The 57,164-nt window shown below is 65.4% G+C and carries 47 protein-coding genes and 4 pseudogenes (2 of these 51 cut by a window edge); 27 read left to right on the top strand and 24 right to left on the bottom strand.

The features are described from left to right. The 4 genes from ACODS9_RS04315 to mnxG all read right to left on the bottom strand — a co-directional run. Window positions 1-5,256: the 5' portion of an amino acid adenylation domain-containing protein gene (locus ACODS9_RS04315; RefSeq protein ID WP_489093322.1), read on the bottom strand. Its footprint begins 3,771 nt before the window's first position; only the first 5,256 of its 9,027 coding nucleotides appear in the window; its start codon is at window positions 5,254-5,256; the stop codon falls past the left edge of the window. After that, window positions 5,253-9,368, bottom strand: a complete 4,116-nt coding sequence (locus tag ACODS9_RS04310; protein WP_489093321.1) for a non-ribosomal peptide synthetase — start codon at window positions 9,366-9,368, stop codon at window positions 5,253-5,255. The genes ACODS9_RS04315 and ACODS9_RS04310 overlap by 4 nt, the downstream gene beginning before the upstream one ends. Then, complete coding sequence (locus ACODS9_RS04305; RefSeq protein WP_489093320.1) at window positions 9,365-18,337, bottom strand: non-ribosomal peptide synthetase; 8,973 nt, start codon at window positions 18,335-18,337, stop codon at window positions 9,365-9,367. Before ACODS9_RS04305 ends, ACODS9_RS04310 begins: the two co-directional genes overlap by 4 nt. Before the next feature lie 469 nt (window positions 18,338-18,806). Further along, window positions 18,807-24,653 (bottom strand): manganese-oxidizing multicopper oxidase MnxG, encoded by a 5,847-nt coding sequence (mnxG, locus tag ACODS9_RS04300; protein WP_489093319.1) that lies wholly within the window; start codon window positions 24,651-24,653, stop codon window positions 18,807-18,809. A gap of 698 nt (window positions 24,654-25,351) precedes the next feature. On the opposite strand from mnxG, the gene ACODS9_RS04295 reads away from it, so the two are divergent. The 10 genes from ACODS9_RS04295 to ACODS9_RS04250 all read left to right on the top strand — a co-directional run bounded on the left by ACODS9_RS04295 (window position 25,352) and on the right by ACODS9_RS04250 (window position 37,000). Continuing rightward, entirely contained in the window at window positions 25,352-26,413 is a 1,062-nt protein-coding gene (locus ACODS9_RS04295; RefSeq protein WP_111532822.1) for a 3-deoxy-7-phosphoheptulonate synthase, read from the top strand. 79 nt (window positions 26,414-26,492) lie between these two features. Continuing rightward, window positions 26,493-26,774, top strand: coding sequence for a peptidylprolyl isomerase (locus ACODS9_RS04290; RefSeq protein WP_094009975.1), 282 nt, complete (start codon window positions 26,493-26,495; stop codon window positions 26,772-26,774). An 81-nt stretch (window positions 26,775-26,855) separates the two neighbouring features. Further along, window positions 26,856-28,697, top strand: coding sequence for an extracellular solute-binding protein (locus ACODS9_RS04285; RefSeq protein WP_489093425.1), 1,842 nt, complete (start codon window positions 26,856-26,858; stop codon window positions 28,695-28,697). Further along, entirely contained in the window at window positions 28,694-29,752 is a 1,059-nt protein-coding gene (locus ACODS9_RS04280; RefSeq protein WP_038706175.1) for a microcin C ABC transporter permease YejB, read from the top strand. The genes ACODS9_RS04285 and ACODS9_RS04280 overlap by 4 nt, the downstream gene beginning before the upstream one ends. Continuing rightward, window positions 29,752-30,768 carry an ABC transporter permease gene (locus ACODS9_RS04275; RefSeq protein ID WP_401108484.1) on the top strand — a complete coding sequence of 339 codons (1,017 nt, stop codon included), beginning with the start codon at window positions 29,752-29,754 and terminating at the stop codon, window positions 30,766-30,768. Before ACODS9_RS04280 ends, ACODS9_RS04275 begins: the two co-directional genes overlap by 1 nt. A 40-nt stretch (window positions 30,769-30,808) precedes the next feature. Continuing rightward, complete coding sequence (locus tag ACODS9_RS04270) at window positions 30,809-32,194, top strand: sigma-54 interaction domain-containing protein (protein ID WP_401108482.1); 1,386 nt, start codon at window positions 30,809-30,811, stop codon at window positions 32,192-32,194. Window positions 32,195-32,459: 265 nt separating this feature from the next. Next, window positions 32,460-33,851, top strand: a complete 1,392-nt coding sequence (locus ACODS9_RS04265) for a GntP family permease (RefSeq protein ID WP_489093318.1) — start codon at window positions 32,460-32,462, stop codon at window positions 33,849-33,851. An 11-nt stretch (window positions 33,852-33,862) separates the two neighbouring features. Next, complete coding sequence (gene hbdH / locus ACODS9_RS04260) at window positions 33,863-34,633, top strand: 3-hydroxybutyrate dehydrogenase (RefSeq protein ID WP_489093317.1); 771 nt, start codon at window positions 33,863-33,865, stop codon at window positions 34,631-34,633. Between the two features lie 89 nt (window positions 34,634-34,722). Then, the gene (locus ACODS9_RS04255) at window positions 34,723-36,672 is read left to right on the top strand and encodes an acetoacetate--CoA ligase (RefSeq protein ID WP_489093316.1); all 1,950 of its coding nucleotides are present in this window, start codon (window positions 34,723-34,725) and stop codon (window positions 36,670-36,672) included. Window positions 36,673-36,724: 52 nt separating this feature from the next. Continuing rightward, a complete protein-coding gene (locus ACODS9_RS04250; RefSeq protein ID WP_013972552.1) occupies window positions 36,725-37,000 on the top strand; it encodes a peptidylprolyl isomerase in 276 nt (91 codons plus the stop codon). On the opposite strand, the gene ACODS9_RS04245 is transcribed toward ACODS9_RS04250, so the two are convergent. From ACODS9_RS04245 to ACODS9_RS04235, 3 genes and pseudogenes are all read right to left on the bottom strand, one after another. Then, on the bottom strand, window positions 36,988-37,428 hold the full coding sequence (locus tag ACODS9_RS04245; RefSeq protein WP_258601199.1) for a CZB domain-containing protein: 441 nt from the start codon (window positions 37,426-37,428) through the stop codon (window positions 36,988-36,990). The genes ACODS9_RS04250 and ACODS9_RS04245 overlap by 13 nt on opposite strands. 54 nt (window positions 37,429-37,482) lie before the next feature. After that, window positions 37,483-37,770 (bottom strand): annotated as a pseudogene (locus tag ACODS9_RS04240) (methyl-accepting chemotaxis protein); the annotation flags it as partial. A gap of 475 nt (window positions 37,771-38,245) precedes the next feature. Further along, window positions 38,246-38,869: a LysE family translocator gene (locus ACODS9_RS04235; protein ID WP_198755070.1), complete on the bottom strand. Its 624-nt coding sequence runs from the start codon at window positions 38,867-38,869 to the stop codon at window positions 38,246-38,248. A gap of 135 nt (window positions 38,870-39,004) precedes the next feature. On the opposite strand from ACODS9_RS04235, the gene ACODS9_RS04230 reads away from it, so the two are divergent. After that, window positions 39,005-39,823 (top strand): AraC family transcriptional regulator, encoded by an 819-nt coding sequence (locus tag ACODS9_RS04230; RefSeq protein WP_401108471.1) that lies wholly within the window; start codon window positions 39,005-39,007, stop codon window positions 39,821-39,823. A 93-nt stretch (window positions 39,824-39,916) separates the two neighbouring features. Then, on the top strand, window positions 39,917-40,537 hold the full coding sequence (locus ACODS9_RS04225; protein ID WP_401108468.1) for a LysE family translocator: 621 nt from the start codon (window positions 39,917-39,919) through the stop codon (window positions 40,535-40,537). Here the strand turns inward: ACODS9_RS04225 and ACODS9_RS04220 are convergent. Continuing rightward, window positions 40,515-41,210 (bottom strand): metallophosphoesterase, encoded by a 696-nt coding sequence (locus ACODS9_RS04220; protein WP_401108466.1) that lies wholly within the window; start codon window positions 41,208-41,210, stop codon window positions 40,515-40,517. The two genes, ACODS9_RS04225 and ACODS9_RS04220, sit on opposite strands and share 23 nt — an antisense overlap. 74 nt (window positions 41,211-41,284) lie before the next feature. On the opposite strand from ACODS9_RS04220, the gene ACODS9_RS04215 reads away from it, so the two are divergent. Continuing rightward, entirely contained in the window at window positions 41,285-41,794 is a 510-nt protein-coding gene (locus tag ACODS9_RS04215) for a DUF3016 domain-containing protein (protein ID WP_046855508.1), read from the top strand. Between the two features lie 3 nt (window positions 41,795-41,797). On the opposite strand, the gene ACODS9_RS04210 is transcribed toward ACODS9_RS04215, so the two are convergent. Further along, window positions 41,798-42,307 (bottom strand): DUF2867 domain-containing protein, encoded by a 510-nt coding sequence (locus ACODS9_RS04210; protein WP_489093315.1) that lies wholly within the window; start codon window positions 42,305-42,307, stop codon window positions 41,798-41,800. 97 nt (window positions 42,308-42,404) lie between these two features. On the opposite strand from ACODS9_RS04210, the gene ACODS9_RS04205 reads away from it, so the two are divergent. After that, complete coding sequence (locus ACODS9_RS04205; RefSeq protein ID WP_401108458.1) at window positions 42,405-43,145, top strand: carbon-nitrogen hydrolase family protein; 741 nt, start codon at window positions 42,405-42,407, stop codon at window positions 43,143-43,145. Further along, window positions 43,142-43,384, top strand: a complete 243-nt coding sequence (locus ACODS9_RS04200; protein WP_046855505.1) for a hypothetical protein — start codon at window positions 43,142-43,144, stop codon at window positions 43,382-43,384. Before ACODS9_RS04205 ends, ACODS9_RS04200 begins: the two co-directional genes overlap by 4 nt. Window positions 43,385-43,387: 3 nt before the next feature. On the opposite strand, the gene ACODS9_RS04195 is transcribed toward ACODS9_RS04200, so the two are convergent. Next, the gene (locus ACODS9_RS04195; protein ID WP_046855504.1) at window positions 43,388-43,888 is read right to left on the bottom strand and encodes a methylated-DNA--[protein]-cysteine S-methyltransferase; all 501 of its coding nucleotides are present in this window, start codon (window positions 43,886-43,888) and stop codon (window positions 43,388-43,390) included. Window positions 43,889-44,038: 150 nt separating this feature from the next. On the opposite strand from ACODS9_RS04195, the gene ACODS9_RS04190 reads away from it, so the two are divergent. Further along, the gene (locus ACODS9_RS04190) at window positions 44,039-44,548 is read left to right on the top strand and encodes a GNAT family N-acetyltransferase (protein WP_489093314.1); all 510 of its coding nucleotides are present in this window, start codon (window positions 44,039-44,041) and stop codon (window positions 44,546-44,548) included. On the opposite strand, the gene fos is transcribed toward ACODS9_RS04190, so the two are convergent. The 4 genes from fos to ACODS9_RS04170 all read right to left on the bottom strand — a co-directional run bounded on the left by fos (window position 44,539) and on the right by ACODS9_RS04170 (window position 46,564). Continuing rightward, a complete protein-coding gene (fos, locus tag ACODS9_RS04185) occupies window positions 44,539-44,949 on the bottom strand; it encodes a fosfomycin resistance glutathione transferase (RefSeq protein WP_401108454.1) in 411 nt (136 codons plus the stop codon). The genes ACODS9_RS04190 and fos overlap by 10 nt on opposite strands. Before the next feature lie 76 nt (window positions 44,950-45,025). Continuing rightward, entirely contained in the window at window positions 45,026-45,373 is a 348-nt protein-coding gene (locus ACODS9_RS04180) for a hypothetical protein (protein WP_489093313.1), read from the bottom strand. Window positions 45,374-45,495: 122 nt separating this feature from the next. After that, window positions 45,496-46,044, bottom strand: a complete 549-nt coding sequence (locus ACODS9_RS04175; RefSeq protein ID WP_489093312.1) for a GNAT family N-acetyltransferase — start codon at window positions 46,042-46,044, stop codon at window positions 45,496-45,498. Between the two features lie 142 nt (window positions 46,045-46,186). Continuing rightward, the gene (locus ACODS9_RS04170) at window positions 46,187-46,564 is read right to left on the bottom strand and encodes a hypothetical protein (RefSeq protein ID WP_401108448.1); all 378 of its coding nucleotides are present in this window, start codon (window positions 46,562-46,564) and stop codon (window positions 46,187-46,189) included. Between the two features lie 25 nt (window positions 46,565-46,589). On the opposite strand from ACODS9_RS04170, the gene ACODS9_RS04165 reads away from it, so the two are divergent. Both ACODS9_RS04165 and ACODS9_RS04160 read left to right on the top strand, forming a co-directional pair. Next, a complete protein-coding gene (locus ACODS9_RS04165) occupies window positions 46,590-47,096 on the top strand; it encodes a hypothetical protein (protein ID WP_489093311.1) in 507 nt (168 codons plus the stop codon). 718 nt (window positions 47,097-47,814) lie between these two features. After that, the gene (locus ACODS9_RS04160; protein WP_023629947.1) at window positions 47,815-48,021 is read left to right on the top strand and encodes a DUF6434 domain-containing protein; all 207 of its coding nucleotides are present in this window, start codon (window positions 47,815-47,817) and stop codon (window positions 48,019-48,021) included. A gap of 168 nt (window positions 48,022-48,189) precedes the next feature. Here the strand turns inward: ACODS9_RS04160 and ACODS9_RS04155 are convergent, their stop codons facing one another. After that, window positions 48,190-48,546: a VOC family protein gene (locus tag ACODS9_RS04155; RefSeq protein WP_489093310.1), complete on the bottom strand. Its 357-nt coding sequence runs from the start codon at window positions 48,544-48,546 to the stop codon at window positions 48,190-48,192. Window positions 48,547-48,609: 63 nt separating this feature from the next. Then, on the bottom strand, window positions 48,610-48,897 hold the full coding sequence (locus tag ACODS9_RS04150) for a barstar family protein (RefSeq protein WP_489093309.1): 288 nt from the start codon (window positions 48,895-48,897) through the stop codon (window positions 48,610-48,612). Between the two features lie 1,124 nt (window positions 48,898-50,021). Between ACODS9_RS04150 and ACODS9_RS04145 the strand changes: the two are divergent. Continuing rightward, window positions 50,022-50,372 (top strand): annotated as a pseudogene (locus ACODS9_RS04145) (site-specific integrase). Window positions 50,373-50,815: 443 nt separating this feature from the next. Beyond that, a complete protein-coding gene (locus ACODS9_RS04140; protein ID WP_489093308.1) occupies window positions 50,816-51,187 on the top strand; it encodes a hypothetical protein in 372 nt (123 codons plus the stop codon). Here the strand turns inward: ACODS9_RS04140 and ACODS9_RS04135 are convergent. The 3 genes from ACODS9_RS04135 to ACODS9_RS04125 form a co-directional block, all read right to left on the bottom strand. After that, the gene (locus tag ACODS9_RS04135; protein WP_489093307.1) at window positions 51,173-51,442 is read right to left on the bottom strand and encodes a hypothetical protein; all 270 of its coding nucleotides are present in this window, start codon (window positions 51,440-51,442) and stop codon (window positions 51,173-51,175) included. The genes ACODS9_RS04140 and ACODS9_RS04135 overlap by 15 nt on opposite strands. Continuing rightward, window positions 51,411-51,704: a hypothetical protein gene (locus ACODS9_RS04130; RefSeq protein WP_489093306.1), complete on the bottom strand. Its 294-nt coding sequence runs from the start codon at window positions 51,702-51,704 to the stop codon at window positions 51,411-51,413. The genes ACODS9_RS04135 and ACODS9_RS04130 overlap by 32 nt, the downstream gene beginning before the upstream one ends. Before the next feature lie 96 nt (window positions 51,705-51,800). After that, the gene (locus tag ACODS9_RS04125; RefSeq protein ID WP_489093305.1) at window positions 51,801-51,992 is read right to left on the bottom strand and encodes a hypothetical protein; all 192 of its coding nucleotides are present in this window, start codon (window positions 51,990-51,992) and stop codon (window positions 51,801-51,803) included. A gap of 416 nt (window positions 51,993-52,408) precedes the next feature. On the opposite strand from ACODS9_RS04125, the gene ACODS9_RS04120 reads away from it, so the two are divergent. After that, the gene (locus ACODS9_RS04120) at window positions 52,409-52,819 is read left to right on the top strand and encodes a hypothetical protein (protein WP_489093304.1); all 411 of its coding nucleotides are present in this window, start codon (window positions 52,409-52,411) and stop codon (window positions 52,817-52,819) included. Between the two features lie 64 nt (window positions 52,820-52,883). Here the strand turns inward: ACODS9_RS04120 and ACODS9_RS04115 are convergent, their stop codons facing one another. After that, a complete protein-coding gene (locus tag ACODS9_RS04115) occupies window positions 52,884-53,210 on the bottom strand; it encodes a hypothetical protein (RefSeq protein WP_489093303.1) in 327 nt (108 codons plus the stop codon). Next, window positions 53,207-53,514: pseudogene (locus ACODS9_RS04110) on the bottom strand (hypothetical protein). Before ACODS9_RS04110 ends, ACODS9_RS04115 begins: the two are co-directional and overlap by 4 nt. On the opposite strand from ACODS9_RS04110, the gene ACODS9_RS04105 reads away from it, so the two are divergent. After that, on the top strand, window positions 53,485-53,712 hold the full coding sequence (locus tag ACODS9_RS04105; protein WP_489093428.1) for a phage tail assembly chaperone: 228 nt from the start codon (window positions 53,485-53,487) through the stop codon (window positions 53,710-53,712). The pseudogene ACODS9_RS04110 and the gene ACODS9_RS04105 overlap by 30 nt on opposite strands. 41 nt (window positions 53,713-53,753) lie before the next feature. Continuing rightward, window positions 53,754-54,176: pseudogene (locus ACODS9_RS04100) on the top strand (structural protein). On the opposite strand, the gene ACODS9_RS04095 reads toward ACODS9_RS04100, so the two are convergent. Further along, window positions 54,103-54,900, bottom strand: a complete 798-nt coding sequence (locus ACODS9_RS04095) for a BRO-N domain-containing protein (protein WP_489093302.1) — start codon at window positions 54,898-54,900, stop codon at window positions 54,103-54,105. The pseudogene ACODS9_RS04100 and the gene ACODS9_RS04095 sit on opposite strands and share 74 nt — an antisense overlap. Continuing rightward, the gene (locus tag ACODS9_RS04090; protein WP_489093301.1) at window positions 54,861-55,037 is read right to left on the bottom strand and encodes an Arc family DNA-binding protein; all 177 of its coding nucleotides are present in this window, start codon (window positions 55,035-55,037) and stop codon (window positions 54,861-54,863) included. The genes ACODS9_RS04095 and ACODS9_RS04090 overlap by 40 nt, the downstream gene beginning before the upstream one ends. A 124-nt stretch (window positions 55,038-55,161) precedes the next feature. Here ACODS9_RS04090 and ACODS9_RS04085 point away from each other — a divergent pair, with 124 nt between their 5' ends. The 4 genes from ACODS9_RS04085 to ACODS9_RS04070 all read left to right on the top strand — a co-directional run bounded on the left by ACODS9_RS04085 (window position 55,162) and on the right by ACODS9_RS04070 (window position 57,097). Next, window positions 55,162-55,614 (top strand): Arc family DNA-binding protein, encoded by a 453-nt coding sequence (locus ACODS9_RS04085; protein WP_489093424.1) that lies wholly within the window; start codon window positions 55,162-55,164, stop codon window positions 55,612-55,614. Between the two features lie 50 nt (window positions 55,615-55,664). Then, complete coding sequence (locus ACODS9_RS04080; RefSeq protein WP_489093300.1) at window positions 55,665-56,105, top strand: RDD family protein; 441 nt, start codon at window positions 55,665-55,667, stop codon at window positions 56,103-56,105. 111 nt (window positions 56,106-56,216) lie between these two features. After that, entirely contained in the window at window positions 56,217-56,516 is a 300-nt protein-coding gene (locus tag ACODS9_RS04075; RefSeq protein ID WP_489093299.1) for a hypothetical protein, read from the top strand. A 62-nt stretch (window positions 56,517-56,578) separates the two neighbouring features. After that, window positions 56,579-57,097, top strand: coding sequence for a hypothetical protein (locus tag ACODS9_RS04070; protein WP_489093298.1), 519 nt, complete (start codon window positions 56,579-56,581; stop codon window positions 57,095-57,097). 62 nt (window positions 57,098-57,159) lie between these two features. Here the strand turns inward: ACODS9_RS04070 and ACODS9_RS04065 are convergent, their stop codons facing one another. Beyond that, window positions 57,160-57,164 carry the 3' end of a VOC family protein gene (locus ACODS9_RS04065; RefSeq protein WP_489093297.1) on the bottom strand. It continues 352 nt past the right edge of the window, so 5 of the gene's 357 nt are visible here — the last part of the coding sequence; its start codon lies beyond the right edge, outside the window; its stop codon occupies window positions 57,160-57,162.

Below are 57,164 nucleotides of genomic sequence, written 5' to 3'. Positions count from 1 at the left end.
GAAGTAGGTGGTCTCGCCACAGCTGGCCACCAGGCCGATGCGCGGGCCCTCGCTCGACGGCACGATGCCGGCGTGCTGCAGGGCCTGCACGCAGGCCATCAGCAGGTGGCGCTGCTGCGGGTCCATCAGCCGCGCCTCCTGGCGGCTGATGCCGAAGTACTCGGGATCGAAGTCGAGCATGCCGTGCAATTGGCTGCGGGCGCCGACCAGGCCGTCGGCGGCGGCGAAGTGCTCGATACCCAGCGCATTGTCCTGGACCATCGCCCAGAACTCGCCAAGGTCGCGGGCACCGGCGACGTTGACCGCCATGCCGATGATCGCCATCGGCTGCTCGCGGGCATCGCTGGCACGCGCACGCTGCGCCGGGGTGGCTGCGTCACGCGCCAGGTGCGCGGCCAGGCGGCGGATCGTCACGTGCTCGAACAGCTCGGCCATGCTCGGGGCACGGCTCAGCGCCTGGCTGTAGCGCGCCTGCAGGCGCATCAGGCCGAGGCTGGTGGCGCCGGCCTCGAAGAAAGTCTGCTGCGGCTCGATGGCGTGGCCGATCACCTCGTGGAACAGCGTCGCCAGTTCAAGCTCCAGTGGGCTCGACACCCCCGTCACCACGCGGCGCCGTTCCAGCGGCTCACCCTGCCCGACCAGGGCCTTGCGTTCGATCTTGCCGCTGGGGGTGCGCGGCCAGTCGTCGATACGTCGGTACTGGTCGATGCGCACATGGGCCGGCAGCTGCCGCGCCACCTGTTGGTCGAGGGCCTGTACCGTCGGCGGCGTGCCACCAAGCTGCAGCCAGGCGACCAGGCGCGCAGTCTCGCCCTGTACCGTCACCACGGCGTTGGCCACGCCGCTCACCGCCATCAACGCCGCCTCGACCTGGCCCAGTTCCAGGCGATGGCCGCTGAGCTTGACCTGCTGGTCGTCACGGCCCACGTAATGCAGGCAGCCCTCGGCGTCGGCCCAGGCCAGGTCGCCGGTGCGGTAGTACAGGCAGCGGCCACCCTCGGCCTGGGGCAGCTCGACGAAACGTTCGGCGTTGAGCGCGGCATCGCCCAGATAGCAGCGGGCAACCATCGCCCCGGCCACCAGCAGGTAGCCCTGGCTGCCGCTGGGCACCGGGCGGTCCAGGGCGTCGACCAGCAACAGCCGGGCATTGTCGACCGCCTGGCCGATGGGCGCGCGCAGTGGCCAGGCGCGCACGTCCGGCGGCAGCCGGTAGGCGCTGACCACATGGGTTTCGGTGGGGCCATAGTGGTTGAACAGGCTGGCCTTGGGCAGACCTTCGAACCAGGTGCGCAGCGCCTCGCTGCACAGCAACTGTTCGCCGGCCGTCACCACCTCGCGCAGGGACGCGGGATAGATGCCCTGGGCCACGGCGGTCTGCGCCAGGTGCTGCAAGGCCACGCAGGGCAGGAACAGCCGCTCAATGCGCGCCTGTTGCAGATACCCCAGCAGCGCCTCGGCGTCCTGGCGCCAGCGCGGTTCGATCAGGTGGTAGCAACCCCCGCCGCACAAGGTGCCGAACAACTCCTGGAACGCCACGTCGAACGACAGCATGGAGAACTGCAAGGTCACCGAACGGGCCGGCAACTGCCCGGCATTGCGCTGCCAGTGCAACAGGTTGCACAGGGTACGATCGGTCACCTGCACGCCTTTCGGCGTACCGGTCGAGCCCGATGTAAACAAGGTGTACAACGGGCGCTCGCCACGGTGCCGGGGCCGCGTCAGGCTTGCCGGCGCGGCGTCGAGGTTCACCCGCTGGCAGCGGCTGGCGTCGACATCAAGCGCCTGCAACGCCGCCTGTGTGGCCGTGCTGAACAGCACGCAGCACGCTTGCGCCTGGGCCAGCACCTGGCGCTGTACCGTCAGCGGATAGCTCGGGTCCAGCGGCACGGCGGTGATGTTGAGCTTGGCCAGGGCGAGCAAGGCGACCACGTGCTCCACCGACGGGGCCAGCAGCAGCACCATGGTCAACGGGCCTGCGCCTGCGTAGCGACTGGCCAGGGTCGCCGCCAGGGTGTCGGCCAGCGCATCCAGTTCGGCGTAGTCCAGCTGTCGCGGTCCGGCCACCAACGCGGTGGCCTTTGGGGTTGCCTGCACCTGATGCTCGAACCAGTCGGCCAGCGTGACGAACGGCAGGCTAACGTCGGCGCCTTCGCTGGCCGCTGGCAGGCGTTGCCGATAAGGCGCCACCAGGGTGTCGAGGGTCGCCCGGGGGTCTGCCAGCAACAGGTCCAGGCCCTGGTGCAGCAACGTGTCCAGCGCGGCTACCTCCTCAGCCTCGAAATGGCTGCACTGATATTCCCACCAGCACTCCAGCGGCCCGTCACCGCCCACCACCAGCAAGCTCAGCGGGCACTTGGCCTGCGGCGTCGCGTACGGCTCCAGGCTGGCCCGCAACGGGGCGGCGGCGAGCTTGGCGTAGTCGGTGTTTTCCAGCACGAACAGGTAATCGAACAGGCCATGGCCCGAGGACAGCCGCAGGTCCTCGACCAGATCGGCCAAGGCCACGTCCTGCAAGGCCAGCACTTCACGCACGGTGGCGGTCTGTCGGCGCAGTTGCTCGCCGAGGGGTTGCGTGGCACTCAGGTCGGTGGGGATCAGCACGGTGTTGGCGAACATGCCCACGCTGGCCTCGAACTCGGCCAGCGGCCGGTTGGCCACCGGGCTGGCGATCCGCGGGCGCTCGCAACCGACCACCGCGTGCAGGCTCCAGGCGAAGACACTGAACAGGACGTCGAAGCGGGTCAGGCGCTGCTCGGCACAAAAGCGTTCGAGAGCGGCGCTGCGCCGTTCGCCCAGTGGCTGGCGATACAGGCGCCCCCGGGCATCGCCGGGATACCTGGCCGGGCGCGGCGAGGTCGCCTCGCCGTGGCGTGCGTGCAACGCCACCAAGGCACGCCGCTGTTCACGGTAGGCCGGGCTGACGCTCCATTGCCGCTGCCACAGGGCAAAGTCCAGGGAGTCCAGGGCCGGCGCCGGTGCCTGGGTGTCGCGCCCCTGCAGGGTGTCCTGGTACAGGCTGGCCAGATCGTCGAAAAGCAGGTTCATCGACCAGCCATCGGTGATGCTGTGGTGCAGATTCAGCAGCAGGCGGCAACTGCCGTCGGCATGCGGCGCCACCCAGGCGCGCAGCAAGCTCGGGCTGGCCAGGTCGAAGGGGGTGTCGAACACCAGGCTGGCGAAGGCTGGCCAGGTGTCCTCGGACAATTGGCCGGGAGCCAGGAGCCGACAGACAGCGGCCGACTCGGTGATCGCCTGCTGCGGGCCGTCGGCACCTGCCACGAACGCGGTACGCAGCGCCGGATGGCGCGCCACCAGACGGCGCAGCGCTTCAGCCAGGGCCTCGGGGTCCGCACCCGGCGCCAGGTGCAGCACCATCGGCACGTTGTAGGCGGTCGATTCGGGCAAGCGTTGCTGTTCGAGCCACAGGCGGCGCTGTTCGCTGCTGGCCGGGCCGGCCTGGCTGCCATGGGGGGCTGGCGCGGGCGGATAGGCCGTGGCCCCGCCCTGCCCGTGCTCCAGGCGCATGGCCAATGCGGCGAACGGCTCCTCGAGCAATGTCCCGATGGCGATTTCCTGGTGCCAGTGGCTGCGGATCGCCGAACGCAGGCGCATGGCCTTGAGCGAATCGCCGCCACTGCCGAGCCAGTCGTCCCCGGCGCCCAGGGCGGCCTGGCCAAGCAGCCCACGGGCCTGCTCCAGCAGCCAGTGCAGTTGCGGCGACTGCATGCCCGCCTCGGCTGGCGCGCGCCAAGGCCGGGTGGCCTGGGCCAGCAACTCGGCCTGGTCGATCTTGCCGTTGGCGGTCAGCGGCAGGCGCGGCACCTGGAACAGTTGCTGCGGGCGCATCCAGGGCGCCAGATGCTTGCGCAGGTAAGACTCGAACTCGCGGTAGTCCAGCGTCCCGCGTGGCACGAGGAAGGCCAGCAACTGGTGGTCCTCGGCGGCCTGCCGGCGGCTGCAGACAAAGGCCTGCGCCACCTGGGGATGTTCGCGCAGGCGCTGCTCCACCTCGCCCGGCTCGATACGGAAACCGCGGACCTTGACCTGCCGGTCTACCCGCCCCAGGCACTCGACCAGCCCTTGCGCGTTGATGCGCACCAGGTCGCCGGTGCGGTAGTGCTTCTGCAAGTCGCCATCGACAGTGGGCAGCGCCACGAACCCGCGCGCGGTCTCCTCGGGGCGGTTGCGGTAGCCACGGGCCACGCCGCTGCCGCTGAGGTACAGCTCGCCGACCGCGCCCGGCGCCACCGGCTGCTGCTCTGCGTCGAGCACCTGGATGCCAGTGTCCGGCAACGGCAGGCCGATGGGCACGCTGTCGCCGACAAACTCCCGTGGGATTGCATGGCACAGGGCAAAGGTGGTGCATTCGGTGGGGCCATACACGTTGAACAGGCGGCAGGCGCTATGCGGATTGGCCTGGTACCAGGCGCGCAGCGCCACGGCGCCGACCTGCTCGCCGCCGGTCAGCACCTGGCGCAGGCTGGCGAAGCAGGCCGGGTACTCAGCGCTCAGGGTATTGAACAGCGAAACCGTGATGAACAGAGTGTCGACCCGCTGCGCCTCGAGCACTTCGGCCAGGCGCCAGGCGTCGAGCAGGTCGTGGTCGGCGATCATCACGCAGCAGCCCCCGTTGAGCAGCGGTGCCCACAGCTCGAAGCTGCAGGCATCGAAGGCCGGGTTGGACAGGCAGGCAAAACGGTCGCCGGGGCGGATATCGATATAGCTGCCGGCCTGCGCCAGGCGCAGCAGGCCGCGCTCCCCCACCTCCACACCCTTGGGCAGGCCGGTGGTGCCGGAGGTGTAGAACAGGCACATCACCTCGGCGAAGGCCTGCGGCAACGGCTGCGCCGGTTGCTCGGGGTAGTCCAGCAGCGCCTCGACACTGGCCTCCCACGGCCCCGGCAGCCCTTGGGGCGCATCCGCCAGGCTCAGCACACCGACACAGTCGGCATCGGCCAGCATCAAAGCACGGCGCTCGCCGGGGCTGGCGCGGTCCAGCGGCATCACCACGGCGCCGACCTTGAGCGCGCCGAGCAGCGCCGCCACCCCCTGCCAGCCTCGCGGCAGGTAGAGCGCAAGCGCCTGGCCCGGCAGCACGCCCCGCGCCTGCAAGCCCCGGGCGATGCGTTCACTGGCGCCTGCCAGCTGCGCATAGCTCAGCCGCACCTGTTGATCGATCACCGCCAGAGCTTGCGGGGTGCGCTGTACCTGGGCGGCGAATCGCGCAAGCACGGTGTCCTGGAGCACGCTCATCATTTGCCCTCCTGGGCGTCGAAACGTTGCAGTTCACGCTGGAGGGTGCGTGACACCCGATGGATCTCGGCGCTTTCAAGCATGTCCCAGTGGCCGCCCTGCACCAGCGTGGCCAGGTAGCCATCAGCGGCGCGGCGCCGCCAGAACGCCCGCAGCCCGCGCAACTGCCCGCGAGCCATGTCTTCCCGCGCCTGCACCAGCACCACCCGCCCGGCCTGGGGTGGGCAGGCGTAGGCGGCCATGGCCAGGCGGTTATGGTTGTAGACGTGGAAGTAGCGCTCGACCTGGGCGTCCTCGATGCCGGGGTACATGCCGTTGAAGCGCACCAGCTTGTCGCGGAACTCGGCCATGTCGACGGTGCCGATCTGCGCCCGGAAGCCCGGATCGTCCGAACCCTGGGTGTCGAGCAGGACCACGCTGACCTGCCCGTGTCCGGCCAGGCGCAGACGGCGGGCCATCTCGTAGGCCACCAGGCCGCCGAACGACAGCCCGGTGAGCAGCAGCGGGCCGTGCGTCAAGGGCTCGATCAGGCGCAGGTAGGCATCGGCCATCGCCTCGACCGTGGGCTCGGTGGCTTCGCCGGGGTTGAGCCCCGGCGATTGCACGCCGTACACGCCAACCGCCTCGGGCAGCGCCTTGGCCAACGACAGGTAGCAGAACGCGGTGCCGCCGGCCGGGTGGATACACACCACGTTGTGCCGCCCCTCGCCCTGGCGGAAGGTGATCAGGTTGCCGTTGTCCCCTTGGGTGGCGGCCCCGTTTCGCAACCAGCCGCCCAGGGCCTCGATGGTCGGGTGGCCGAGTACCACCCGCGCCGGGACCTCGACCTCGAAGGCCTGGCCGATCTGGTAGGCCATCTTGACCGCGGCGATGGAGGTGCCGCCGACGGCGAAGAAGTTGTCGCGAATGCCGATCTGCGGGGCCAGCAGCAGGCCTTTCCAGATCTGGTAGAGGGTCAGTTCGATATGGTCGCGGGGGCTGCCGAGGTTGACCTGGCGCGCGGCCAGGTCGTGTTCGGCGCGCTCGGCCAGCGCCAGGCGATCGACCTTGCCGTTGGCGGTCAGCGGCATGGCGTCGAGCCACAGATAGCTGCTGGGCAGCACGGCGCTGGGCAAGGTGTCGGCCAGGTGCGCGCGCACGGCCTGTTCGTCCGGCCTGGTGGGCGCCACGCAGCAAGCCACCAGGCGCTGGTGCTCGGCCTGCTCGCCGAGCATCAGGACCACGCTGGCCGTGATCCCGGGGAAGGCCTGCAGCCGCGCCTCGACCTCGCTCAGTTCCAGGCGCACGCCGCGCAGCTTGACCTGGAAGTCGTCGCGCCCGAGGAACTCCAGTTGCCCATCGGCGCGGTAGCGGGCCAGGTCGCCGCTGCGATAGAGGCGATCACCGGGCACGAACGGGCTGTCGATGAAACGTTCGGCGGTCAGCGCCGGTAACCCGAGGTAGCCACGGGCCACGCCCACGCCGCCAATGTGCAGGTGGCCGGTGACACCGGGCGGCACCGGCGCATCGAAGTCGTCGAGCACATGGAAGCGGTTGTTGGCGATGGGCCGGCCGATCGGCAAGCGCAGGGCCGGCACCGTGTCACCCGGCGCCAGGGTCCAGATGCTGTTGATGACCGTGGTCTCGGTCGGCCCGTAGACGTTGTGCAGCCGCGCCTTGGGCAGACGTGCGCGCAACAGCCGCGCCAGGGCCGGCGACAGTTCGCCGCCGCCGCAGAACACATCGCTCAGGCCGTGGCACAGGCTGGCCTCCTCCACCTCCAGGAACAGCTGCAGCATGGCCGGCACGAACACCATCGCGGTGACGCCCTGCTCGCGTACCAGCCGGGCCAGGTAGCCGGGCTCCAGATGCCCGCCGGGCCGGGCGATCACCAGGCGCCCGCCGGTGGCCAGCGGCCAGAAGGTTTCCCAGGCCGAGGCGTCGAAACCGAACGGGATCTTGTGCAGCATCGCCCCGGCCTCGCCGCATACGCCCAGGCACCACAGCAGCAGATTGCCCAGCCCGCGATGCGCGACCATCACGCCCTTGGGCAGGCCAGTGGTGCCCGAGGTGTAGATCACGTAGGCCAGGTGCTCGGGGGTCACGCCCACTTCATGGGCGGCGAGGTTTTCGGCGGCCAGGTGCGCCCAGCACGGGGCGTCGGCCAGCAGGTCGAGTACCGGCGCCTCCCAGCCCGAGGACTGCATGGCCTGGCCCAGGGGGGCGCGGGCCGCGCCCAGGGTCAGCAGTACCGCCGGGGTGCTGTCGCCCAGCATGTGACCCAGGCGCCCGATCGGATAGTCCGGGTCCAGCGGCACATAGGCGCCACCGGCCTTGAGCACCGCCAGCAGCGCCACCGGCAATGCCGCGCAGCGCTCCACGCAGACCGCCACGCGCACATCCGGGCCGACGCCCAGGGTGCGCAGGTGGCGCGCCAGGCGATTGGCCTGGGCATTGAGTTCGGCATAGCTCAGCGCCTCGCCCTCGAATACCACCGCGCAGGCCTGCGGGTTGCGCGCCACCTGCGCCTCGACCAGGCGGTGCACGCAATCGACCGGCGTCGGCAGCAGGGCCGGCCGGTTCCAGCCGTGCAGCACCTGCTCGCGCTCGGCCGTATCCAGCAACGACAGCTCGCGCAAGGGCCGCTTGGGATCGGCGGCCACCTGGGCGAGCAGATGGCGATAATGGCCACTGAGGCGCTCGATGGTGCATCGGTCGAACAGGTCGGTGTTGTATTCGACCAGCAGGTGCAGGGCACCGTCGCGCTCGCTCCACTCGAATGCCAGGTCGAACTTGGCGGTGGCGCTGCCAGTACCGTGAGGCGACATTTCCAGGCCCGGCAACGCGACAGCGGCGCCCGGGGTGTTCTGCACCACCATCATCACCTGGAACAGCGGCGAATGGCCGGGGTCACGGGATGGGTTGAGCGCCTCGACCACCAGGTCGAACGGCACGTCGTGGTGCGCGTGGATTTGCAGCATGTTGCCGCGCACTTCGCGCAGCAGTTCGGCGAAGGTCTGCGCCGGGTCGAGTTGCTGGCGGATCACCAGGGTGTTGACGAAGTGCCCGACCAGGGGTTCGAGCTCGGCCCTGCCGCGGTTGGCGAATGGCGTGCCCACGCACAGGTCGCGCTGCCCGCTGTAGCGCCACAACAGCACGTCCAGTGCAGCGAGCAGCACATTGAAGCGCGTGCCTTGAGTATGCCGGGCCAAGGCGTCGAGCTCGGTCAGGGTGTCGGCGCCCAGTGTCGAGCTGAAGGTCGCGCCGACGAATCGCTGCACGGCTGGGCGCGGGCGGTCGCCGGGGATTTCCAGCAGGGTCGGCGCACCGGCCAGGGTGCGCCGCCAGAAGTCCAGCTGGCCCTGTAGCGTCGCGCCGTCCAGGCGTTGACGCTGCCAGCAGGCATAGTCGGCGTACTGTATCGGCAGCGGTGCCAGGCGCGCAGGCACGCCGCGCAGCAGCTCGGCGTAGGCGTTGGCGACCTCGTGCAGGATCACCCCCATCGACCAGCCGTCGGCGACGATATGGTGCACGCTGTACAGCCACACGTGATCATCCTCGCCCAGGCGCAGCAGCGTCGAGCGCAGCAGCGGGCCCTGGGCCAGGTCGAACGGCGCGCGGGCCTCGGCTTCGACGGCGGCGGCCAGGCGCTCCTGGCGCAGCGCCTCGGGCAACTGGCTCAGGTCCTGCACGGCCAGGGTCAGCGGCAGGCTCGCGTGCACCACCTGGCGCGGCTCGCCATCGACGCTGGCGAAGGTGGTGCGCAACATGGCATGGCGTTCGACCAGTACGTTCAGCGCTCGCTCCAGCACGGCAGTCTCCAGCCGGCCCTTGAGCCGCAGCGCCGAGGGCACGTTGTAGAACGGGTTGCCCGGCGCCAGTTGGTCGAGGAACCACAATTGCCGCTGCGAGAAGGACAACGGGCAATCGACCTGCCCGTGCGGACGGCACGGGATCGGCGCGCTGTCGTCTGGCGCTGCGAGCAAGGCAATCAACGCCTGCTTGTGGGTCTTCAGCGCCGCCATCAGCGCGTCATCGAGAAACCCCTTGGGCGCCTTGCAGCGCAGCTTGTCGCCGTCCACTTCGAGGGCCACGCCATGGCGGTCGAACAACGCCAGCAGTTGATGGGCGTTCATACTTCGAATTCCTCCATGTCGTTGTCGTCCTGCGCCGTCACGGCGAGTACCTCAGGCTGCGTGGGTGGCGTTGCATGGGCTGCGCGCAGGCCACCCACCATCGAATAGACCAGCGCATGCTCGGCGCCCAGGTCGAACAACCCGGCCAACTGGCGCGCCTCCACCGAACCGACGCCGCACAGGCCCAGCCCCAGGTCGGCCGCAGCCATGGTCAGCAACTGCGCCATGGCGCCGGCCTCGATCAGACAGAACTCGCGGCTGCCGTCACCGTACAGCGGGCGGATCGCCGCCAGGTCGGCAACGAAGAACAGCGCGAACGCCGCGCCCTCGTACACCGGCCGGTTGACGAAGTAGTCGTAGGTGTCGGCATCCAGCGCACCGTCGCCCATGGCCACCAGGCGATGAGCGACCGGGTCGTGGTAGTAGGCGCCGCCGGGCACCCCGAGCACCCGCCCGGGCTTGATGTACAGGTAGGTCTGCAGCGGATAGGCGCCGCCGGCCGAGGGGAACAGGTACTTCGCCTCGCCGTCGAGCTGCCCCTGGGCCAGCATCGCCAGTAGCCCGGCAAAGGCCTGCGCGGTGATCGGCTGTTCCAGGTAATGGCGCACCGAGCGGTAGTCGCGATAACGCTGGATAAAGGCCGGATCGTCCGGCACGCCCAGGGGCACCTGCCGCGCATCGTCGGCGAAACGCCGCCGTGCGCGTTGCTCGGCCTTGAAGCGTGCGCGTTGCTGGGGATCGTCCAGCACCTCGTCGACCTGCGCCCTCGGCGCTTCGTGACGCTGGGGGCGCTGGCGGTATAGCGCCAGCAGGTTGAGCAGGGTCGGCTGCGCCAGCAGGTGCGCCACATGGGGACGGAAGCCCAGTTCGCTGGACAGCGCGTTGCTGATGCGCACGATGTCGATGGAGGTGGCGCCTAGTCTCAGCAGGTTGGCATCGGCGGTGATGGCAGGCTGGCCCAGTACCTGCTCGACGATTGCCACCAGACGCTGTTCCTGCGGGCCGTCGAGCAGCAACTGCGGGCCGCTGGCCGGCGCCTGCTCGGGTTCGGGCAGGCGGCTCTTGTCGACCTTGCCGTTGGCCGACAGCGGCCAGGCCTCCACGAAGGTGAACGATGACGGCAGCATGTACGCCGGCAGCTTGTCGGCCAGGTAGCCGGCGAAGTCGCCGACCTGCAGCGCCGGATCGGCCTTGAGCACGTAGCCGGCCAGGCGTTTTTGCGCCTGGGCCTCGCCGAGGATGCGCACCACCGCGCTGTGCACGCCCGGGTGGCGATTGAGCACGGCCTCGATCTCGCCCAGCTCGATGCGATAGCCCTGGACCTTGACCTGGTTGTCGTCGCGGCCGAGGAACTCGATGTTGCCATCGGGCAGCAGGCGCCCGAGATCGCCGGTGCGGTACAGGCGCTCACCGGTCAGCGGGTGGTCGAAGAAGCTCCTGGCGCTCAGCGCCTGGTCGCGCCAGTAGCCCTTGGCCAGGCCAATGCCGCCGATGTACAGGTGGCCGGTGGCCCAGGTGGGGCGCACCTGCAGGGCCTCGTCCAGCACGTGGAAACGCTGGTGATCCAAGGCCTTGCCGTAGGGAATGCTGCGCCACGCCGGATCGACCTGGGTGATCGGGTAGCTGATCGACCAGATCGACGCCTCGGTGGCCCCGCCCAGGCTCATCATCTGCAACCCCGGGCGCAGTGCCCGGGCGCGTTCGGGCAACGCCAGCGGGATCCAGTCGCCGGACAGCATGGCCAGGCGCAGGCTCGCCGGCAGCGCCCTGCCCTCGCCCTCCAGGTACTCGACCAGCATGCCCAGCAGCGCCGGCACCGAATTCCACACACTCACCCGATGACCCTCGACCAGGGCGGCCCAGTGCGCAGGATCCAGGCTCAACTGCGGTTCGAGCATCACCACCGCCGCGCCCGCCGCCAGGGTGCCGAAGAAGTCGTACACCGACAGGTCGAAGCTCAGCGACGAGATGGCCAGCACGCGGTCCTGCGGGCCCACGGCGAAGCGCCGGTTGATATCGAGCAAGGTGTTGACCGCGCCCTGGTGGTCGATCACCACCCCCTTGGGCGTACCGGTGGAGCCGGAGGTGTAGATCACGTAGGCGAGGTCGTCGGGGCACACGTCCACTCCGCGCAGCGCTTCGGCCGCGCTGTGCGCCTGCTCGCTGACCGTCAGCGCGGTAATCTGCGCCGGCCACGCCACCTGCTCCATCAGGCTGGGTTGGGTCAACGCCAGGGTGGCCTCGGCGCGTTCGAGAATGTGCTGCAAGCGCGCCTTGGGCAGGTTCGGATCGAGCGGCAGGTAGGCGCCGCCGGCATACAGGATCGCCAGCGTCGCCACTACCTGCTCCCAACCACGCTGCATCACCACCGCGACCAGGCGATTGCGCTGCACGCCACGCGCTTGCAGTTGCGCGGCCAGTTGGCGGGCCTCCTGGCGCAGCTGGCCGTAGCTGAGCTCACGGGCGCCCAGCACCGCGACGGCCTGTGGCGTGGCCAGGGCCTGGCGCTCGAACAGCGCGTGCATCAACGGCAGGTCTCGTGGCGCCGCTGGCGCTTGCGGAAGGCGCGCCTGGGGCAGCAACTGCGGCGTGCTGGCGGCCCAGGCTTCAGGGGCAAGCAGGCAATCGAGCAGCGCGTTGTAGGCGGCGAACATCTGCCCGATCATGCCTTCGGGGAACAATGCATCGATGCTGTCCCAGTTGAACAGCAGGCGACCTTCGAGCTCGAGCAGGGTGTGGTCGAGCCACACGTGCGGGGTCTGGGTGATGCTGTGTTCCAGCGTCGCGCCCAGGGCGTCGGCCAGGTTGAACTCGGCCAGCTCCGGTGCGGCTTCCGACAGGGTGCTGTTGAACACGATCGGCATCGCCGTCTGCTGCACGCCGCGGGCCTGGGACAATTCGCGCAGCACGCGCACGCCGCTGACCACCGAGTGATCGATGTCCTGCCACAGGCGTGCCTGCACGGCGCGGGCCTTGTCGGTGAAGCTGGCGGTGCCGTCGATGGCCACCTCCAGCAGCACCAGGGAGGTGAAATCGCCGATGATCGCGTCCACCTGCGGGTGCAACGGCAGGCGGTTGAACAGCGGCAGGCTGAGGGTGAAGCGCGGTTGCCGGCTCCACAGCGCCAGTACCTCGCTGAACGCGGTCAGCAGCATCACCGACGGGGTGACGCCGAAACGCCGGGCCATGGCCTTGAGCTGGGCCCACTGCGACGCCGGCATGTCGCGATCGCGCCGGGTGAAGTGCGGGTTGGCGATGCTTTCCGGCTGGCATACCCGTGGCAGGTCCGGGGCCGGGGCCAGGTGCTCGATGCGCCCGCGCCAGTAGTCCAGGGCCTGCGCATAGCGCTGGTCGGCGCGCAGCCGGCGCTCGGCCAGCACATAGTCGCGGAAGGTCACGCCCGGCTCGGGCAGCGCCAGCTCGGGGTCGTGATAGAACCCCATCAGCTCACGGGCGAGGATCTGCGTGCTGGCGGCATCGACCACCAACGCGTCGAGGCTGATATGCAGGTGGCTGATGCCATGGTCGAGCAGCGACACGCTGAAGTCGAACAGCGGCCATCGGCTGGCGTCGAGCACCTGGTGCGACTGACGCTCGCGGGTGGCCAGCAGGGCCTGGTTGGCCGCTTCTGCGCCCAGGGCACGCAGGTCGTGCACGGCCATGCTGTAGCGCGGCACCTGCTCCAGCACCTGCTGGGTGCCATCGCCGAGGAACACCACCCGCAGCATGTCGTGGCGCAGGATCATGCGGTTGAGCGCGGCCTCGAAACGCGGCACATCGAACGCCGGGATGCGCAGCTCCTCATAGCCGTGGGCGCTGACGCCGCCGAGGCTGACGCTGGCTTCGCGGCCGAACCAGTAGGCCTGCTGGATATCGGTGAGCGGGAATGGCGTGTGACGGCTCGCAGGATCGGGCTGCAGTGCCTGAACCTCGGACGCGGCCTGCCCGTGCGCCGTGGCTTTGGCCTGGGCGGCCAGGTCCATCAGCACGGGCGCCTGGAACAGGCTGCTCAGCGACAGCTGCGTGCCCAGGCGCTGGTTGATCGCGTAGACCAGGCGCGTGGCCAGCAGCGAATGCCCGCCCAGGTCGAAGAAGTTGTCATGGATGCCGACCCGCTCGCACTTGAGCACCTCGGCCCAGACCTGCGCCATGCGCCGCTCGGTGTCGTCGCGTGGCGCTTCGAAATGCGCCGCGCCGCCGCGCTCGGGCGCCGGCAACGCCTGGCGGTCGAGCTTGCCGTTGCGGGTCAGTGGCAGTTGCTCCAGGCTGACCCAGGCGCTGGGCAGCATGTGCTCGGGTAACTGGCGCTGCAACGCGGCGCGCAGGGTCTGCGGCGCCTGGCCGACCACGTAGGCCACCAGGCGTGGGTCGCCGGCGACGTCCTCGCGCAACAGCACGGCGGCGTCGCGCACGCCCGGTTGCTGGCGCAGCAGGCTGTCGATCTCGCCCAGTTCGATACGGAAACCGCGCAGCTTGACCTGCTGGTCCGCCCTGCCCAGGTATTCGAGGTTGCCGTCGGCCTGCCAGCGCGCCAGGTCGCCACTGCGGTACATGCGTGCGCCTGGTTCGGCGCTGAACAGATCAGGCAGGAAGCGCTCGGCACTCGCCGCGCTGCGGTTGAGGTAGCCGCGGGCCAGGCAGGCGCCGGCAATGTACAGCTCGCCGGACACCCCCACCGGCAGCGGATTGAGGTCGCCGTCCAGCACATAGAGCCGCGCATTGGCGATCGGCTTGCCGATCGGCGGCAGTTCCGGCCAGTGTTCAGCCTCATCGCAGGCGAGGCTGAACTGGCTGACCACATGGGTCTCGGTGGGCCCGTACTGGTTGCGCAGGCGCGCGCCGCCCAGCCCGCGGACCAACGTGCGCAACGCATCGTTGACCTGCAGCGCCTCGCCAGCGGTGACGATCTCGCACCCACCAGCCGGCACGGGAGCGCCGGCCTCGGTCAGCGCGGCCAGCTGTTGCAGCACGGCGAACGGCAGGAAGGCGCGCCCCGCCTCCTGGGCCACCAGGGTCGGGCGCAGGGCGGCCAGATCCTTGCGCCCGGCTTCGCTCATCAGCAGCAGGGTGCCACCCTGGCACAGGGTGCTGCAGATCTCCTGGAACGACACGTCGAAGTTCAGCGAGGCGAACTGCAGCACCCGGCGCGGCGCCGGGTCGTCGTCCAGTTGCCAGCCGATCAGGTTGTCCAGGGCGCGGCGGCTATGGGCCACGCCCTTGGGCCGCCCGGTCGAGCCGGAGGTGTACAGCACATAACCAAGGTTCGCCGGGCTGACCACCACCTGCGGATCGCTGGCCGGGCAGCCGGCCCAGCGGGCCGCGTCGCGATCCAGGCACAGCAGCTCGACCGCCTGCGGCAGGCCCGGGCACAGTGAGGCCTGGGTCAACAGCAGGCTTGGCGCGGCGTCGGCGAGCATGAAGGCCAGGCGCTCGGCCGGATAGGCTGGATCGAACGGCACATAGGCCGCGCCCGCCTTGAGGATCGCCAGCAGGCCGACGACCATCTGCACCGAGCGCTCCAGGCACAGGCCGACCCGCTGCTCGGGGCCGACGCCCTGGGCGATCAGGTGGTGGGCCAGGCGGTTGGCCGCGCGGTTCAATTCGGCGTAGCTCAGGGACTGCCCGTCGGCGACCAGCGCCACGGCACCCGGCTCGCGCCGGGCCATTGCCTCCAGGCGCGCCATGCAGCCCGGCTGGCTGGCGGTGTCGCGGGCCGTGCGGTTGAAGGCCTCCAGGACCTGCCCGCGCTCAGCGCCGTCCACCAGCTCGAGCGTGGCGATCGACTGCGCGGGCTCATCGACCATGGCCTGCAACAGGCGGCGCAGGTATTCGCCGAAACGCGCCACGGTAGCGGGCTCGAACAGCCCGCTGGCGTACTCCAGGCCGCCGACGATCTCTCCGTCGCGCTCGCTCAACGCCAGTTGCAGGTCGAACTTGGCCACCCGCTGGCGCGCCGGCACGGTGCTGACTTCAAGGCCCGGCAAGGCCAGGGTCTGGCCCTGGTCCTGCTCCCAGGCGAACAGCACCTGGAACAACGGGCTGTAGGCCAGGCTGCGCGACGGGTTGAGCAGTTCCACCACCTGTTCGAAGGGCAGGTCCTGGTGGGCCTGGGCCTGCAACGTCAGTTGGCGGACCTGGCGCAGCCATTGCGTCAGCGAAGGGGCGCCGCTGCGGGTAACGCGCAAGGCCAGGGTGTTGACGAAGAAGCCGATCAGCCCGTCCAGCGCCGGGTCCGGGCGGTTGGCCGAGGGTACGCCGATGACCACGTCGTCCTGGCCGGACAGGCGCATCAGCAGCAGCGACCAGGCGCCCAGCAGGGCCATGAACAGCGTGGTGCCCTGGGCGGCGCACAGTGCCTTCAGGCGCGCGGTCAGGGCGCGGTCCAGCACCAGCGGCACGTAGCCGCCGCGATAGTCCTGCACGGCCGGGCGCGGGTGGTCGGTCGGCAGCGTCAACAGCGCCGGCGCGCCTTCCAGCGCCTGTCGCCAGTAGCGGCGCTGGCAGTCCAGGCGCTCGCCGGCGAGCCACTGCCGGTGCCAGGCGGCATAGTCCACGTATTGCACCGCCAGCGCAGGCAACAGGGCCTCGCGCCCTTGCACGGCGGCGGCATACAGCGCCTCCAGGTCACGGGTCAGCACGCCTACCGACCAACCATCGGAGATGATGTGATGCTGGGTCAGCAGCAGCACATGCTCGTCCACCGCCAGGCGTACCAGGCAGGCACGCATCAGTGGCCCTTGGGCCAGGTCAAAGGGCCTTGCGCCCTCCTCTTCGATCAACGCCTCCAGGCGCGACTGCGCATCAGGCAGGCCGTGCAGGTCGACCTGGCTGAAGGCCATGCCCTGGTCCGCGGCACCGATGAGCTGGCGACCCTCGCCCTCGATGCTGGCGAAGGTGGTGCGCAGTGCTTCGTGGCGAGCCACGAGGCGGTCCAGGCTCGCGACCAGTGCCGTCACCTGCAACGGGCCCTTGATGCACAGGTTCAGCGGCATGTGGTAGGCGGCATTGCCGCCCTCCAGCTGGGCCAGGAACCACAAGCGCTGCTGGGCGGACGACAACGTTTGCGCGCCGGATCGTTCGATCGCGACGATCGGCATGCACGCCTCGTCCCGGCTGGCCTGGAGGCGCTCGGCGAAGTCCTTGAGCCGCGGGTTTTCGAACAGCAGCGCCGGCGCCACTTCGCGGGCCAGTTCCTGGCGCACCCTGGCCAGGATGCGCATGACCAGCAGCGAATGGCCGCCAAGGGCGAAGAAGTGGTCGTCGCGCCCAACCCGCGCCAGGCCCAGTACCTCGGCCCAGATGGCCGCCAGGGTGGTTTCCAGCGTGCCCTGCGGCGCCAGGTAGTGCGCTTGCTCGAGGTCACCGGCCTGCGGTGCGGGCAGGCCGCTGCGGTCGAACTTGCCATTGGCGGTCAGGGGCAAGGCCGGCATCGCCACGTAGGCGCTCGGCAGCATGTAGTCCGGCAGATGCGCGCCAAGGTGTTCGCGCAGGGCAGCCGGGGTCAAGCCGGCGCCCGGCTGCTCGGCGTAGTAGGCCACCAGGCGCGGCTCGCCCGGTGGGTCCTGGCGCAGCAGCACCAGGCTTTGCCGCACGCCGGGCACTTGCGCCAGGCGTGCCTCGATTTCACCCAGTTCCAGGCGCAGGCCGCGTAGCTTGGCCTGCTGGTCGCGGCGGCCAAGGAACTCGAGCTGGCCCTCGGCGTTCAGGCGCGCCAGGTCGCCGGTGCGGTACAGGCGCTCACCTGCCACATAGGGGCTGTCGATGAAGCGTTCGGCGCTCAACTGCGGTAGATTCAGATAGCCGCGCGCGACACCGACGCCGCCGAGGTACAACTCCCCCTCCTCGCTCGCCTGCCCCTGCGCGTCGAGCAGGTAGACGCGGCAGTTGGCCAGCGGTCGACCGATAGGCAGCACGGCGTCGGCGCTATCGAGCGCCGGTACTTCGTGGCAGGTGCTGTCGATACTGGCCTCGGTCACGCCATAGGCCTGCACGATCCGCACTCGCTCGCCGCACAGGCGGCGCAGCTGGCGGGCACTGTGGGCGGTCCAGACGTCCGAGCCGCACACCACGGTGCGCAGGAACGACAGGTCGCGACCGTTCGCCTCGGCCCAGTCCATCAGCGGGTTGAGCACTGCCGGCACGAAGTCGCCGAAGCCTACCTGCGCCTCGCTCAGCAGGCGGTACAGCGCGGGCGGGTCCATCAGCGTGTCACGCGGACACAGCACCAGGCTGCCGCCAAAGCCCAGCGCGCGGATCAGATCGGCACTGAACACATCGAACGAAAAACCGGCCATCTGCAGGTGATTAAGCGGCGCCTGCAGGGCATAGAAGCGGCCCCAGGCGGCGCTCAACGCAACCAGGCCACGGTGCTCGACCATCACCCCCTTGGGGGTGCCGGTGGAGCCGGAGGTATAGATCACATACGCCAGGTGACGGGGCGTCAGGCCGATCGCTCGCGGGTCGGGATCAAAGGCCGGCTGATCGGCCCAGGCGTGCTCCTCGTCCAGGTCGAGCACCACCGCAGCCAGCTCCAGGCCAGCGATCAACGCCAGTGCCCGGCTGTGGCCAAGCAGCACCGCCGGCGCGCTGTCGGCCAGCATGTGCGCCAGGCGCGCCCGCGGGTAGGCGGGATCCAGCGGCACGTAGGCGCCCCCGGCCTTGAGCACCGCGAGCACGGCCACCAGCATGTCCAGCGATCGCTCGACGCACAGGCCGACCCGCACGTCCGGGCCGACACCCTGGGCACGCAGGTGATGGGCCAGGCGGTTGGCCCTGGCATTGAGCTCGCCATAGCTCAGGGCATCCTCGCCATAGCGCGCGGCGATGGCGTGCGGCGCCCGCCGTACCTGCGCTTCGAACAGGCCATGCACGCACTGGTCGCTGTCGAACGGTGCGTCGTGGTGCCAGTTATCGGGTAAAACAGCGGCTTGCGCGCCGGCCATGCCGCGCGTGGAGGGGGTGTCGAACATCGGGCTGCCATCCGTGAGTATTGTTTTTATTCGGTGCGCGCAGGACGACGGGCGTCCTGCCGGTCGGGTCGGTCATTCGGGGGAGATCAGGGGCCAGGCGCGGCGCGGGCGCGCGCAGCAGTGAGGCGCACAGCGTGCGACCGGGGGATGGCGCACGTGGAGGGACATGTGGCGAACACGGGCGCATGGCCCGTCATATCGACGATTCCAGACTGCGTGACCAATTGAAACCTCACCATCCTTATGGGGGCATGCAAGGGCCACGAGCGTTGAGCCTGGGTGGTCCCTTCGGCTGCGGTACCGATGACCTGTGGGCCGTCGGCTTTCCAGTTGCGCCGGGCTCCTGGCCCCGGGCGCTGGCAGATGATAACCATGAGGGTCCACAGCTAGGCAACAAAAACAGAAAGTTTAATGCTTGTGTGTTTACCTGGCGGCCTTCCTACTTCCCGGTCAGGCCGCCAGGCCCCCTTCACTGCGCAGGCGCCACCGCCGGCGGTGGCTCGTTGGTCACCCGCAGGATCCCCCACAGCCCCGAGGCATTGCCGTACGCCGCATAGTCGCGGAACAGGTAGTCCCCCGGCACGGCGTTGGCGCCCCCGGCACTGGGCAGCATGAAGCTGAAGTGCGCCGCCGGCAGCACGCTTTCCTGCGCGCCCACATACATCGCCATCGGGTTGTAGCCGTAGCGCACCGAGCCGATGCCCGGCAGGCCCATGGGGTAGCCGTTCACGTCGTTCTTCTCGGGCTGGTAGTTGTGCAGCGGCCACAGGTGCCCATCGAGCTGGTAGGTGATGCCGCGGCTGCCACCGCTGGGCATCAGTACGTGGCTGCGCGCCGGCTGGCCGGGCTTGGCCCAGAGTACCGGGGTCTGCGGATCGCCGCCGACCAGGACATTGCTGTAGGCCATGTGGGCATTGGGCACATCGGCGAAGCCAAAGCCATCGGCATGGCCGAACGGCGCGTCCGGCGCCAGGCCGAAGCGCAGCCACAGCGGCTCGGTCTTGTAGTTCATCGCCATGTTGCCGTTGTCCTTCGGATCGCCGGGCACGCCGTTGCCCTCGGTGGCGATGCCCTCCACCGGCCGGCCATCGGCCCAGCGCATGTTCAGCGAGCGCTGCCACACGGTGACGAAGTCGCGGTAGTCGGGCTGGCCGCTGACCTTCACCGTCGCCTGGGCGCGGCTGGCGGTGTCCTCGGTCCAGGTCGCGCTTTGCGGCAACACGCTCATGGCGCCCACCAGGCCTTTCTGCGGCTGCTTGATGACATCCGCCGGGGTCAGGTTGAGGCCGCCGAACTCGATGGCCGTGGTGTTGATGTTGTCCACGGTGCGGCCCAGTTGCAGCACCGGCTTGCCTTCACGCTCCAGGTGCCCGGCGTAGTACTGGTACACCCGGTTCGGGTAGGCGCCGCTGCTGCCGGTGCGCGGCGGCACGGTCTGCACCGGGTTGAGGCCAACGTTGACGCCGTCCGACTTGGTGATGTCGTAGGCCAGCAGCTGCGCATGCAGGCCGACGTGGCTGGACGGGCGCATCAGGTTGTTGTTGAACGCCGTGGAGCCCTCGCCGCCGGCGCGGTCGCGCTTGACCACGTTCTGCATCACCGCGCTGCTGGGCAGGTCGGGCATCATCAGCGGCAGGCGGTTTTCCAGGGTGATGCTGATGCAGTCGCCGGCGTTGGCGCGCAGCACCAGCGGCTCGACCGGAACGCCGGCCTTGAGCTTGCCGGTGCTCGCGTCGAGGTCGGCCTTGCGCACGTAGAGCACTGCGGTCGGATCGTGCAGCGGCGAACTGTGCCCGCCCACGGTGAAGGTCGCGCCATCCTCCTCGTCGGTGACCGTGGCCATGGGGATATCGACCTTGCGGCTGTTGAACACCAGAGTGCCGCCATTGGCCTTGAGCGCGCCACCGACGTGCTGGCCGATGCCGGCCGGGTCATTGATGCTGACCCCGTGGCGGTTCTCGAGAATGTCGTTGGCCAGGGCCGCGACGATCTCGTAGCTGCGCTTGACCGTCGGCCGCGTGCCGATGCCATTGGCGTTGGCCGTGGTCTTCGGACAGATGCCGTCGAAATTGACGGTGTTGCGCATGGCCACCGGCTGCGGATTGTTCGGCAGGGCGAACAGGTCGGCGCGTTGCGCGGTGTAGTTGCGCATGATGCCCCAGATGCCGTTCCAGTAGCCTTCCAGCGCCGCATCTAGCGAGTACAGGTAGTCGCCGTTTGTGGCGGCGGAGCTGGAGATCATCGACACCGGCGCCATGAACCCGAGCTGCTCGGAGATGCCCACCATCTGCGACGACTTCCACCCCGAGTTGGAGCTGTTGCCGAAGCCTGAGCCGTTCTGCAGCCATTTCACGCCGTGCAGGGTGACGTTGTGTTCCTCCTCATGGCCGCCGGCATGCATGCGCAGGCGCACGTTGTCACCGGAATAGGTGCGCAGCAGCGGTGTGAACGGGTCACCCGGCTCGCTGCCCTTGTTGACGTGCGGCGGGAACAGCGTGGTGCCGCCGGTGGGGCCGGTGGCCTGGGTGATCGCCGAAGGCGCCAGGTTCATCGCCGGGATGGCGCGGTCGGTGCGGCTCTGCATGGCGTAGGCCAGGTCGCCGCCGAGGCCGTCGGCCTGCATGCCGCGCTTGCCGTCCGGGCCGACCTTGTTCGGGTCGAACACGCGCAGGGCCAGCGGTTCGTTGCGGTAGTTGACGACGAACATGCCGGGGTCATCCACCGAGATCGCCTGCGGGCACGGCCGGGTCGGGCAGCCCGGGCTCAGCCCGCCACGGGACTCGACCACCGACTCGAGCAGCGTCGAGGCCTTTTGCCGCACGGGCGGGTTGATGGCGTAGCGGAAGCTGTCGGCGGTGGCCGGATAGGCCTGGCCGTCCGGCACGCCATTGGGGCCGGCGCCGACATACACGCCAGCTTCATAGGCATGCTGGAAGTCGCTGTACTCGAGGAAGAACTCGCGGTAGCTGTCGTTCTTGCCGTCGCCGTCGTGGTCGCCGGTCTGGATCACCGCCTGCCACGAGGTCGGGCCGCCATCCTGGCGGGTCGCCGGGTTGTACAGCTGTTCGCCGGTCTCGGCGTGGTACCAGGTAGAGCCTGCGGGCTCGGCCAGCACAGTGGCGTACAGCCCGAGCTGCTGGTGGGTCGATGGGCCGAGGTGGTCATGGGTGAAGATGGTGCCCAGGCCACGGTCGACATTGTGCACGTTCACCAGGGGGTCGGCGAACCAGCGTTGCATTGCGCTGCGCGCGCCGAGCCAGTCGGCCCGGCCGAAGCGTCCGAAGTACGGATGCTGCTTGGCTTTCGGGCAGGCGGCGGTGCCGTCGCGGGTATCGCCTTCGGTGCAGTTGTTGAAGCTGCGAATGGCGTGCACGCGCTCGACCACGCTGCCGGGCGAGAGGATGCCGTCCTCGTAGTTCCAGCCGTTGGCCGAGCCGTCGGCGGCGGTCAGGTCCCATTTGGGCAGGTGGATATGCTGGCCGATCACGTCGGTCGGGGTACGTACCTGGTAGTCGTCCATCTCGTAGAACGACGGGATCAGGTTGGTGTGCACGTACTGGGTGCAGTCGAAGGTATTCATGCGCATCACCAAGGGCTCTGGCGGGCGCTGCTTGGTGATCACCGGCCAGGCGTCTTCCCACAGGGCGAGGATACGCGCCTGCGGGAAGTGGTAGCCGACCTTGTTGTACACCGCGTCGAACTGGATGTTGGCCGCCTTGTAGATACGCGGCCGGTCGGCGGTGAAGGTGGACGAACCGCGGAAACTCATGCCGGTGAGGTTTTCACCGCTGAAGAACTCGCCGACACCCGAAGACTGGGTCAGGCGCTTGCCTCGGTCGTCCATGCACGGCTCATAGTACGGCGCGCCCGCCGTCGGCAAGGCGCCGTTGGTGCGGAAGGCCTTGGCCACCGGCGCGCCGCCCGGGATCAGGGCGAAGCTTTGGTGCTCGGCCTTGGCGTGGAACTGCATGGCCGCCTGTTCGACCTCGGTGCCCTCTTCAGGCAGGTAGATCGGCTTGGCCTTGTGCACCACCTTGGAGAAGTCCAGCTTGGTGGTGGTGGTCACGGCGTCGCCACCGGCAGACACGCCGTCGAGGGTGTGCCGGCCAAGGCCGCCGTCCCAACCGTCGACCTGGTTGGGATCGAGGTTGGCCCACAGCGCCTTGCCGCTGTCCTTGAGCTGCCGGGCCAGGGCCGGGTCGAGCATGTCCAGCGGCGGAGTCGGCGGACGCTGGCCGACGCTGCTTTCCATGCCACCGATCCAGAACGGGTAGCCGGGGTTTTTCAGGCTGCCGTCGGCGTTGCGATTGGTCTCGCTGCGATCGACCAGCGCGAGGGAGCCAACCGCACGTGGCGTGGCGGGCTCGTCGGGGTGATCGTCGCCCTCCTCTTCTTCGTCATCGCCATGTTCGGAGACCAGGGTTTCGGCCAGCTTGGGCACTACCGTGACCTTGCCCGGCATCGGCGCCATGGCCTTGCCCGGCAACGGCACGATGGCCGGGATCGGCGTGCCGGCAATGATCTCGCCGTCGGGCAGCGCCCGCGCACCCGGCGCGGGCTTGCCATTGCGCAGGGCGAACGGCGTGGTGTGGAAGCCGTTCTCGCCCTCGCCGCTGACCGCCAGGCGGGTGCCTGGCTCGAACACATCATGTACCCGCCACATGGCCCACATGCCCTGGGCGAAGTGCGGATAGAAATGGCAATGGTAGATGGCGTCGCCCGCGACCCGGTTGCGGTTGCCGGAGCCGCCGTTGGCGATTTCGTAGGTGTAGCCCACGCCCGGGCCGATGCCTTGGGCGTCGATATAGTCGGAGTTGTCATCGTTGGGGTTGAACAGCCACTGGTGCCCGTGCAGGTGGAAGATGTGCTGCTCGTGGCCATTGTGGGTGTTGCGGAACTTGGTGAAGTCACCGATGTAGCTATGGTGCACGTTGGCAGGTTCCGCCGGGTACAGGGCCATGGTCGCCTTGACCCCGGTGGCGCTGGCCGGCGGCGTTTCGCCCGGGCGGATGTTCTCCAGCCCGACGTTGGCCGGGATATCCACCAGGGTGCCGATATCACCGACAGTGTGGGCACTGAGGAAGAATTCCTCGTAGGCGCACGACAGGCAGTCGTGCATCGGCCCCACGCCAAGACGGTTGGCCACCACCTCGGCGCCCATGCCGCCGGAGCCATAGTTGATCATGAACGAGTCGCGGGTCGGCTCCAGCACGTGGCCCATGACCGGGTCGGCCCAGTAACCGGGAAAGGCTTGGGTGGCGGCGACCTCGTCGGCGAACTGCGAGGCGAAGTCGCGGAAGGCTTCCAGGCGATTGGGCAGCGCCGGGTTGCGCTTGCCGACGCTTTCCAGCGGATAGGTGCTGGCAGGGAAGCTGCCGTCGGGGTTGGGGCCCATGACGATGGCGTCGGTCTCGCTGCTCTGGATCTCGTTGCCGTCGACCATGGCGATGATCGGCTTGCCGGCCTTGCCCTCGGCGATCCACGGCTCGACGTTGGGGTAGCGTGCCTGGTAGTCGATGACCGGCTGACCGGTGGCCGTGCGGCCGGTGGTGGCCAGGCGCATCTCTTCCTCGGTCAGGGTGTTGCGGTAGGTGCGCCCGGCCTTGGGCACCACCACCACCTGGCCGAACAGGCCGTTGGCGACGTTACCGCCGCCGCCCTGCCCGCCGAAGGTCGCACCCAGGCTGGTAACGGCGAAGGCGCCTTCGCGCTCGGCGTACAGGGTGTAGCTGCGGGTGCCGCCCGGGGCGACCAGGAAGTTGCCATTGCGCCCGGTGTTGGCGGCGATGTCGCCGATGCTGTTGACCGCCTGCAGGCCATTGACCTGGAAACCCACATGGCGATCGGTAACCTGCTCGTCGGCGACGAAGTGCTCGTTGCCCTCGTTCTCGACCTCGGCGCCCTCTTCTTCCTCGCCTTCGACTTCGTTCTCGTCGTGATCGATGCCGTGCTTGTTGGGGTTGGCCTGGTAGGCCAGCAGGTTGCTCAGGTTGACCGTCAGGCAGTCGCCGGCGGCCACCCGCAGCACGATCGGCCGCGGGCGCTTGTCCGGGCGCAGGGTGACCTTGCCCGGCACCGCCGCACCGCCCTTGCTCAGGGGCACATGGTGCTCGTCCACCACGTCCTGGCGCAGGGCGAACATCATGCCGTTGGCGTTCTGCGCGCCAAGGCGGTTGAACATCAGTGGCTGATCCAGCGCCACCACGTTGGCCACCAGCGTGCGCTGGCACTGCACGGCGGCCTCGCTGGAGACCTGCCAGCCCAGCAGGGCCAGCAGGAAGGTGGAAAGGACCGGGCCTTTGCGAGGGGTCGACATGGGGCACCTCCGGGGACACAGGGATACTGCGAAGGAGGTGAGCAAGGCTTATGCCATGAATTTAGTCGTTGTTAATCAGATGCTTGCGAGATGGAGAAGGATGAACTGGGCGTTTTCCCCCTTAATTGGGGGCCGCATGGGAGCGCAGACTGAAGGGCTGAAGCCGGGTCAATCGCCTCGATAGCATTTAGTGATTGAACGCCAACGCAAAGGTGCAGTAAGCTCGGTCCCAATCACTGGAGAGCAACATGTCGAAACAAACCCGCAACCACGCCAACCACACCGGTCGCTCCGCGCACCGCGTGCTGGCCGTTGCCGGTCGTAACGCCGTTGCCAGCTTTTATTTTGGGTATTGGTTTAGCCACTAGGCGCCGATTACCCATCCGGCGCCCACCTTCGAGGGGCCGCCGAACATGAGAATACTCAAACCCCCGGTCGGCTCCCCGACCGGGGGTTTTGCTTTTCCGGGCCCACGAAACATACCGATTACCTTGAGGACAGCGTCATGAACCACACCACCTACTACCGCACCTATGCATGGCGATTTAGCCAGTTCCGTTCGGGCCAGCCTGCCGCCTCCGTTCGGTCGATTTCCGGTGGCAATGCCGCACAGACACCCCATTTGACGATCAGTCGAACACCTCGATAGGGCCGACCGCGCGGGCCAGAACCCGCCGTCCGCCCAGGGAAAAAACGCCATGCAAGCCTCGAACCTCGCCCTGCCCCTGACCCAGCCGCACGCTGCCAACACCACCGTCAGCCAGCGCCTGCCCAGCCCGCACCTGCTCAAGCAGCAGATGCCGCTGTCCAGCGAACTCACCCAGCAAGTCCATGCCCAGCGCCAGGCGATCCGCGCCATTCTCGAAGGCCGCGACGAACGCCTGCTGGTGGTGGTCGGCCCCTGTTCGATCCATGACCCGCGCTCGGCCCTCGAGTACGCCGACCGCCTGGCCGCGCTCAGCCGCGAGGTCGACGACAAGCTGCTGCTGGTGATGCGCGCCTACGTGGAAAAACCGCGCACCACCGTGGGCTGGAAAGGCCTGGCCTACGATCCGCACCTCGACGGCAGCGATGACATGCACGCCGGCATTGCTCTGTCCCGAGGCCTGATGCTGGGCATGCTCGAACGCGGCCTGCCGATCGCCACCGAGCTGCTGCAGCCGATGGCCGCCGGCTACTTCGACGACCTGCTGGGCTGGGCCGCCATCGGCGCGCGCACCACCGAGTCGCAGATTCACCGCGAGATGGTCAGTGGCCTGGAACTGCCGGTCGGTTTCAAGAACGGTACAGACGGTGGTATCGGCATCGCCTGCGACGCCATGCGCAGCGCCGCCCACCCGCACCGTCACTTCGGCATGGACACGCAGGGGCATCCGGCGATCATCGAGACCCTGGGCAACCCCGACACCCACCTGGTGCTGCGCGGCGGGCACAAGGGCCCGAACTACGACGCCCAGAGCGTCGCCCTGGCGCGCCAGGGCCTGGCCAAGGCAGGTCTGGCGCCACGCATCATGGTCGACTGCAGCCACGCCAACAGCGGCAAGGACCCGGCGCGCCAGCCGGCGGTGTTCGAGGACGTGCTGGCCCAGCGTCTGGGCGGTGACCGCTCGCTGGTCGGGGTGATGCTCGAGGGCCACCTGTTCGACGGCTGCCAGGCCCTGGGCAAAGGCGCGCTGAAGTACGGCGTGTCGATCACCGACGGCTGCCTGGGCTGGGACGCGACCGAGGCGCTGCTACGCGACGCCGCCGCGCGCCTGTGAGTCTCTGCGGCAAGCCTGGCGAGACAGGGCACGAACAAGTGCGCTAGGCTTGCCTTTTCGAACCCAAGGAGCAGTACCCATGGCCCGAGCCACCGCCCGCCACATCCTGGTTGCCAGCGAAGACAAGTGCAACGAACTCAAAGCGCAGATCGAAGCTGGCGCCGACTTCGCCGAAGTCGCCAAGGCCAACTCCACCTGCCCATCCAGCCGCCAGGGCGGTGACCTGGGCTCGTTCGGCCCGGGCCAGATGGTTCGCGAGTTCGATACCGTGGTCTTCAGCGCGCCGCTGAACGTCGTCCAGGGCCCGGTGAAGACCCAGTTCGGCTACCACCTGCTGGAAGTGACCAGCCGCCAGGACTGATCCGGCATTGCCGTGCTCGTTCCTGTAGGAGCGAACGTTGTGGGAGCGGGCTTGCCCCGCACCCACAAAAGCCGTTTCGACATGATCATGCGCTGTGTGGTTGCAAGTTGCGTGTGCCTGATCCTGCCGTTTTCACTACAGGCCGCCCCCACCCACGCCCTCACCGTCTACGGTGAAGCCCCCCGCTATCGCGCGAACTTCCACCACTTCGACTACGTCAACCCTTGCGCCCCCAAGGGCGGCAGCCTGCGCCGCTCGGCCATCGAGATCGGCCAGTTCGACCATATCCTGCCCTATATCGACAAAGGCATCGGCGTCAGCCAGGTAGATGGCTGGCTGTACGCGCCGCTGGCCATGCGTTCGCTCGACGAGCCCTACACCGTCTACGGCCTGATCGCCCAGCGCCTGGAGCGTGGCCCCGACGACGCCTGGTTGCGCTTCTACCTCGACCCGCGCGCCACCTTCGCCGACGGCAAGCCGGTGCGCGCCGAGGACGTACGCTTCAGCTACGACCTGCTGATGAGCCAGGGCAGCCTCAAGTTCCGCACCCAGTTTGCCGATGTCGCCGGGGTCACCGTCGAAGGCCCGCGCCAGGTGCGCTTCGACTTCAAGCAGCCCCATGGCCGCACCCTGCCGCTGGAGCTGGCCGGCCTGCCGGTGCTGCCCGAGCATGACTGGCACAAGCGCGACTTCGCCAACGGCGCCGGCTTCGACAAGCCCGTGGGCAGCGGCCCTTATCGCATCGGCAGGATCGACAACGGCCGCAGCATCACCTTCGAGCGCGATGCGAACTGGTGGGCGCGGGACCTGCCGGTCGCCCGCGGGCTGTACAACTTCGCCCGCATTAGCGTCGAATTCTTCGGCGACACCGAAGTGGCCCGCCAGGTACTCAAGGGCGGTGGCTACGACTACAACCGCGAGTACTCCGCCACCGCCTACACCCTCGGCTACAACGGCGCGGCGCTGGATGACGGGCGCCTGCGCCGTGCCCACCTGGGCCCGGCCAAGCCGCAGATCGCCCAGGGCTTCGTGTTCAACCTGGACCAGCCGCAGTTCAAGGACCGCCGCGTGCGCCAGGCTCTCGCCATGCTCTGGGATTTCGAGTGGAGCAACCGGCAGATGATGCGCAACATGTACATCCGCCAGCAGAGCCTGTACGCCAACACGCCGCTGGCCGCCCGCGCCCTGCCCGACGCCGAGGAACTCAAGCTGCTCGAGCCGCTGCGCGGCCAGGTGCCGGATGAAGTGTTCAGCCAGGTGTTCAGTGCGCCGGTCACGGACGGCTCCGGCATCATCCGCCAGCAGCAGCTGCAGGCCCTGGCCTTGCTGCAGGACGCTGGCTGGCATCCCCAGGGCGATCGCCTGGTCAACGCCCAGGGCCAGCCGCTGAGCTTCACCTTCCTCAATGGCCAGTCGGGCCTGGAGCGCCTGCTGCTGCCGTGGAAGCGCAACCTGGCGCAGATCGGCGTCGAGCTGAACATCCGCAACGTCGACGCCGCCCAGTACGTCAACCGCGTGATGGCCCGCGACTACGACATGATCGTCACCGGCTACCCGGTGACCCTGTCGCCGGGCAGCGAGCAGTACAACTACTTCGGTTCCGCAGCGGCCAACGACCCCGGCTCGAACAACCTGATGGTGCTCAAGGACCCGGCGGTGGACCGCCTGCTCGACGGCCTTGTACGCGCCAACAGCCAGGCCGACATGCTGCGCCACGCCCGCGCCCTGGACCGAGTGCTGCAATGGAACTACTACTGGATCCCCAACTACTACCCGCCTGGCAGCTCGACGGTGTGGTGGAACCGCTTCGGCCTGCCCAAGGTGCAGGCGGCCTATGACGAAGGCCTGGACACCTGGTGGGAAGTCAGCCCACGGGCACTGACCACCCAGCAGATGGCCGAGCGCCTGGGGAATGCGCCATGACTACCTACATCCTGCGCCGCCTGCTGCTGATCATCCCCACCCTGCTGGCGATCCTGCTGGTGAACTTCGCCATCGTCCAGGCCGCGCCCGGCGGGCCGGTGGAACAGGCCGTGGCGCGCCTGCAGGGTATCGGCGGCGGCGCGCCTGGTGCACGGGTCGAGGCGGTGCAAGGCGGGTCCCGCGCCACCCGTGGGCTGGATCCCAAGCTGATCGAGGAGATCAAGCGCCAGTACGGCTTCGACAAGTCCGCGCCCGAACGGCTGTGGCTGATGCTCGGCCAATATGCCCGGCTGGACTTCGGCCAGAGCTTCTTCCGCGGCGCCAAGGTCACCGATTTGATCGTGCAGAAACTGCCAGTGACCCTGTCGCTGGGCTTCTGGGCAACGCTGATCACCTACCTGGTGTCGATCCCGCTGGGCATCCGCAAGGCGGTGCGTCATGGCAGCCGCTTCGATGCCTGGAGCAGCGCGCTGATCGTGATCGGTTACGCACTGCCCTCGTTCCTGTTCGCCCTGTTGCTGATCGTGCTGTTCGCCGGCGGCACCTCGCTCAACTGGTTCCCGGTGCGCGGCCTGGTCTCCGACGATTTCGACCAGCTCAGCCTGCTGGGTAAGGTCGCCGACTACTTCTGGCACCTGGTGCTGCCGGTCGGCGCCCTGGTGATCGGCGGCTTCGCCACCCTGACCCTGCTGACCAAGAACGCCTTCCTCGACGAGATCGCCCGCCAGTACGTGGTCACTGCCCGCGCCAAGGGCCTGAGCGAACGGCGCGTGTTATACGGCCATGTGCTGCGCAACGCCATGTTGCTGGTGGTGGCCGGGCTGCCCCAGGCGCTGATCACGGTGTTCTTCGCCGGCTCCCTGCTGATCGAGGTGATCTTCTCCCTCGACGGCCTCGGGCGCATGAGCTACGAGGCGGCGGTGTCGCGGGACTACCCGGTGGTGTTCGGCACCCTGTTCATCTTTACCCTGGCCGGGCTGTTGATCCGCCTGCTAGGCGACCTGTGCTACACGGTGCTCGACCCGCGCATCGACTTCGACGCGAGGGGCCGCTGATGTTCTCGCCCATCGCCCGACGCCGGCTGCGCCGCTTTCGCGACAACCGCCGCGGCTGGATCTCGCTGTGGCTGTTCGCCGGGCTGTTGCTGCTGAGCCTGGGGGCGGAACTGGTGGCCAATGACAAGCCCTTGCTGCTCGGCTACCAGGGCGAGCTGTACACCCCGGCGCTCAAGCGCTACACCGAGCAGCAGTTCGGCGGGCAACTGCCGTTCCAGCCCGACTATCGCAGCCAATACGTGCGCCAGCTGATCGAGGGCCACGGCGGCTGGATGCTCTTCGCGCCGATCCCGTTCAGCGCCGACACGCCCAACTACGACCTGCAGGTGCCCACCCCCAGCCCGCCCAGCACGAGCAACTGGCTTGGTACCGACGACCAGGGCCGCGACGTGCTGGCGCGGGTGCTGTACGGCACGCGGGTCTCGCTACTGTTCGCCTTCGCCCTGACCCTGCTCAGCGTGCTGATAGGCGTCACGGCCGGCGCCCTGCAGGGCTACCACGGCGGCTGGGTCGACCTGCTCGGCCAGCGCCTGCTGGAGGTGTGGTCGGGGCTGCCGGTGCTGTACCTGCTGATCATCCTGTCGGGGTTCGTCGAGCCGGATTTCTGGTGGTTGCTGGGGATCATGGCGCTGTTCTCCTGGCTGACCCTGGTGGATGTGGTGCGCGCCGAGTTCCTTCGTGGGCGCAACCTGGAATACGTCAAGGCCGCCCGCGCACTGGGGCTTTCCGATACCCAGGTGATGCTGCGGCATATCCTGCCCAACGCCCTCAACGCGACCCTGACCTACGTGCCGTTCATGCTCACCGGGGCGATCACCACCCTGACCGCGCTGGACTTCCTCGGCTTCGGCATGCCCGCCGGCAGCGCCTCGCTGGGCGAGCTGGTGACCCAGGGCAAGCAGCACCTCGAGGCGCCGTGGCTGGGCTTCACCGCATTCTTTGCCCTGGCGCTGATCCTGTCGTTGCTGGTATTCATCGGCGATGCGCTGCGCGAGGCATTTGATCCTCGCAGGTGATCGCCTGTAGCGCCCTCACATCCAACCGCTGGACCAATGCATGCACGACAACCTCAAGGACTACCCCCAGGTCCGCCAACTGGCCATCCGCTCGCTGTTCGAGATCATCGAGCAGTCCAGCGAAGGCACGGTGATCGTCGACCGCCAGGCGCGCATCGTCTGGATGAACGAGCGCTATGCCCGCCGCTTCGGCCTGGAGGACGCCGCCAGCGCCATCGGCAAACCGTGCGAGACGGTGATCCCCGGCAGCCTGATGCGCGAGGTGGTGAGCAACGGCAAGCCGATCCTGCTGGACATGCTCGACACGCCAAACGAACCGCTGGTGGTGATGCGCCTGCCGATCCACGACGACCAGGGCACGCTGATCGGCGCCATCGGCTTCGCCCTGTTCGATGAGCTGCGCAGCCTGTCGCCGCTGCTCAAGCGCTACGCCAGCATGCAGCAGGAGCTGGCTTCGACCCGCTCACAGCTGCGCGCGCGCCAGGCCCGCTACAGCTTCGCCCAGTTCGTCGGCAGCAGCCCCGCGTGCCTCGAGGCCAAGCGCCGCGCCCGGCGTGGAGCCGGCAGCGACTCGCCGGTGCTGCTGCTGGGCGAGACCGGCACCGGCAAGGAACTGCTGGCCCACGCCATCCATGCCGCCTCGGCCCGCGCGCACAAGGCCTTTGTCAGCATCAACAGCGCGGCGATCCCCGAGGCGTTGCTCGAAGCCGAGTTCTTCGGCACCGCACCGGGCGCCTTCACCGGCGCCGACCGCAAGGGGCGCAGCGGCAAGTTGCAACTGGCCGAGGGCGGCACGCTGTTCCTCGACGAGATCGGCGACATGCCGCTTGCCCTGCAAAGCAAGCTGTTGCGCGTGCTGCAGGAAAAGGAATACGAGCCGGTGGGCAGCAACCAGATGCTACGCAGCGATGTGCGGATCATCGCCGCCACCTCCATCGACCTGCAGGCGGCCATGGCCCGGGGTGCGTTCCGCGCCGACCTGTACTACCGGCTAAACGTGCTGCCGGTGCAGGTGCCGCCGCTGCGCGAACGCCTGGAGGACCTACCGGCGCTGTGCGAGGCGATCCTCGCCGAACTGGGCAGCCAGTACGAGCTGGAGGCCGAGGCCCAGGCATTGTTGGGGCGCCATGCCTGGCCGGGGAATATCCGTGAGCTGCGCAACGTGTTGGAGCGGGCGACCCTGCTGGCGGACCAGCCGCGACTGGGCGTACATGACCTGGCGAACGCGCTGGGGCCGTTGAGCCCGGTGGCATTGGCCGCACCAGCGCTGGATTACCGCCAGGCATGCGCCCAGTTCGAGCGCGGATTGATTGTCGATGCCTTGGCCCGCAGCGCCGGAAATGTACCGGAGGCGGCGCAGGCATTGGGCCTGGGACGGTCGACGCTGTACAAGAAGATGGCGATTCTGGAAATCGAGTCTCAATAAAGAGACACTAATCTCACTACCGAGATTAGTGCGAGGGCTGCGCCCTCGATCGCCGGCAAGCCGGCTCCCACAGGGGCGTACCGCGATCAACTGTGGGAGCCGGCTTGCCGGCGATGGGCCGCAACGCTGCCCCACTCTCTCAAATTCGAGACACCAATTTTGATAGAAACAATAAAAATCAATAATTTCAATAACTTAAGAAGTTGGCATAATTCCCGCTAATGGCATTCCAACCATAAAAACAACAGTTGGAGATCCCCTTAGGATGACCGTGCTCATCGCCCTGGCCGCCCTGGCCCTGCTGATGCTCGCTGCCTACCGCGGCTACAGCGTGATCCTCTTCGCGCCCATCGCCGCCCTCGGCGCGGTGCTGCTCACCGACCCCGCCGCCGTGGCCCCGGCCTTCACCGGGGTGTTCATGGAGAAAATGGTCGGCTTCATCAAGCTCTACTTCCCGGTGTTCCTGCTCGGCGCGGTCTTCGGCAAGCTGATCGAGCTGTCGGGCTTCTCGCGCTCGATCGTCGCCGCCGCCATCCGCCTGCTCGGCACCCGCCAGGCGATGCTGGTGATCGTGCTGGTCTGCGCCCTGCTCACCTACGGCGGCGTGTCGCTGTTCGTGGTGGTGTTTGCGGTGTACCCGTTCGCCGCCGAGATGTTCCGCCAGAGCGACATCCCCAAGCGGCTGATCCCGGCGACCATCGCCCTGGGCGCGTTCTCCTTCACCATGGACGCCCTGCCCGGCACCCCGCAGATCCAGAACATCATCCCCAGCACTTTCTTCAACACCACCGCCTGGGCCGCGCCCTGGCTGGGCCTGATCGGCACGTTGTTCGTGTTCTGCACCGGCATGCTCTACCTGCAACGCCAGCGCAACAAGGCCCAGCGCAAGGGCGAAGGCTATGGCAGCAACCTGCGCAACGAACCAGAGACCGCCGACGACATCGCCTTGCCCAATCCCTGGCTGGCCCTGGCGCCGCTGCTTCTGGTAGGCGTGATGAACCTGCTGTTCACCCACTGGATCCCGCAGTGGTACGGCACCAGCCACACCCTGCAACTGCCGGGCATGGCCGCACCGGTGCAGAGCGACGTGGCCAAGCTGACGGCGATCTGGGCGGTGCAGGCGGCATTGCTGGTGGGCATCCTGATGGTGCTGGTGTGCGCCTTTGGCACCATTCGCCAGCGCCTGGCCGAAGGCACCAAGAGCGCGGTGAGCGGCGCCCTGCTGGCGGCAATGAATACGGCCTCTGAATACGGCTTCGGCGCCGTGATCGCCTCGCTGCCTGGTTTCCTGGTACTGGCCGACGCCCTGCGCGGCATCCCCAACCCGCTGGTCAACGAAGCCATCACCGTCACCCTGCTGGCCGGCATCACCGGCTCTGCCTCCGGCGGCATGAGCATCGCCCTGGCAGCCATGAGCGACAGTTTCATCGCCGCAGCCAACGCCGCCAACATCCCGCTGGAGGTGCTGCACCGGGTCGCCGCCATGGCCAGCGGCGGCATGGACACCCTGCCGCACAACGGCGCGGTGATCACCTTGCTGGCGGTCACCGGGCTGACCCACCGCGAAGCCTACAAGGACATTTTCGGTATTACCCTGATCAAGACCCTGGCCGTGTTCGTGGTCATCGCCACGTTCTACGCCACCGGCATCGTATGAAGGAGAAAGGCATGACGCTCAAAGGCAAGACCGCACTGGTCACCGGTTCCACCAGCGGCATCGGCTTGGGGATTGCCCAGGTGCTGGCCGAGGCCGGCGCCGACATCCTGCTCAACGGTTTCGGCGACCCGGCCGCGGCCATCGCCGAGATCAAGCGGTACGGGGTCAAGGTCGCCCATCATCCCGCCGACCTGTCCGACGTGGCGCAAATCGAGCAGATGTTCGCCCTGGCCGAGCGCGAGTTCGGCGCGGTCGACATCCTCGTCAACAATGCCGGCATCCAGCATGTGGCGCCGGTCGAGCAGTTTCCGGTGGAGGCCTGGGACAAGATCATCGCCCTGAACCTCTCGGCGGTATTCCATGGCAGCCGCCTGGTGTTGCCGGGCATGCGCGCGCGCGGCTGGGGGCGGATCGTCAATATCGCCTCGGTGCACGGCCTGGTCGGCTCCACCGGCAAGGCCGCCTACGTGGCCGCCAAGCATGGCGTGGTGGGCCTGACCAAGGTGATCGGCCTGGAAACCGCCACCAGCAACGTCACCTGCAACGCCATCTGCCCGGGGTGGGTACTGACGCCGCTGGTGCAGAAGCAGATCGATGACCGCGCCGCCAGCGGTGGCGATGCACAGCAGGCGCAACACGACCTGCTGGCCGAGAAGCAGCCCTCCCTGGCCTTCGTCCCCCCCCGTCACCTCGGCGAACTGGTGCTGTTCCTGTGCAGCGAGGCCGGTAGCCAGGTCCGTGGCGCCGCCTGGAACGTCGATGGCGGTTGGCTCGCCCAGTAAAGGCTAGAGTGGAACAAGACAAGCCTGCTCTTGAATGGGAGCGGGCTCGCACCGCGACAAGACTCTCAGCCCTGACCGAGACTCCCGGCATGAACGACGTACTCTGGCGCCCCACCACCACCCAGATCGAAGCCAGCCGGATGGACGCCTTCCGTCGTCGCGTCAACCGGCGCTTCAACCTTCAGCTCGACGACTACGCCGCCCTGCACCGCTGGAGCGTCGAGCAGCGCCCGCAGTTCTGGCAGACCCTCGCCGAGTACTTCCATGTGCAGTGGCACACGCCGCCTTCGAGCATCCTCGAGGAAGGCGAACACATGGCCGACGCGCGCTGGTTCCGCGGCGCCACCCTGAATTTCGCCGAACATCTGCTGCAGCGCCGCGACGACCGCCCGGCCGTGGTGGCCGTGCGCGAGGACGGCAGCCGCCACAGCCTCACCCACAATCAACTGGCCGCGCAGGTCGCCGGCTTGCAGCAGGCTTTTCGCCAGGCCGGGATCGCGCCGGGTGATCGGGTCGCCGCAGTCATGCCCAACAGCTGGGAAACCCTGGTGGCCATGCTCGCCGCCACCAGCCTCGGCGCGGTCTGGTCCAGCTGCTCGCCGGACTTCGGCAGCCACGGCATCATCGATCGCTTCGGCCAGATCGCCCCCCGGCTGCTGGTGGTTTGCGCCGGTTATCAATATGCCGGCAAGGTCATCGACCAGGTGGAGAAGATCAACCAGGTCGTGGCCCAGCTACCGAGCGTCGAGCAGTTGCTGGTGGTGCCGCATACCCGGCCGCAGACCCGCGCCGATGAGTTCACCGGCAAGCCGACGACCCTGTGGGCCGATTACTTCACACCCGGCGGGACGCCGACCTTCGCCACGCTGCACTTCGACCATCCGCTGTATATCCTGTATTCCAGCGGCACCACTGGCGTGCCCAAGTGCATCGTCCACCGCGCTGGCGGCGTGCTGTTGCAGCACCTCAAGGAACACGGCCTGCACAACGACCTCAAGGCCGACGATGTGCTGTTCTACTACACCACCTGTGGCTGGATGATGTGGAACTGGCTGGCCAGCGGGCTGGCGGTCGGCGCCACCCTGGTGCTGTATGACGGCTCGCCGTTTCACCCCGGGCCCGAGCGTTTGCTCGACCTGATCGACGCCGAAGGCATCCGCGCCTTCGGCACTAGCCCCAAGTACCTCGCCGCCCTGGAGCAGGCCGCTGTGGAGCCGGCGAAATCCCATGGACTGGGCAGCCTGCGCCTGATCCTTTGCACCGGCTCGCCGTTGTCGCCCCACAGCTACGATTATGTCTACGCCAAGGTAAAGGCCGACGTATGCCTGGCCTCGATGTCCGGTGGCACCGATATCGTCGCCTGCTTCGTGGCCGGCAACCCGCTACTGCCGGTGCGCCGTGGCGAGATCGCCGGCAAGAGCCTGGGCATGGCGGTAGAAGTCTGGGATGAACAACGCCAGCCGGTCAGCGGCGCGAAAGGCGAGCTGGTCTGCGTGCACCCCTTCCCCTCGATGCCGCTCGGCTTCTGGGGCGACGCTGACGGCCAGCGCTACCGTGACGCCTACTTCAGCCAGTTCGAAGGTGTCTGGTGCCAGGGCGACTACGCCGAGCAGGTACCTGGTGGCGGGCTGATCATCCATGGCCGCTCCGACGCCGTGCTCAATCCCGGCGGCGTGCGTATCGGCACCGCCGAGATCTACCGCCAGGTGGAAAAGGTCGAGGAGGTGCTGGAGAGCGTGGCCATCGGCCAGGACTGGAATAACGATGTGCGCGTGGTGCTGTTCGTGCGCCTGCGCGACGGTCTGCAGCTCGACGAGGCGCTCAGCCTGCGTATCCGCCAGGTGATTCGCCAGTTCACCACGCCGCGCCATGTGCCGGCGGTGATCGTCCAGGTCAGCGACATCCCACGCACCCTCAGCGGCAAGCTGGTGGAGCTGGCGATCCGCGACGTGGTGCATGGCCGGCCGGTGAAGAACACCGACGCCCTGGCCAACCCCGAGGCGCTGCAGCAGTTCCGCGACCGCCCGGAGTTACGCTGAGGGCGACATCAGGCATAATGTCGCCCTTTTGCCCCGAAGCACAGGTAACCCGATGAAAGCCCAAGCCCGCCACATCCTGGTCAAGACCGCTGACGAAGCCGAAAAGCTCAAGCAGCGTATCGCCAACGGCGAGGCTTTCGACGTGCTGGCGAAGAAGTTCTCCACCTGCCCGTCCGGCAAGCGCGGCGGCGACCTGGGTGAAATACGTCCGGGCCAGATGGTCGGCGCCATCGACCAGGTGATCTTCAAGAAGCCTCTGCGGGTGGTGCACGGTCCGATCAAGAGCAAGTTCGGTTATCACCTGGTGCAGACGTTCTATCGCGACTGAGCCTCGCTCTCGCGCCGTCTCTGCAACAACGAAGGCGATTGCTCGCCACTGGCGACCACGCGCTCCAAACCCTCCTGCACGGCAAGGCTGGCACTCTCCATCTCGGCCACCGCCTTGAGCATTGCTGCCGTATCGCCGCTGGCATGGGCATCGATGGCGTCGAATGCGCAGCGGTGCACGGCGGCATGGGGCGCGTCGATATCCTTGTACCCGGCAAGATGCGCATAGTGCAGCGCCCCGTCCCCCTCGCGATACCACTTGCCCAGGCGGCAGTGGGTATGGTCGGTAAAGTCCGAGCCGCGCTCCTGCGAGACCCCGAACAGCACCTTGTAGACGCGGAACTTGTAGATCAGGTGGTCGAGCTTGGCCAGCTCGCAGAAGCTGCGCAGCGCCGACACCGATGCCGATCCTTCGGCCACCGTCGACATGTCGAGCAACTGGCGCATGGTACTGGCCGCGGACTGGCCGACACCGCTGTATGACGACGAATGCTCGGCGAGGCTGGCGATATGCCCACGGCTTTGCGCGCTGTCGGCACGAATGGCCGAGACCAGCGTGCCGATCTCGGCGGTGGCGTCGGCGGTGCGCCTGGCCAGGGTCCTGACCTCATCGGCCACCACGGCAAAGCCGCGCCCGGCATCGCCCGCCCGCGCCGCCTCGATGGCCGCGTTCAGCGCGAGCAGGTTGGTCTGGTCCGCCACCTCGCGGATGATCTCCAGCACACCGCCGACCTGCTGGGCCTGATGATCGAGCCTGCCGACCTTCTCCGACGCCTCGCCGGAGGCATCGGCCAGCTGTTCGAGATTGGTCGCGATCGCGTCGATGCTGGCCTGGTTGCTGCTGGCGATACCCTGGATGCGGATGGCGTACTGCCGTTCCTGCTCCATGCTGTGGGCGAGGCTGGCGAACGAGGTCTGGGTCATTTCCAGGGAATGCGAGAACGCCGAGAGGTTGCCGGCCAGGTGGGCGAGCACCTGGTTCTCTCGCGCCAGTTCCTCAGCCCTCGATTCCGCCTCGCGGACGCGCTGCTCCGACGCCGCCAACTGTGAACGGGAATGCTCCAGGGCGACGTTCAGCTCCTTGATCTGCGGGTCTTGCCGACCTGCCTTGCTCCACCACTTCACACCACGCTCCCGGGATAGACCCACCGCTTGTCACCCGGCGAAAAAGCTCCGGGCAGAAACATGGAAAGGTCTCAGCAAGCGCAAAGCGCGGCAATACTCAGCTGCGATGGAAAACAGCGGATCAGCGACGGGCCGCCAGCAGGCCAAGCCCCGCGCAACCCAGCAGCGAGGCGCTGACCCGGTTGAACATCCGCCGTGGCCCGGGCCGTTCAAACCAGCGCTGCAAGTACGCGCCAAGCCCGGCATAGATGGCGATGGCCGCCCACTCCAGCAACAGGAACAGCACGCCCAGGCGCAGGAACTGTTCACTGACCGGGGTAACGCTGCCCACGGTGACGAACTGCGGCAGGAACGCGGTGAAGATGAGTATTGCCTTCGGATTGCCCGCCGCCACCCAGAACTCCTGGCGCGCCAGCTTCCAGGTGCCGCGAGGCTGCTCGCCGGCCACCGCCGCCTCGCCAACCGGTGCCCGCCACAGCTGCCAGGCGATATAGAACAGGTAACCCGCGCCCAGCACCTTGATCGCCAGGAACAGGTACTCGCTGGTGTGCAGCACCACGGCCAGGCCCATCGCGGCCAGGGCGATCATGCCGCTGAAAGCGAGCAGGCGCCCGGCACCGGCCACACAGGCGGTGCGCAGGCCATAGCGGCTGGCATTGTGCAGGGATAGCAGGTTATTGGGGCCCGGCGCCATGTTCAGGGCGAAACAGGCGGGGATGAACAGCAGCAGGCTCGACAGGTCCATTCTTGTTCTCCGGCAGGGACCGGTGCAGCGTCGCGCCTGGCGGGCAGGCCCGTCAAGCACAGTGGCGCGGCAAATGGCCGTAACAACGGCCAGGCGCTAGACTGGCGCCCTCCGTCCGTCTCAAGGCACCTCGCCATGACCCGCCCGAGCAGCGAAATCTGGTACGACCCGGCCATGCCGTACGTCGAGAGCCGGCGCGCTTGCCATAGCCGCGCCTGCTACAAGGCCCATAGCCACCCCAGCTTTTCCATCGGCGCAGTGGATGCCGGCAGCAGCCGCTTCACCGGCGCCGCCAGCGGTGAGGAGCGCTTGACGCCGGGTACCCTGGTGTTCGTGCCGGCGCAGCGGGTGCATGCCTGCAACCCGCAACCGGGACAAGCCTGGAGCTACCAGATGCTGCACCTGGATGCCGAGTGGCTGCGTCAGCTACGCCTCGAATCCGGCGTTGCCGCAGGCGAGCCCGGTGCCGTGGCCCGGGTCACTCGCTCACAGGCGCTGTACCGGCAGTTCTGCGCGCTGAACAGGTTGCTGTTTTCACCGGCGGCAACCTTCGAGAAAGAGGCGGCGTTGGTGGCCTTCATCGGCGAACATGATTTCTCCATGCACCCGGCCTTGCTGCCGGCGCCACCATTGCCGCCGTCGACACTGCGCAAACTGTTGGACCACGCACAGGAGCAGGACTTGGCCGAACTGAGCCTGGAGCGCCTGGCGCGCCAAGCCGGCATGGGGCGCTACCAGTTAATACGGGCGTTCAGCGTCGCTACCGGCATGACCCCTCACGCCTGCCTGCTCAACGCGCGAGTGAACAAGGCCCGGTGTCTGTTGCGCCAGGGCCAGGCGCTGGCGGAGGTGGCCTATAACCTGGGCTTTGCCGACCAGAGCCACTTCCAGCGGGTGTTCAAGGCGCATGTCGGGGTGACACCCGGGGCCTACCGGGCGGCACTGAAGCACTGACATCACCACACAGCGGCCCCCTGCAATAATCTTCAATACTCCACCCATCACCAGCAACAGACTGCGGCTACCTCCACCAGGAAGCCCGCCCCCATGCAACTGTTCATGCTCGTCGCCACCGCCCACTTCCTCGCCCTGCTCTCACCCGGCCCGGACTTTTTCCTGGTGGCCCGCACCTCGGCCAGCGCCGGCTGGCGGCTCGCCAGTGGCGCCTGTGTCGGGATCGCCCTGGCCAACGGCGTGTTCATCTGTGCGGCGTTTACCGGAGTGTCCTTTTTACGCGATGGCAGCCCCCTGTTCGTCACCCTCCAGCTGGCCGGCTGTGGCTACCTGCTCTACCTCGGCCAACTGTTCCTGCGCCATGCCGGGCAAGCAACCCTGACGCACCGCGAACCTGGCGTGGCAACGTCTGCGCGTGGCTGGCTGAACAGTTTGGGCATGGGCTTCGCCTCGGGCATCCTCAACCCGAAGAACGCACTGTTCTATGCAAGCCTCGCGAGCATGATCGCCAGCAGCGGTACCTGGGCCAAGCTGGGCTATGGCATCTGGATGTTCGGCATCGTCCTGGCCTGGGACCTCGCGGTTGCCGTGGCCATCGGCAACCCGCGGGTACTGCGCCGCTTCGCCCGCGCCCTGCCCTGGCTCGAGCGCGCCTCGGGCTTGATGTTGATCCTGCTGGCCGGCGCTGTTCTCACGCACCTGGCCTGGCGCTGAGCGGCTTAAGGCCATCCAGTTCGAGCAGGCTGAAGTGACCGCGGCTCCAGCCGCCGGTGTCCAGGTGCCAGACGTTGCCCAGTACCTTGATCTCCAGCACCGGTGTATGGCCTACCAGCAAGGCGCGCAGGCCCTTGACCGGGCGGCTGTCGCCCTCCTTGAGGCGCCGACGCGACCACTGGCACACCTCGCGCACCTGCAGGTCATCCCCGACCTGCAGGCTCGCGCACAGCTGCGCCCAGTCGTCGAACGGGCTGTCGGCATGCAGCAGGCCGACCGGCCCGCCCGCCGTGTCGACCTGCAAGGCGATCGGCAGGCGTTCGAACACCTCGACGAAACGCACTTGCTCGGCCCTTGGCAAATCCAGGAACCATCCGCCGCCGGCCGCCCGGTACATGTCCAGGTCGACCCGGCCGCCGCGCAGGTGATTGACCGCCAGCGACTCGTGGTTGCCCTGCACCGCATGGAACCAGGGCTCGGCCAGCCATTGCAGCGCCTGGGCGCTGCCCGGCCCGCGGTCGACCAGGTCGCCGACGCTGAACAGCCGATCGACCAGCGGATCGAAACCGACCGCCTCCAGGCATTCACGCAGGCGCTCGAAATGCCCATGGATATCGCCCACGGCCAGGTCACGGCCACGGCTGTTGGCGGCGATCCGCCTGAACGCAGTCATTGCATCATTCCTCTGCTTCTGCCCGGCACCGGCGTAAAATAAGCGGGTAAACCGCCCGAACCCGGAGGTGCATCATGCGAACCACCCTGGCCAGTGCCGTGCTGATGGTGCTGGCACTAGACAGCATGGCACAGGGCGCCTCGACCGCGCAGGTCGAGGTGCGTTTCGACCACCCCGAGAAATTCCGCGATGCCAGCCTCGACAACCGGGCCTACACCCGTGGCGCCGACCCGCAGGTGATGAAAGCCCTCACCCAGCACCTGCAGAAACTCGGCCAGCGCTACTTGCGGCCCGGCCAGCAACTGGTCATCGACATCCGCGACATCGACCTGGCCGGCCAGTTCGAGCCCTGGCACAGCCAGGCCTACGATGTGCGCTTCATGCGCGAAGTCACCTGGCCCAGCATCGATCTCGACTACACCCTGCAGCAGCCCGGCCAGCCCGCGCTCAAGGCCCAGGAGCACCTGAGCGACAAGATGTACCTCAGCCGCCCAGGCCGCCTGGGCAACAACGACCGACTGTATGCGGAGAAGGCCATGCTCGGCGACTGGTTCCGCCAGCGCTTCGCCCAGCCGCCCTCTTGAGCGTCAGCGCGCCAGACGGCGCAGGGCGATGGGCGCGATCAGCCGATGGAACGGCGCCACCGGCAGCATGTACAGGCGGCCAAGCCGATTGTGCGTGCGCACCACGGTGCTCACCAGCACCTCGCAACGGCCCTCGGCCGTCGGGCGTCGCAGCAGGGCGATGTGCACGTCCAGGTGTTGGTCGCGGTCGACCAGCAGCACCTCATCCTCGGTGTTGGCCACCAAGGTGAAAATCCCCACCCGCTCTCCGGGCTGGTAACTGCCCGGGGCGCGGGCCGGGTCGATCGCGGTCAGGCGTCCCAGGTCCTTGAGGCCGAGCAGCGCGACCAGGCGATTGCGCAGCACCATCAGCGTGTCGATCCAGCCGGGCATGCTTGTCATCAGGCGCAGGAAGTGCGCCATGGCAGGCCGCCCGTCGTCCGCAAGTTCAATTGCACGGCAATGGCGAAAGCCCGCCTGTGCGGCATGCGCGGCGATCAACGAGTCGGCGGGTATGGTGGCGGCTTGGGTCATTGTGTTTTCGTCCATGAAATCGACACATCGGTACTGGGAGGGAACGGCCGTCGATTGTATCCTCGACAACCGACGACATGCCAAGGACGGATACTCCATGAAGATCTGCGCAGTACAGCTGGCTTTGAGCAAAGGCGATGTGGCCGCCAATATCGCGCACCATCTGCACGCCATCGAACAGGCCGCGGCTTTGGGCGCCGAACTGCTGGTGTTCCCCGAACTGTCCTTGACCGGCTACGAACCAACGCTGGCCCGGCAACTGGCCATGCCCGCCGACTCGCCGCAACTGGTACCACTGCAAGCCGCGTGCGACCGCTTCGGCGTGACGGCGGCGGTCGGCCTGCCGATGCCGACCCTGGCCGGCGTGCGCATCGGCATGCTGGTACTGCGCCCGAAGCTGGCACCGCTGGTGTATGCCAAGCAGCGCCTGCATGACGACGAACTGGACTACTTCGTACCCGGCAGCACCTCGCTGGTGTTCGCCGCCGGCAGCCACCAGGTTGCGCCGGCCATCTGCTATGAATCGATGTTCCTCGAGCACGCCGCGCATGCCCAGGCGCAGGGCGCCGACCTTTACCTGGTCAGCGTGGTCAAGACCGAGGAAGGCATCCGCGCAGGGGCTGCGCACTACCCGCAGGTTGCCCGGCGGCTGCGCATGCCGGTGATCATGAGCAACTGCGTCGGCCCTGCGGACATTTACGTGGGGGCCGGGCAGTCCGCAGCCTGGGATGCCGAAGGCAACCTGCTGGCCTGCCTCGGCGATGCAGCGCCAGGCCTGCTGCTGCTCGACACGGCGACCGGCACTGCCCAGGCATGGCCGCTGGAGCTGTGCGCATGAAATATGCGCTGGTGATCCTGGCCAGCTATGCGAGTGTCTGGTACCTGGTGGGCACCCTGATTCGCGGGCGCCTGGCCGATATCGCCGAAGGCTTGCGCCATCGCCCGGACGCCCCGCCTGCGGGGCAGTACCTGCGCGAAGTCGAAGCCCACGCCCGCCGCGCCCACCGTCACTACAGCCTGTTTGCCGGCACCTTGCTGGCGCTGGTGTTGACGGTGTTTTGTGCCTGGCTCGGCTGACGCCTAGAAATCCAGCGCCAGGCTCTGGCGCCCTTCCAGCGCGAGCAGGTACTGCTTGGCCGGCAAGCCACCGGCGAAACCGGTGAGGCTGCCCGAGGCCCCGATCACCCGGTGACAGGGCGCGATGATCGAGATCGGGTTGCGGCCGTTGGCCGCGCCCACAGCCCGAACCGCATCGGGCTTGCCGATCTGCCGGGCGATCTGGCCGTAGCTGCGGGTCTCGCCGAAGGGAATGCTCAACAGCGCCGCCCACACCTCACGCTGGAACGCGGTCCCGGCAAAGTCCAGGTCCAGCTCGAAGCGCTGGCGTTGCCCGGCGAAATACTCGCCGAGCTGGCGGGCGGTCTCGCGCAGCACGCCGTGCTGGTCGTCGCGGTGCAGCTCGCCCAGGCGTACCCGGTTCTCCCGCTCGTGCTCCCACAGCACGGCGGCCAGCCGCTCGCCCCGCGCCACCAGGGTCAGGGTGCCGACAGGCGATTGCATGAGGGTGAAAGCACAGGACATGGCAGGCTCCGGCAGGATGACGTTCGCTGCACTGTACCCATCGCGGCGCGGCCACGCATCCGCTTTCTTGCCCAGCCATCGCTACTGGCCAGCCCATACCGCCGCCCCGTACACTGAGGCGCCACTCGTTTTTCAAAGGATGGAAACACAGTGAACGACGCCTCGCCCGACATCGTCATCGAACGCTTTGCCGAGCAGCACCTGCACGGTATCACCGCGCTCTACAATGAGCCCGCGGTGTGCCGCCAGGTGCTGCAGATGCCCTACCAGGGCGTCGAAGTGTGGAGCGAGCGCCTGGCCGCCTACCATGACCGACAAATCCGCCTGGTGGCGGTGCACCAAGGTCAGGTGATCGGCAATATCGGCCTCGACCAGAGCACGCGCATCCGCCAGGCGCACCTGGGCGAACTGCTGATGGGCGTTGCCCAGGCCTGGCAAGGCAAGGGCGTCGGCTCACGGCTGATGACCGCCATCCTCGACATTGCCGACAACTGGATGAACCTGCGCCGAGTCCAGCTCACCGTCTACGCCGACAACGAACCGGCACTGGCGCTGTATCGCAAGTTCGGCTTCGAGGTCGAAGGCCGGTTGCGCGATTACGGTGTGCGCGATGGGGTGTTTGTCGACGCGCTGTGCATGGCGCGGCTGCGTCAGTCGTAGAACACCATGCCCGCATAAGGCTTCGCCCGGCAGGCCGCCAGCCGCGATTGCAGATCGCCGACATGGGCTTCGAGCTGGTGGCCATCCGGGTCGAGGAAGTACAGCGAGTCTCCTTCGCTGCTGTCCTGCTTCCACAAGCGCACGTCGTGCTCGCGCAAGCGCTGGGCGAAGGCCGCGAAGTCGCTCTGGCAAATGGAAAACGCGTAGTGCGTGTACGTGCGCTGCAGGTCGCCCGCCTCTACCTGATCGACCGACAGGCACAGCCACAGCTCGCCCAGGCTCAGGTAGGCACCCCGCTCCCACCGTGCACTGAGCCTGAAGCCCAGTACCTGCTGGTAGAACACGATGCTGTCGGCGAGGTTGGAGACGGCCAGGGTGAGATGGTTGAATCCGTTCAACATGAGAATCGTCCGAGCTGAAGTAGGACAAGATCGTTTCGCGGGACGAGGCAAACGGCAACGCCCCGCGAAGCTGCGATCATACCCTCGAACACATCGGCGCGGCATCGAGCAAGCGCCCCTTGTCATACCAGGCATCGCGCTGATAGGCGGAGTATTGTTGCCGCCCTGGGGAGCCCTGGACCTTCACCAGGCCGTCGGCCTTGTTCGGATCAAGGCTGGCGACAAACAGCTCGAGGGCGTCCTGGTTCTGCACGATAAAGGTCGTCGCGTTTGCGGGAAGCTCGGCCTTGACGCAGTTCAGGTAATCCGGCGGGGCTTTCGCGGTCACGCCGAAGGTGTTGTCGCGCCCGGCCCGGATATCGGGATCATGCGCGCAACCGGCCAGCAGCAGGCTGGCGGCCAATGCCATCATCAAGCGATTCATACAGACTCCAACCACCCCAGCAGGATGCCCTGGACAGAGTCACACAGCTACCACCCTTTTTAATAGTCTGCTTACGATCTACAAGCCTAGCCCCGGGGTGACCGACGCGGTATGCCGGTTCGCTATATCGCCTGGGTGGGCCGGTCGATCCGGTAGAGCACGTGGGGCCGCAACGGATTGCCTTCAGGCACCGTCACGTCGAAGAAGTCCTCCTTCGGATCCGAACGCATCCCCAGCCTCTGCATCAATGCCCTGGAGGGTGTGTTGATGCTGGAGGTGTAACCGATGACCTGGAGTAACCCAAGGCTCGACCACGCGTGGGCCAGGCACGCGCTGGCCGCCTCGAATGCATACCCTTGCCGCCAGTGGCTGCGCCCAAGGATCCAGCCGATTTCGACATGCGGGCCGCCCGGTATCTCGTCACCGGTAGAGGACAAGCCAAGCCCGCCGATCAACGCGCCATCCGCCTTGCGCTCGACCGCGACAAAGCCGAAACCGTGCGTTTGCAGGTGCCGATCGCACTCGGCAAGCATCGAGCGGGTTTCATCGGGCGTCAGTATTGCCGGGTAGTAGTAGCGCCTGACTTCGGGGTCGGCGTTGACGAGGGCAAAGGCTTCGATGTCCCGCTCTGCCCAAGGGCGCAGGACAAGACGAGGAGTCTCGATGAACATGGGTAAGGCGCAGCTCCCTTCTACCAGGCATGGCCGACATCGCCTTGCGATGCCTGCGAGGCATGGGAATCTAGCACATGCGCATGACCGCGGAACTCCGGCCCTCAATCGACCGGAGCCCGGACAGGTCAATCAATCGCGATCAAGCTTTGCCGAACACATAGAAGCTCAGGTTGGCCGAGCTCTTGCCCGCGGCGAACAAACCGCGCAGGTTGTTCATCGAAACGCTGCGAATGTTGAAGGTCTCCTGGGTGGAGTAGCTGTCATCGATGCTGACGTACTGCAGGTTCTTGTCGCTGCCACCGGAATAGTCCAGGCGAACCATGAAGGTGCCCGCGCCGGCAGTGGTCCTGAGGATGAAGGATTTGTACTGCTGGATCTGCGCTTCGACGAAGTTAGCGCCGGCCCGCTCACCTTCCTTGCCCTTCACATCGCAACGGCCGCTGCTCAGGTAGGTATAGCCTGGGGGTACCTGAATATCGGCGGCCAGTTCTTCTTTGAAAGCCTGTTGCTGTGTCATGACTCATGCTCCTTATGAGTAGGATTTGCGTACAGCACTGGTGAGTCTACAAGCGCCCGGCAAGTCGACACTGCTGGCGGACAAGCGGAACACGCAAATGAGTGCAGAAGGCAAAATCAGGCATTCATACGGCAATATGAACTGTTTCAGCTATGAGCAGGGATCTGCAACAGCGGATTTGGCCGGGTGTCGGCAAAGCCGCTGCCATGCACCGCAAGGTCTCTCAGCGCCGTGTATTGATCCGTACGGTCACCGCGCTGAAGAACATGAGCATGGAAGCGATATACAGCAAGACAAGATCGACGCCGGGGAACGCGACAATTCCAACGCCCCAGGCAACCAGAAAGGCCCCACCGACAACGCAGCGTTGCCGGGCCGTGAATCGCTCAGTGGCAGCCTTTACCCGCCCCATCAGCGCACTCCAGTAAATCGACAAAGTCTTGATGATGTTCTCCTTGAAATCGCAATCACCGCCTGGGCGATGTTCCTCAGCGCTTGTCTGGCGAAGCGGGCGACCAGGCCCCCATCATGATGACACTGGCAACGATTACGATATAGGTCAGGTACTGCCCTGGGTGCACCAAAACACCTACCACCCAGACCCCAGCCAAGCCTCCACCTATCTGGCGTCTGCGCCGGGGCGTCAGCCATTCCAGCAACGCTGCATGCCTTTCACGCAAGCCCATACCACACTCCCTGTCTGGCAAACGGCAAAGTTTATCACCGCCAGCGAACCGCGACACCCTTGCACCCGGCCCCAGTTCTGGGGACGTGTCCCCAGGCGTGGGGATCAGGCACTGGCCTGCAGGAACACGAAAACCGCCACCACATCCACGGCCAGCACGGCGGCCACCACGAAGCTCATGAAATAGAGGTCATCCTGGAACATGTCTGCACTCCCGCCTGGTGGGTTTGCTTGACTCAAGCAACTCCCATTCCAGCCTGCCCGCTTCAGGACCATGTCCATTGGTCAGACGTGGTGGGTCTATCGCGCAAACAGGCGCTTACTGATCACTCACTCCGGCTCTACGCAAGGATGCCAATCGAGGTGTGCCCCGATGAGACGCATCCAGAAAATCATCCAGCAGCGCCGTCGGCAGCTGCATGTGCACCTGCCGCCCAGCGAATTGAAGGCGTTGAGCCGTGACGATGGGCCCGGCACGGCGAAAGCCGCATGGCTGCCGGAGAGGCGCCAGACCACAACAAGTGATGCTAGGCTCCAGCGAACCTGGCCATCCAAGGTAGTGGAAATGAGCTTCGACTGGCACGCAGGACCTATCACCCGCACGACCCTGCTCGACAAGAACTACCGCAACACGCAGAAGGTCCGGCAGTTCCTGCTCGGTGAATGCGGCGCGGCGTTCAAGTTCGATCGGACCTTCATGGCCTGGATCAAGAGCGGAGCACCCTCCACCATGGGGGATGTCGCGGATGAATGGATGCGTACGCGCAGGTGACCGCCCGCCAGTTGAAACCGAGACTGTGGTCCAGCCTGGCCGGGGCTATCCAATGCGTCTTCAGTTGGTCAAAGGCATGTGCTCACCATCACTGCCGATTACCGTTCCAATGAGAGTCTGAGCCGGTACCGGGAGGAAGTTTTCAGCAAGTCGCAGGGCTTCGTTCGCTCAGTTCGCTGCGGTCCAGACGGCCAGTTCATACCCATCACGATCAGTGAAGTGGAATCGCTTGCCGCCCGGAAACGAAAACACTTCTCGGCTGATCTTTCCGCCCGCAGCCACTACTTTGCCTTGGGCATCAACGAGGTCGTTCGAATACAAGATGACCAGCGGGCCACCGGGCCTGACAGGCTCGCCCGTGGTGAAACCACCAGTGAGCCGGCCGTCGCTGAACTCAGTGTATGTGGGGCCGTAGTCAACGAAGCTCCAACCGAATACTGCGCCGTAAAACTCCTTGCTGCGCTTGATGTCGCTGACGTTGAACTCGATATTGTCGATCTGACAATCTGTTCCTCTGCTGCTCATTGGCACCTCCTTGTTGAGGTCGAACTTTACCACAGCCAAGCGATAGCCAAGCCATGCATCACATCAGTCAAAAATCACCATTGGAGCCAGCTCTGGATACTCGGTAGCGAGATCGTCTAAGCACTCTTTCAGCAATGCAGCGTCAACAGGCAGGCATTCCACTAACGAACTCCACCCCAGTAACCGCAGCTGACCTGGCATCTCAACCAGTCCAGTGACTGCATCCCAAAAGGCATCCCAATTGCAGCCGTACCAATTCGGAAAACCTAGCGCCTCGCTTAGTACAGCATGTAATTCCGCGGTGGAAGCGACTCCATTTAGTTCGACTGTCGCGACACGTAATCTAGTCATTGCTGAAGCTCAGAGAAACGTTCGATAGCGCCAGAATCCAAACATCCATGTAAACAGTCAAATGCCGTCTCTAGAAAAAACGCGCAGAAGGTCATCGGCTTTGATCGCTAGCACCGAAGGACATTCACCCCTTCCATTTGGGCTTCTCTTACCCCCTCCAACCACTCACTTGAATGGTTCGAAGATGCCCGACGATGAGAAGCAGCGATCTGTCGAGGCGCTGGCGCACTGGATGGATGCTGTGGATGCGATCCGCCCCCGGGTCGTCATACATTTCTCCAGGCATAAAAACCCGCTTTGCGGGTTTGCTTGAAATATGGCGTCAGCCGGATCTATTGGTGAAAAGCTCAACCTCGGAAGGATGGACCTGGCTGAGGCTCGGTGGGTGCAACCACTTTCCTGTGATCATCCCAGCACATAACCTGTACATCCTCTACAAACTGGCGAAGGATTTTGGTTTTGTCGTCTTGGGTATCGCCAACGGGATACCCCTTTACCTTCTCTTCTAGTCGAAATCTATAGCCAACCCCTAACTCACCGAGGATTCCGTCGTACTCTGCAAGAGGCTCTTTGAACTGCTTCGCCGCCATTACGTCGACGGCATCTATGGCTACGAGTTGGCACCATCTGACCTCGGACACTAAATACCTAGGTTTACCATCCTCCATCCACCAAGCAGCTGCATATGGACTTACAAACAAGCTAAACGCAGCGATCATCGCCGCAACAATCCGCGTAATCATGGCATTTTGACATCTAAAACGAGTAGCTTACCAGTTAGCTATCCACCCATCCACCCTGGACGGAAGGCTGATCTCAGCGATCACGTCCTGTAAACACGGTTGAAACGCGTCTTGCCGCTATAAGAAGCGCATGCAAACTCAGAGTTTGAGGCCATGGGTCAATCCTTTGAAGGCTTGCGAAAAAGGCGTGAAGTCTAAAAGCAGACGGCGATCGGACGCCCCCCTAGTGAAACCATGGGCCTGCAATGGCAGGACATCAACCTCGGGGACCGCACCGCAACAATCCAGCGCATAATCGTTGACCGCCAGCCGCGCCGACCGGACGAACCGGGTGGTGTTGCTGAAAAACCGAGCGCTCAGCGCCTGGCCAACGTGAGGCGGATGGCTTCAAAATCGGCCCACCCTACAAGCCCATTTGTGTTCCAGCTGAGTAAAGGTGGGCTGTGGATCAACGAACCAAGTGTTACAATCCGCCACTGCAAATCAGCGCTCAGGCGCTGTTCATCCGTGAACGCCGGCAGTACGACACCCGCCACACCTACGCAACCCTGTGCCTGATGGCTGGGATGAACCGAAGCGTTCATCGCGAACCAGCTCGGCCATGGCGTCGAGATGTTGCTCTCTACCTACGCGAAATGGATCAGCTCCTCCTCGGACTGGAGGGAGCTGGAGAAGCTGCCGCCCCGAGTCGAATTGGCCCAAGATTGGCCCAAGACTGACGACAGGGCCTAAATACACCTCTGGAACCCCCGCAGGACAAGCACTTGATTTCTACCGCCAATATCACCATGCGCTACGCAGTGGGGTATAGCGGGTGGGGATGTGCTGATTTTGCTGGGCCGAACACCCCTCAATCCCCCACCAGAACGCATCAACTGGTTCGCAAGTTGGTCCGAAGCTGGTCCGAGATGCCCCATGCTGAATGTGCATAAGGCTTGCTGGCAAAGGGTCATTGTCAGCGGTTTTCAAGACCGTGCCATAAATGCCCAGCTCATGCCGTGCAGACAGGTAAATCGGTTCCAAAACGAAGATGAAACCGCGCAGCTGCAGACCACATACAGCAAGGGTCGCCATATCAGTTTTAGAACCGATTTCTTACCCTACGTAGCGGCATTTGGCGAGACTTGGACGCATGCCCTAAGCTAATTTGAGGCACAGCACCAACAAGGACGATCATGAAAACTGCTAGCTACTGGGCTAGATTCGAACAGTGGTTGTTTACACCACCCGGAGCGATAGTTTGCGGTGTAATCGCAATTTCCGCAGTCGACGCGGTGAGACGCGCATGGGGATCAAGGGACTTCCTGCCTGATTTTTTTCTCTGGTGGGCAGCAGGAATCGCCTATCTTCCATTCATTTGCGCACCCTTCGCGGGCGAAATTTACATTGGAATCAAGGTCGCCAGACAAAGTGGAATGAAATGGCTAGGCTGGCTGGTAGGGATTACGATCACTGTATTTCTAATAGGAGCTCTTTCAGCCATTGCTCATGCTATCACAGGTATAGGATGGCGACTGGATGTTTTCTTATCCTCAGGTGAAGAATGACCTGGTAGTCAAATGTGAATGCCATTCGTGCTCAAGCAACGCCCATATCCTGGCCGCCTCGGTCAGTTCGAGCATGTCGGAAAGCACACCAGCATCGATCTCACAACGCCGGTTTGCGGCATATGCCATTTCCTCTAGCACTGCGGCGCGCCCGTCCGGGTCAGAGAACAGGGCTGGACTGTCGCTCAGCTCATCCAGCCAAGGCTGCGGGATCCCCGCAAGGTTACTCAACACGACACCACCAGGACTGCGCATAGAGCACTCCGTCGACATCCTCAACACCCGTGATGTTCAGGCCAAGGCTGCCCATGCCGTTCACCTTGGCATCCAGCAGGCGCGGGATGATGTCTGCGCCGGGGGTGGGGCTGAAAACCCAGGCCTCAATGCAGCAGCGTCCAAGGGCTGCGCTATGGCACTCATGTACATGAACATCCGCCCTGAGCGGCTTGATCTTCGCGAGCTGGTCGTTGGAGATGGCGACGCCGCGCTCACGGCGGCGAACAAGGAGGAAGTACATACGGCACCAACACTGTATATCGATACAGTATCGTATAACCCGGATCGCACCGACAGCAATAGCCGGTCGGCGGTATCAGTGGAGAGGCGGCAGTTCTTAACCGCGTGCTTTGGCCACCACCCGCAACTGGTAATCGCAGACCACTTGGAATAGCGCCTCGGCCCGCTCGACCTCCTCAGCGGGCTTCCCTTCATCATGTGCCTGGTGATACGCCTGCATGGCATCCAGAGCCTCCTTCAACAGGGGCTCTCCCGCCTCAATCATCCCGATGAAGGTGCGCTTCTCCATTGTCCGCTCCGATCAGTTGATAATCGCCTTATAGGTCACTTGGCAGCCCAGGCCCGACATTGAAGCTTTGCTAAAAGTTGTCGACAACTATCCAACTCTAGGATAGTTCATAAATGCAGATCGCAAAATATCCACGCGGTATAAGTAGACTCTGACCTAGGGCGTAGAAACCAAAATCTGTAACCTCCAACTCACAATCAAAAATCGCGCCCCGGACCCTAGCCCCTCCATTTTATGACACCGACCAATGAAAAGATAGTAACCACAATTCCAATTTAATCTTAACCCAAAAAAAACAGGCCCTAAAATATTAGTGGTGGCCTATAGCTATGCAGGAGTAGCAAGGCGAAAATATAGGTTCCACACACACTTAACCCTCTACTTCCATCCTAAAAAACAAAGTACCGGAGCAGATCATGAGCGCGACAGACCAACTGTTCAATGTTAACTGGAGCATCAATAAAGGCATGTCAGTATTCAGTAATAGCTGGCAGCCCGACGCAGAAACACGCCTTTATGAGCCAGTCCCTGGCGATGGCTATAGACTAACAGTGTCCGGAACACACAACGGGAAGTCATATCGCTGGGGATATACTGCCTTTTATGATGGCAAGGATCACCCGGTGTATGGGAGAGACGATGTAGATTCGATTGAAGCCTATAGAATAAATGACAGAATAACCATCGGCTTTTTCAAAAAAAATGGTGTATATGGAGGGCCATACGCGAGAAAGCTATCGGAGGACGGGAAGTCGTTAACGGTACAAACTGTTGGAAAGCTCCCTGACGGATCAGCGTTTTTTGATGTGATCGAGTATAATTCTTGAAGTAGCAGCAGTACGCGAAGCTGCGAGTTCGACTTCCGCAGCTTTAACTACTTTCCGAGTTCACTCACTTGCAAGCTTTGAGCGCTGCATTGAGCACCCGCTCGTAACCGATCCGTTGCAATCGCTCAGCTAGCAGAGCGCGCACCTTCACCTCCAGGTTGTCGGACTTGTGCAGGCCGGCAGATGCCCAGGGCGGCACAGCCACCTCAGGCGCGCGGCACGGCACCTGCACCGGAATCTCGACGCGCACGTAGCGGATCTCCGGCGCCGGCCTCGCGGCACACCCTGCCAGCAACAGCCCGGCTAGCAGCACCCGCATGACCTGCACTTTTTTCCAGGTCCTGCAGGTTTTCGGTCGGCCTGCACTTTTTTCCAAAACCTGCGCATTCAAAGGCCCAGCTCCTTGCCGATGATCGAGGTGGCAGCCGCGCACTGATCGCCGCCGGTGTGCTCCTGCTGCAGTCGGTTCGCTGCGGCGAAGTCGCCCTTGGCGCTGGCCGCAGCTTCGCCCATGGCTGTTCTGCCCTGGCCTGGCGCTCATATGCGGCCAGGGTCAGGTCGCCCAAGGCCTTGCCCTGCTCCTGCGCCAGGCCGGCTAGGTTGTCCCGCGCCGCCGCGCATTGCGTGGCCAGGTCCTGCTGGTCGTCCAGCAGAGGTCGGAAGTGGTGTGTAGTAGCCCATGTGCCTTTGGCCATGCCAAGCACGATCAGCAAGGCGGTGCCGGCAAGCGGCTGCGCCCAGGCCTTGGCGCGCCGTCTTCGTTGACGCAGGAGCAGTTCAACGACCTGCTGGTTTACCTGCAGGCTCTGCGCGACTGGCCCCAGTCAGAGCACTTCCCCGAGATTGAGCGCAGGCCAGTCGCGCCGCCCTGGATCGCCGAACAACCCCAATGAAGCCCCGCCTAGACGGGGCTTTTTCTTGCTTGGAGAAAAGCATGAACCATCCACTTCCCCGGGGTGTGCGCAACTGCAATCCCGGTAATATCGATTTCAATCCCGCCAACAATTGGGTAGGCCAAATTGGCAAGGAGCCCGGCGGCCGGTTTTGTATCTTCAACACTCCCGAGAATGGCATCCGCGCCCTCGGCAAGTTGCTGCAGACGTACTAAAACAAGCACGGCCTGCGTACTGTGTCAGCGATCATCAAGCGCTGGGCACCGTAGGTGGAGAATGACACCGGCGCCTATGTCCGTGCTGTGGCGCAGCGCTGTAGTCTTGCCCCCAGCGAGCCAATCAAGGACATCAAGAACCAGCAGGTCTTGGGCGGCCTGGTGCACGCGATCATCAAGCACGAGAACGCAAACTACGAGTATCCGCCGGCCGTACTCGCCGAAGGTCTACGGAGGGCGCTGGCGTGAATCTCCACCTGGTCGCGGTGCCGATCACGCAACCAATGAGCACCCGGTAAGCTGCAATGAAGGTGCAAGCCGCTTCGAACTGGCCAGCAGGGATAAGCTCGGTGCGCGGCACATTGAAACGGGTGTGCAGTCGGTTGTGCATGGTCAGTACGAAACTGTGCCGCAAGCTCGACGCCAGCGATTTGCTCTTGTCCCGAATGAGGCCCTTGATGACGCTGAGTTCGCTCATACCAATCAGTTCGTCAATGAGGGTTGGCATCTTGGCCTGAGCATCTTCGTAACGACCGGTCTTGCGAATGGCTGGGAGGACTTCAGAGGTTACCCATTTTTTGAATCGCTTCGCCTCAGTCTTGCGGCTTTTGAAGATCAGAGCGTAGAGCCCAGATTCGTTAACCACCTGCATTTCCTGGGCTCCGCCAGGGGTGCTCACAATGTGAGCCCCCTTTTCATCTTCATCCAGCATGCGGAAAAAGTTGCGCGAGCGCCCGCCAAGATCTAGAGCGGCACACACGTCACTACCGACGAACCACGGCTCGCCGGCGACCAGCAGAGTACGCACTTCGTGCCTGTCGAAATTGAATGGGATTACGTTTGTGCTATTATCGCCCATGACGATTTCTTCTCCGAAGTTGATCTCGTTTCCCGAAGCCCTGACGACTCTCACCTCGTCGGGGCTTCTTCGTTTCAGGCCGCTGCCTGCTGCTTGCTCTGCATTTTCCGCCACTTCAAACCCTCCTCAATCAGCAGGCCCAATTCAGCATTAAGACTGCGACGGTTTGCGCCAGCCTCCTGCTTCGCCTTTTCTTTGAGCTCATCTGCTATCCGTAGGCTATACGGTGCGACCTGATGCGCGTCCTTCATGATTTCCTCCTTCATCGTGTGGATTCATATTGACGTCACTCATTTTTGACGTCAAGTGGATTCTTGAATCTTTTTGAATGCACGAACAGAATCTCTGTTTAATATCATTGCACCGTGGAATCCAATGACAGACCGGCATGTACTACCGCCCTACTCGCTTCGCATGACCGCTGAGCTTAGGGACCAGCTCGAAGCATCTGCCGGACAGGCAAAACGTAGCCTTAACGCAGAGATCGTTGCTCGCTTGGAAGAGAGCTTCGAGAGAGAAGCTGTCGTGCAGCCCCTGTCGGAGCACGAAGCCGCCATGCACGTACTGGCGAAGATGTACCAGGAGACCCAGGATAAGATTAACGAGCTGAAATCAATGCCTAGCTTGAGCCCAATGGAGCAGGTCGAGCTACTGCATGAAGAGGCTACTGCAAAGTATCTGCGCCAAGCGGCCGCACGAGCATCAATGGCGCCAGATGATCGGCCTGCTCGGAGCAAGAGGGGGTCGATGCCCATCGGGATCGATAGCAAGGTCCACCTTGCAGCTTTGGCAGCGGAACACACCCCGCAGCACAAATCGAAGAAGTAACCCCAAGCCCGGCCAAGCGCCGGGCTCCACCCGCTCGCCATCACCACAGCATGGAGCACCTGATGGAAGTCTCAAGGACCTCCCTTCTGATGAAACGCATAGGGGCGTACATCATCGACTATGGAGCAATTGTCGTTCTTGGCTTATGGCTTGCTAGCCAAGCACCACTCCCCTTTGGTGGGTTTGAGCTGATATTCGTACACCTACTCCTATACCCAATGTGCGAATGGCTTTTCAAAGGTAGGACACCAGGGAAGTACGTCTTTGGGCTAACCGTCATCAACGGGGCGGGCGGCCCCCCAACTTTTGTACAAGCTCTGATCAGGGGAATCACCAGGCTCATCGAGGCGCCTCTGGGCATCATAACGCTCTTCATCTACACGCAGTCCTCACGGTGCCAACGGGTCGGTGACATGCTGTCTAGAACCTATGTCATACCGGCCAAGGATTTAGCCCAGCAACGTGCGACGATACAGGCACCAAGCGTCTGAACAACAAGTAACCACAAGCCCGGCCCAGCGCCGCTCATTTTTTAACCGACGATTTTTCGCGGGCTCAGCTTCACTTCGACCCAATTCGTGTATGGCATACAGAGTAACCAAATGAAACTACTGAAGAAAATGGCCACCACTTTCCGTAACCGCAAAAAATATACCTACGCGGAACTGAACGATTGGATGCTATCGCTCATCGGGATCCCGAGCTTCTTAGTAGGCGCCTACTATTTGTGGGTCTCGGGAAACATGACCGTTGAGATGCTGAACTGGTCAAAAGACCATGCCATTACAGTCGACGCAGTCATCGTTTTAGGTTTTCTAGGTCTGCTCAGTTTGAGCGGCCTGTACTTTGCAACTGTAGCTCGCCGCTGTTATGGCCTGATTGTCGAGCGCAATTTCAAGTAACCCCAAGCCCGGCCACGCGCCGGGCTTTAGAACCTATCCCTGCAGTGAAACCGAGGAAAACCATGAATAATCCAGTGGTAGGTCATTCCTACCAGTTCTCCGACGACCACAACGATCTCCTGCACCTCTACGGGATATTCATGTGTGCATGGTCTGTATTAGAGAGTGTCTTACAAGCGGCGATAATGAAAGAGTTGGGTGTTTCTGCGACCAAGACAGTCATCATCACGGGGAAGATGCAGTTCAACCCTCGAGCCCAGCTCTTGGCAAACCTACTGAAACATAGCAATCATCCAAACAAAGAAGCAATCTCGCTACTCAATAAAATGGAAGGTTTTGCCCATCGAAATACAATCGTTCATGGGCTGATGGTGGTCGGAGAGACTGACAAGTTGACATTTGTTAAGTACGACGGCGGCGCCAGCTTAAAGCAGACTTTCACCCCAACTGACATGCTGAAGCACGTCTCGGGACTGAATAATCGGGTCATCAAACTGCAAGAACTACTTGGAGTAACTGATGCCGATAGCCAGTTGATTGGGGATGCGACCCTGGATTTTGTTAAGCGACCAGCAAAATAATCTTGCCCGTTAATCCCATTGCCGGACGCAAAAAGCCCAGCGTGGGGCTGGGCTTCACTCGTTCAGG

Source organism: Pseudomonas sp. FG36 (assembly GCF_057809275.1).
Note: the sequence above shows the minus strand (reverse complement) of the source record. Positions and strands in the feature narration are given on the sequence as shown.

What these genes read in the sequence shown, in the direction of transcription:
- ACODS9_RS04155 (WP_489093310.1), bottom strand. Translation starts at nt 48,546, where the DNA reads ATGAGCAGCAGAGGAACAGATTGTCAGATCGACAATATCGAGTTCAAC.
- ACODS9_RS04225 (WP_401108468.1), top strand. Translation starts at nt 39,917, where the DNA reads ATGCAACTGTTCATGCTCGTCGCCACCGCCCACTTCCTCGCCCTGCTC.
- ACODS9_RS04120 (WP_489093304.1), top strand. Translation starts at nt 52,409, where the DNA reads ATGAGCGCGACAGACCAACTGTTCAATGTTAACTGGAGCATCAATAAA.
- ACODS9_RS04255 (WP_489093316.1), top strand. Translation starts at nt 34,723, where the DNA reads ATGAACGACGTACTCTGGCGCCCCACCACCACCCAGATCGAAGCCAGC.
- ACODS9_RS04205 (WP_401108458.1), top strand. Translation starts at nt 42,405, where the DNA reads ATGAAGATCTGCGCAGTACAGCTGGCTTTGAGCAAAGGCGATGTGGCC.
- hbdH (WP_489093317.1), top strand. Translation starts at nt 33,863, where the DNA reads ATGACGCTCAAAGGCAAGACCGCACTGGTCACCGGTTCCACCAGCGGC.
- ACODS9_RS04150 (WP_489093309.1), bottom strand. Translation starts at nt 48,897, where the DNA reads ATGACTAGATTACGTGTCGCGACAGTCGAACTAAATGGAGTCGCTTCC.
- ACODS9_RS04305 (WP_489093320.1), bottom strand. Translation starts at nt 18,337, where the DNA reads ATGTTCGACACCCCCTCCACGCGCGGCATGGCCGGCGCGCAAGCCGCT.
- ACODS9_RS04140 (WP_489093308.1), top strand. Translation starts at nt 50,816, where the DNA reads ATGAAAACTGCTAGCTACTGGGCTAGATTCGAACAGTGGTTGTTTACA.
- ACODS9_RS04220 (WP_401108466.1), bottom strand. Translation starts at nt 41,210, where the DNA reads ATGACTGCGTTCAGGCGGATCGCCGCCAACAGCCGTGGCCGTGACCTG.
- ACODS9_RS04245 (WP_258601199.1), bottom strand. Translation starts at nt 37,428, where the DNA reads ATGTCGACGGTGGCCGAAGGATCGGCATCGGTGTCGGCGCTGCGCAGC.
- ACODS9_RS04210 (WP_489093315.1), bottom strand. Translation starts at nt 42,307, where the DNA reads ATGACCCAAGCCGCCACCATACCCGCCGACTCGTTGATCGCCGCGCAT.
- ACODS9_RS04070 (WP_489093298.1), top strand. Translation starts at nt 56,579, where the DNA reads ATGAATAATCCAGTGGTAGGTCATTCCTACCAGTTCTCCGACGACCAC.
- ACODS9_RS04280 (WP_038706175.1), top strand. Translation starts at nt 28,694, where the DNA reads ATGACTACCTACATCCTGCGCCGCCTGCTGCTGATCATCCCCACCCTG.
- ACODS9_RS04125 (WP_489093305.1), bottom strand. Translation starts at nt 51,992, where the DNA reads ATGGAGAAGCGCACCTTCATCGGGATGATTGAGGCGGGAGAGCCCCTG.
- ACODS9_RS04230 (WP_401108471.1), top strand. Translation starts at nt 39,005, where the DNA reads ATGACCCGCCCGAGCAGCGAAATCTGGTACGACCCGGCCATGCCGTAC.
- ACODS9_RS04285 (WP_489093425.1), top strand. Translation starts at nt 26,856, where the DNA reads ATGATCATGCGCTGTGTGGTTGCAAGTTGCGTGTGCCTGATCCTGCCG.
- ACODS9_RS04310 (WP_489093321.1), bottom strand. Translation starts at nt 9,368, where the DNA reads ATGAACGCCCATCAACTGCTGGCGTTGTTCGACCGCCATGGCGTGGCC.
- ACODS9_RS04160 (WP_023629947.1), top strand. Translation starts at nt 47,815, where the DNA reads ATGAGCTTCGACTGGCACGCAGGACCTATCACCCGCACGACCCTGCTC.
- ACODS9_RS04175 (WP_489093312.1), bottom strand. Translation starts at nt 46,044, where the DNA reads ATGTTCATCGAGACTCCTCGTCTTGTCCTGCGCCCTTGGGCAGAGCGG.
- ACODS9_RS04130 (WP_489093306.1), bottom strand. Translation starts at nt 51,704, where the DNA reads ATGTACTTCCTCCTTGTTCGCCGCCGTGAGCGCGGCGTCGCCATCTCC.
- ACODS9_RS04080 (WP_489093300.1), top strand. Translation starts at nt 55,665, where the DNA reads ATGGAGCACCTGATGGAAGTCTCAAGGACCTCCCTTCTGATGAAACGC.
- ACODS9_RS04290 (WP_094009975.1), top strand. Translation starts at nt 26,493, where the DNA reads ATGGCCCGAGCCACCGCCCGCCACATCCTGGTTGCCAGCGAAGACAAG.
- ACODS9_RS04170 (WP_401108448.1), bottom strand. Translation starts at nt 46,564, where the DNA reads ATGACACAGCAACAGGCTTTCAAAGAAGAACTGGCCGCCGATATTCAG.
- ACODS9_RS04275 (WP_401108484.1), top strand. Translation starts at nt 29,752, where the DNA reads ATGTTCTCGCCCATCGCCCGACGCCGGCTGCGCCGCTTTCGCGACAAC.
- ACODS9_RS04250 (WP_013972552.1), top strand. Translation starts at nt 36,725, where the DNA reads ATGAAAGCCCAAGCCCGCCACATCCTGGTCAAGACCGCTGACGAAGCC.
- ACODS9_RS04235 (WP_198755070.1), bottom strand. Translation starts at nt 38,869, where the DNA reads ATGGACCTGTCGAGCCTGCTGCTGTTCATCCCCGCCTGTTTCGCCCTG.
- ACODS9_RS04215 (WP_046855508.1), top strand. Translation starts at nt 41,285, where the DNA reads ATGCGAACCACCCTGGCCAGTGCCGTGCTGATGGTGCTGGCACTAGAC.
- ACODS9_RS04075 (WP_489093299.1), top strand. Translation starts at nt 56,217, where the DNA reads ATGAAACTACTGAAGAAAATGGCCACCACTTTCCGTAACCGCAAAAAA.
- ACODS9_RS04200 (WP_046855505.1), top strand. Translation starts at nt 43,142, where the DNA reads ATGAAATATGCGCTGGTGATCCTGGCCAGCTATGCGAGTGTCTGGTAC.
- ACODS9_RS04295 (WP_111532822.1), top strand. Translation starts at nt 25,352, where the DNA reads ATGCAAGCCTCGAACCTCGCCCTGCCCCTGACCCAGCCGCACGCTGCC.
- ACODS9_RS04265 (WP_489093318.1), top strand. Translation starts at nt 32,460, where the DNA reads ATGACCGTGCTCATCGCCCTGGCCGCCCTGGCCCTGCTGATGCTCGCT.
- ACODS9_RS04090 (WP_489093301.1), bottom strand. Translation starts at nt 55,037, where the DNA reads ATGAAGGACGCGCATCAGGTCGCACCGTATAGCCTACGGATAGCAGAT.
- ACODS9_RS04195 (WP_046855504.1), bottom strand. Translation starts at nt 43,888, where the DNA reads ATGTCCTGTGCTTTCACCCTCATGCAATCGCCTGTCGGCACCCTGACC.
- ACODS9_RS04180 (WP_489093313.1), bottom strand. Translation starts at nt 45,373, where the DNA reads ATGAATCGCTTGATGATGGCATTGGCCGCCAGCCTGCTGCTGGCCGGT.
- ACODS9_RS04085 (WP_489093424.1), top strand. Translation starts at nt 55,162, where the DNA reads ATGACAGACCGGCATGTACTACCGCCCTACTCGCTTCGCATGACCGCT.
- fos (WP_401108454.1), bottom strand. Translation starts at nt 44,949, where the DNA reads ATGTTGAACGGATTCAACCATCTCACCCTGGCCGTCTCCAACCTCGCC.
- ACODS9_RS04135 (WP_489093307.1), bottom strand. Translation starts at nt 51,442, where the DNA reads ATGCGCAGTCCTGGTGGTGTCGTGTTGAGTAACCTTGCGGGGATCCCG.
- mnxG (WP_489093319.1), bottom strand. Translation starts at nt 24,653, where the DNA reads ATGTCGACCCCTCGCAAAGGCCCGGTCCTTTCCACCTTCCTGCTGGCC.
- ACODS9_RS04270 (WP_401108482.1), top strand. Translation starts at nt 30,809, where the DNA reads ATGCACGACAACCTCAAGGACTACCCCCAGGTCCGCCAACTGGCCATC.